Genomic DNA, 42,768 nt, shown 5'->3' with positions numbered 1-42,768 from the left:
TCGGCGGCCTGGTGCTGACGCTGATGACGCTGCCGACGATCATCATCGCGACGCGCGCCGCGCTTGCCGCGGTGCCGCCGTCGATCCGCTCGGCAGCCCTCGGTCTTGGCGCCTCCAAGATGCAGATGGTGTTCCAGCACATCCTGCCGCTTGCCGCGCCCGGCATCCTCACCGGCACCATCATCGGTCTTGCGCGTGCGCTCGGCGAAACCGCGCCGCTGCTCTTGATCGGCATGGTCGCCTTCGTCGCCGATCCACCGACGACGCCTTTCGATCCGGCCACCGCGCTGCCGGTGCAGATCTATATGTGGGCGAACGAGGCCGAACGGGCGTTCGTCGAGCGTATGTCCGGCGCCATCATTATCCTGCTCGTCTTCCTCATGGCCATGAACATCACCGCGATCGTGCTTCGGCGTCGGTTCGAGCGGCGCTGGTAGAAAAAAGGCATTTTGGTATGAACATCATGACCGAACAGTCCCTTGAAAACGCAGTGGGCGACAAGATGAAGTCGAACGAAGTGATCAAAATGCGCGGCGACAAGGTCGGCGTGTTCTACGGCGAGAAGCAGGCGCTGTTCGATGTCGATCTCGACGTCCGCCTGAATCAGGTGACGGCGCTGATCGGCCCCTCGGGCTGCGGCAAGTCCACCTTCCTGCGCTGCCTCAACCGCATGAACGACACCATCGATTCAGCACGGGTAACCGGCAAGATAACCCTCGACGAAGAAGACATCTACGACAAGAACATCGATGTCGTCGAACTCAGGGCGCGCGTCGGCATGGTGTTCCAGAAACCCAATCCGTTCCCAAAGTCGATCTACGAGAACGTCGCCTATGGTCCGCGCATCCATGGATTGGCCAAGCGCAAAGCCGACATGGATCAGATCGTCGAATCGAGCCTGAAGAAGGCGGCAATCTGGAACGAGGTCAAGGACCGTTTGCAGGAACCTGGCACGGGTCTTTCCGGTGGCCAGCAGCAGCGTCTGTGCATTGCACGCGCCATCGCCGTGTCACCCGAGGTGATCCTGATGGACGAACCGTGTTCGGCGCTCGACCCGATCGCCACCGCTCGCGTCGAGGAACTGATCGACGAACTGCGTCAAAACTATACGATCGTCATCGTCACCCATTCGATGCAGCAGGCGGCGCGCGTGTCGCAGCGGACAGCGATGTTCCATCTAGGCTATCTGGTCGAGGAGGGCGCCACCGACAAGATGTTCACCACCCCCGACGACAAACGCACCCAGGACTACATCACCGGCCGGTTCGGCTGAGCTCAGGCATATGAGGGACGAAGATCATGGGTGAACATACCGTCGCATCTTTCGATGAGGATCTGGAGCAGATCAGCCAGCTGATCCGCGACATGGGCGATCTCGCCCGCTCGATGGTCAGTGGCTCGACCAGGGCTTTGCTCAATTCGGACAATGCGCTGGCGCAGCGGGTGGTTTCCGATGACGCCATCATGGATGCACGCCAGCGCGAGCTGGACGATCGCGCCATCACGCTGATCGCCAAGCGCCAGCCAATGGCCAACGATCTGCGTGCGGTGGTCGGTTCGATCCGCATGGCCGGCGACCTCGAGCGCATCGGTGATCTTGCCAAGAACATCGCCAAGCGCGTCGGCACTGTCGGGCTGAGCGTCACGCCGCACGACCTGTCGCATTCGATCGACGGGATGGCGCAGCTGGTGCTGATCCAGGTGCAGGGGGTCGTCGACGAGTATGCCGCCGCTGACCCGGCAGCGCTTGCCACGCTCAGAAACAATGACGAACGCATCGACGTCAAATACACCTCGGTGTTCCGCGAGCTGCTGACCTACATGATGGAAGATCCCCGCAACATCACGGCGTGCACGCACCTGTTGTTCTGCGCCAAGAACCTCGAGCGGATCGGCGATCACGTGACCAACATCGCCGAGAATGCCTATTATGTTTTGACCGGCACGCAGTTGCCAGCCAATCGTCCGAAGCAGGACGAGACGGCAATGTCCGCGCCAGCGGCATGACAGGGGTGACCAGCCGATGATCGCACCACGCATCATGGTGGTGGAGGATGAGGAGCCGCTAGGCGTGCTGCTCCGCTACAATCTTGAATCCGAAGGTTACCAGGTCGAGGTGGTGACGCGCGGCGACGAGGCCGAAATCCGGCTGCAGGAGAACGTTCCCGACCTTCTGGTGCTCGACTGGATGGTGCCGGCGGTTTCCGGTATCGAACTCTGTCGGCGCCTGCGAATGCGTCCCGAGACCGAGCGGCTGCCGATCATCATGCTGACCGCGCGAGGCGAGGAAAGCGACCGCGTGCGCGGCCTGTCGACCGGTGCCGACGATTATCTGGTCAAGCCTTTCTCGACGCCGGAGTTCATGGCCAGGGTCAAGGCGCTGCTGCGCCGGGCCAAGCCGGAAGTGCTGTCCAGCGTGCTCAAGGTCGGCGACATCGTGCTCGATCGCGAGTCGCATCGTGTCTATCGCAAGAAGAGCGAGATCCGGCTCGGGCCGACGGAATTCCGCCTTCTTGAATTCATGATGCGCCATCCAGGCCGCGTGTTCTCGCGCAGCCAGCTGCTCGACAATGTCTGGGGCGAGACGATCTACATCGACGAGCGCACGGTCGATGTGCATGTCGGCCGGCTGCGCAAGGCGGTCAACAATGGCCGCATGCCGGACGTCATCCGCACGATCCGTGGGGCCGGATACGCGATCAGGGAAGATTAAGTTAAGCGACGTTCTTGCCGCCGGGACCGGATCTCGCCTGCGCGCCGGGTGCGAAAATCTCCTGGTCGACGAAGGTCAGTGCGCGCATGGCGCAGCCTTCGCGGATCAGTGGCAGTTCGTTCGGCTCTGTGTCGAAGGAAATCGATTTTGAGTGCTGGCCGCCGGCGGTCTGGACAATCGCCTCGCGCAGTGCCGGCTCGATCAGGTCGAAGGCGGCGGCGCTGACGCCGACCATGGCAACGGGCGCCGGATCGATCAGCGCGAACAGGCTGCCGAGACCGTAGCCGAGCGCTTCGCCGGCCTTGCGATAGGCTTCCCGTTCGGGGCCATCCCTTTCGCGGGCCGCGGTCGCCAGCGCGCGCATGTCGGCGTCGCTGACATCAGCCACAGGTTCAGCGTCTTCGCCCAGCTGCCTTGCATTGCGCCAAATAGCATAGTTGCCGGCATAGGCCTCGACGCAGCCGCGCCGTCCGCAGCGGCAGAGCGCGCCGTTCGGCCGATGGATCATGTGGCCGAACTCGCCGCCCGAGGAGTGGGTGCCGGTGAACAATTCGCCCTTCAGCACCAGGCCCATGCCGATGCCGTGCGACAAAAGGATGGCGATGAAGTCGTCGCGGTAGCGCTGCGGATCGCGCCAGCGCAACGCCACCGCCATCATGTTGCAGTCGTTCTCCATGGTGGCGGGGATGCCGAACGCGTCTTCGAGGATGTCGGCGAAGGCGATATCGGTGTGCGGCGTGATCGGCGACCACAGCATGGCGCGGGAACGGGTGTCGGTGATGCCCTGGATGGCCAGCGCGATACGGGCGATGCTGCGCACGTCCAGGTCGGGATCGTCCAGGCGGCGCCGCACGATTGCCGTGCATTCACCGATCAGCGACTCGCGCGCCATCGTCAGCGTGTCCAGCCGGCGCTGTTCCTCGGATATTACCTGGCCGGCATAGTCGATGACGGCGACGGAGAGGAAGTTCAGCGACAGCACCACGGTCATTACCGCGGCCGCTTCCGGATTGAGGCTGAGGCCGACCTGCGGCCGGCCGCGTTTGAGCGAGCCGGCCTCACTCGGCTTGCTTTCGGTCAGGATGCCTTCGACGATCAGGTCGGATGAGATCGCGGAGATGGTCGAATGGCTGAGGCTTGTGGTCGCGGCGATCTCGGTGCGCGACGGCTGTCCGGCGTGGCGCACCGCCGCGATCACCATCGCGCGGTTGCGGCGGCGCAAATCGTCGTGGCGGATTCCGACCGACATGCTTTTTCATATCCTCCCGGTCGCCGCGGTTCTTCCTGCCCATGGAACGCTGTCGGTGACGCAGGTAAATACTGGCAGAAGCCGCGCACCCTGTCATTTATTTATTCCGAGGCTCGAAAAAAATTCGAAACGACATCAAAATCCATCAGAATCGATGTTGACAGTGTTCGGGCGTTGGCCCAGTATTTTTTCGAGGCTCGAAAAAATAGAGCTTCTGTGCCGGCCTTCGGGTCAGTTTGGTCGCGCCAACGCGGCGCAGGGAGGATAATATGAAAAGATTCACAGCCGCCATTTTGGCGGGTGCCGCTATGTCGCTGACGCTCGCGTCTGTCGCGCAGGCGAAGGACAAGGTCGTCGGCGTTTCGTGGTCCAACTTCCAGGAAGAGCGCTGGAAGACCGACGAGGCGGCCATGAAGACGGCGATCGAGGCCGCCGGCGATAAATACATCTCCGCCGATGCGCAGTCCAATCCCGGCAAGCAGCTTACCGATGTCGAAAGCCTGATCTCGCAGGGCGCCAACTCCCTGATCATCCTGGCGCAGGATGCTTCAGCCATCGGCCCGGCGGTGCAGAAGGCGCTGGACGAAGGCATTCCGGTCGTCGGTTATGACCGGCTGATCGAGAACAAGGACGTCTTCTATCTGACCTTCGACAACAAGGAAGTCGGCCGCATGCAGGCCCGCGAAGTGTTCAAGGTCAAGCCGGAAGGCAACTACGTCTTCATCAAGGGCTCCGGTGCCGATCCCAATGCCGACTTCCTGTTCTCGGGCTCGATGGAAGTGCTCAAGGAAGCTATCGACAGCGGCAAGATCAAGAATGTCGGCGAAGCCTACACGGATGGCTGGCTGCCCGCCAACGCCCAGAAGAACATGGAACAGTTCCTGACCGCCAACGACAACAAGGTCGACGCGGTGGTCGCGGCCAATGACGGCACTGCCGGTGGCGTCGTCGCGGCGCTCACGGCTCAAGGTTTGGCCGGCACCGTGCCGGTCTCGGGGCAGGACGGCGACCACGCCGCGCTGAACCGCATCGCCCTCGGCACGCAAACCGTGTCGGTGTGGAAGGACGCGCGTGAACTCGGCAAGAATGCCGCCGAGATCGCCTCGCAACTGGCCGACGGCAAGAAGACGAGCGACATCGCCGGCGCCAAGGACTTCACGACGCCGGGGGGCAACACCGTTAAATCTCTGTTCCTGACCCCGGTTGCCATCACCAAGGACAATCTCAACGTCGTCATCGACGCTGGCTGGATCAAGAAGGACGAAGTCTGCGCGGGTGTCGCCGCCGGCACCGTCGCGGCCTGTAACTGATCCGACCACTTCGAAATATCTGAACGCCGCGGCCCACAAGCCGCGGCGTTTTCTCAAAGAATTGTGTTTCCGCATCATGCGGGTAGCTTCTAGGCTGAGCTCCGGCACGCGCGCCAGACGGCCAGCCGGTGGGAGGAATCATGACCGATACGACGTCCAACCCGCAGGCCGATACGGCGCGCGCGTCGGAACTCGGCGCCGTCGCCCGGTTCCTGAAGGCGACCGAGATCGACACCCGCATGCTCGGCATGATCGGCGCGCTGCTGGTCATCTGGATTGGGCTGCATGTCATTTCCAGCCTGCGCCTCGGCGTCAACCCGCTCGATTTCGACAGCCGAACCTTTCTCACGCCGCGCAATCTGTGGAACCTGTCGGTACAGACATCCGCGGTTGCCATCATGGCCTGCGGCATGGTGCTGGTCATCGTCATGCGCAACATCGACCTGTCGGTCGGTTCCGCCGAGGGCCTGATCGGCATGGTGATGGGATTTGCCCAGGTGCATTTCCTGGTGCGCTTTGTCGGGCTCGAACTCGGCAATCCATGGATCTGGGTCCTGGCGTTGGTCATCGGCCTGGCGCTCGGGCTGTTGATCGGCGCCTTTCAAGGCTTCGTCATCGCCTATCTCGAAGTGCCCGCCTTTATCGTGACGCTGGGCGGCCTGCTGGTCTGGCGCGGTGCCGCCTGGTGGGTCACATCAGGCCAGACCGTGGCGCCGCTTAACGCCACCTTCCAGCTGATGGGCGGCGGGCCGGCAGGATCGATCGGCGCGACCTGGAGCTGGGTCGTCGGGATCGTCGCCTGCCTCGCCGTGGTGTTTGGGCTGTTCAACGGGCGGGTGCAGCGCAAGCGTTTCCGGTTTCCGTTACGTCCGATCTGGGCCGAGACGCTGCTCGGTGTCGTCACCTGCGGCGCCATCATGGGTGCGGTCTGGCTCGCCAATTCCTACCCCTGGCCGATCGGCATCGTGAACAGATATGCGGCCGCCAACAACATCACCGTTCCCGAAGGCGGCCTGTTCATCGCCCACGGTATCGCCATACCGGTGCTGATGGCTGTCGCCGTCGGGCTGGTCATGACCTTCATCACCAACCGCACCCGTTTCGGCCGCTATGTCTTCGCCATCGGCGGCAATCCCGAGGCGGCCAATCTCGCCGGCATCAACACGCGCTGGATCACCATGAAGGTGTTCATGATCATGGGCGTGCTGGCCACGATCGCCGCGGCGATCTCCTCGGCCCGGCAGAATTCGGCCACCAATGTGCTTGGAACGCTCGACGAGCTGCTCGTCATTGCAGCCGCCGTGATCGGTGGCACGTCGCTAGCCGGCGGGTCGGGAACGATCATCGGCGCCATGCTCGGCGCCCTGCTGATGCAGTCACTGCAGTCCGGCATGGTGCTGCTTGGTGTCGACTCGCCGCTGCAGAGCATCGTCGTCGGCGCCGTCCTGGTGATCGCCGTATGGCTCGACACCGTCTATCGCAAGCGCGTCTAGGAGGGCATGCCATGACTGACAAGACTGCCCCTGCAGCCACCGCGCTGATCGACATGAGGAACATCTCCATTGCGTTTGGCGGCATCCGCGCCGTCGACGACGCCTCGATCGATCTTTTCCCCGGCGAGGTCGTGGCGCTGCTCGGCCACAATGGCGCCGGCAAGTCGACATTGATCAAGATCCTGTCCGGCGCCTACAAGCGCGATTCGGGCCAGATCTTCGTCAACGGCGAGGAGGCATCCATCTCCAATCCACGCGACGCCAAGAAATACGGCATTGAGACGATCTACCAGACGCTGGCCTTGGCCGACAATGTCGATGCCGCCGCCAATCTGTTCCTCGGCCGCGAGCTGATGACCGCCTGGGGCACGCTCGACGACGTTGCCATGGAGGCCGAGGCTCGCAAGGTGATGGGTCGGCTCAATCCCCGGTTCCAGCGTTTCAAGGAGCCGGTGATCAAGCTGTCGGGCGGCCAGCGGCAATCGGTGGCGATCGCGCGTGCGATCCTGTTCAACGCCCGCATCCTGATCATGGACGAGCCGACGGCGGCGCTTGGTCCGCAGGAAACGGCGCAGGTCGGCGAACTGGTCAAGCAACTCAAGTCCGACGGCATCGGCATCTTCCTGATCAGCCACGACATCCACGATGTGTTCGAGCTCGCCGACCGGGTCTGCGTCATGAAGAACGGCCAGGTCGTCGGCACCGCCCGCACCACTGATGTCACCCAGGACGAGGTGCTGGGCATGATCATTCTGGGCAAATGCCCGCCAGGCGCCATTCCCGGACCGGGCGCGCTGAAGATCGCGGCCTGAGATCAAGCCAGATCGCGGTTGCCGGAACCGTGATATGCCAGCCGTAGGGATGGCTTGGCCTTGGCATTGTGTTGGCACGGCGACTTGCCCATAAAGGTCCGACATTGCTCAGGGACCGCACGATCCGTTGAAGAAGCTTTTCCCGATCATCGCCTTTATCGCCGTCGCGCTGATCAGCATGGTGATGGCAGGTTTTGCCTATTTCGCCACGCAGGAAGCCGCGCGCATCAAATTCGAGGCGACTGCCGACGATGCGCTCAACCGGATCGAGAGCCGCATCGACCTGCATCTGTCGCTGCTGCGCTCGACGCAGGCGCTGTTCGACGCCCGCAATGGCGATATTTCTCGCAATGAGTTCAAGGCGTTCTTCACCGCACTCGATGTCGACAAGAATTTCGCCGGCTTGCGCGGTATCGGCTTCCTCAGGCTGGCAAAGGCGGGCGACGAGGCGACGGTCGAACGCGACATGCTGCACGATTATGGCGTCAGTCATCCAATCTACCCGGATACCACGCAACCCTGGCGCACCCCTATCGTGCTGTTCGAACCGCTGGATCCATCCAATCAAGCCGGCATCGGCTACGACATGTTCAGCGAACCGGTGCGGCGTGTGGCGATCGAAAAGGCGATGTCCGATGACCAGCAGCACGCCAGCGGGCTGGTGCTACTGGGCCAGGACACGGGCGCCGCGCAGACGTTCACCGGCTTCTTCGTTTTCGTGCGGCTCAATGTCGAAACCGCTCCCGACGTCATCAATGCTTCGAGATCCTCGACGGCCGGTTTTCTCTATGCTGCCTTTCGGGCTCGCGATCTGTTCCAGACCGCGCTCAGCCGGTCGCCGCTGCTGCCGGTCAACACCGAAATCTATGATGGCGATGGTGCCGTGAACGGCGACAATCTGTTGTTCCGGTCGGAGACGCCGCCGGCTTCCACTTTCGGCGACAGGCTGCTGGTCACCCGAAAGATCATCGTGGCCGGACGGTCATGGACTGTCCTGTTCCGGCCGACAAGCGCCTTCTCGCAGCCGTCGTCGCGCGCTATTCCGGTGATGCTGGGGCTGTTCGGCCTGCTGTTGGCGGGTGCCATCGCGCTGGTGGCGCGCTATCAGGAGCGGGCCTATGAGGCAGCGTCGCGATTGCACGAAACGACGGAAAAGAGCCTGATCGAAAAAGACCTGATGCTGCAGGAGATGAAGCATCGCATCAAGAATTCGATCACCAGGGTGCTGGCTATCGCGCGCCAGACGGCATCGCGGGCTACCGACGTCAACGAGTTTTCCGCGTCCTTCTCGGCCAGGCTGCAGGCGATGGCGGCGTCCCAGGACATGTTGACGCGCTCGCGCTGGCAGAAGGCCGATCTTGGCGATCTCCTGCGCATCGAGCTGGGTCAGGTGTTCGGAAAGGAGCTACCCGATGAGCTGTTGTCGGGACCGCAGGTGCTGCTCGACGAAACCACGACGCAGGCGCTCGGCCTGACCTTCCATGAGCTGGCAACCAATGCGCTAAAATACGGCGAGGCCGGCAATTCCGCCAATTCGCTCAGGAGCGACTGGGCGCTCAAAGTGGACTGGTCTGTGGAAGGGCGTGGGCGCGAGCGGACGCTGGCGCTGAACTGGCGGGAGACCGGAAAAAAGAAAGTCGAGGCGCCGGCCGAGACCGGATTCGGCACCAAGCTGATCGACCTCAATGTCACGCGCGAGCTGCGCGGCACGATCAAGCGCGATTTTCAGGCCGACGGGCTGAAGGTGGAGATCAAGATACCGTTGACTGCTTGAAGGACAGGAAGCCGTTCAGAGACTATGCCAAGCATGGCGGCAGGCGAACCGGCGACCTGAACTTTAAAGGAAGGGGAAGCGGAGCCGGTTGCGGTCTCCGCTTCCCTTAGATTATCGGGTCAGTTGCAGCGGGCCCAGTGGATCGTACCGTCAGCGCGACGATACTTGCAGCGACCAGTTTGCACGTTACGGTACAACAAACCAGAGCCGGCACCGACAGCCGCACCGATCAGCGCGCCCTTGCCGCCACCGACCAAGCCGCCGACACCGGCGCCGATCAGGCCGCCGCCGACGACGTCCTGCTCGGTCGAGGTGCAGCCGCTGAGCGCAGCCACCGCAACCATGGCAATAATCATCTTCCGCATAGAGTCACTCCTCACTTTGTGTCCACACTTTGGTAAGCTCCAACAGCCATTTAGCATGAAATGGCGCCCGTTGCCTGCTCGAATTTATTGTTGGCTAAGATAGTCTTTTTCGGGGCGCGTCATGTTTGACGCAACCACGGTATTTGAAATCTCCGGGGATGCGTCGATACTGCCGTCCCGGCCGACCTTCCACACCACCTGGTCGTAGTCGTCTTCGAGCGCCGGGTCCACCGCAAGGCATTTGGCGACGATGTGTTCGGCCTGCCCCTGCGCGTCGCCCATGGCGAACGGACGTTCGGCGACACATTGCTCGGCGGTTTCGAAAACACTGACGGGGACATGAATCTCACGGCAATCGGCTATCGTGTTCGAGCAGCCGATGACCAGCAGCAATGCGGCGATGTGTTCCATGGCGAAAACGTCCTCTCGCCACAGTAACGGTCCACATTCCGCAAAGTTCCTGCACTGCAAGACCTACCAGCGAATTGGGAGCGACCGAGGGGCCGCAGGTGGTGCGGAAGTCAGTAAACCAGCTGGAAGAAGACGACCGCGACGACAACCGCGGCCAGACCCAGAGCGACAAGGCGCGACGAAGCAGGAGGAACAGGAGCCAGCGGTGGCGCGGAAGCCTCGGAGTCCTCAAACTCGCCCATGGAAATCCGGGCGGCCTGCTCCAGTCTGTTCATGTCGGCAACCGTCAAGGCATTCCTCCCGCACCACGCTGCAAATCCTGCTGCGGAAATGTTCGAAGATGCAACAGGTTCCAGTGGTATCTGGGAAATACAGCATCGGCTTTTATGGTGAACAGCGGGTTAAGAACCTGGTGCGGGTGCGCTCAATCCGTCTCGAAATTGCCGTGCGGAACGACGAGGCGATACTCGAGGCGTCCAGCCGCGATTTCGAGCGTCGCCGTTCCGTTCAGTGATGCCGGCACGACCCGTTCGAGTGCGACGCTGCCGAAGCGCTTTTCGCTAAGCCTGACATCACTGGCTCCGATTGCCTCGGCCCATGTCAGCGACAGGGAGGTTCCCGTGTCGGCGGCGGTCAGGTTGGCTGTAACATTGACGAATCCGCCGGGCCGCGACAGGGCGCCGTAACTCACCGAATTGACGGCGAGTTCATGCATCGCAAGGCCGATGTGCAGTGTAGCGTTGGGATTGAGATATGGGTTTGCCCCCTGAAACCTCAGGCTGCGAACCGGATCGCCGCCATAGCGCCCAACCTGGCCCGATACGAGTTCGCGAAGCGCCGCACCCCGCCAGTTGGAAGAGGTCACGAGATCCTGGGACGAGGCCAGCGATTGCAGCCGGCCGCGAAAGCGTGTCAGGAAATCGCCGATGCTGTCGGAGTAGCGACCGGTCTGGGTGGCTATGCTCTGGATGATCGCCAGCAGGTTTTTCGAGCGATGGCTCACTTCCCGCAACAGCGTCGTCAGGGTCTGCTCACGGCGCTTCTGCTCGGTCGTCTCGACCATCGTGGTGACGACACCCTGCACAGTGCCGCCGTCGCCGTGGTCGGCATCGATCCAGACCTCGAACCAGCGACTGCCATCCTCGACAGGAACGCTGATCTCAAGACGTTGGGGGTTGCCGGATGCGATGACGTCGCGCTTGGCTGTGCCGATGCGGTCGGCCTGCGCCTGGGGCAGGATGCCGATGCTGTCGGCGGTGTCCGAAACCCAGGGCGCACGCATGTTGCGCGCCCATACGGTTTTCATCTCGCGATCCTGGTAGAGAACGGAAATGCCCGCATTGTGCAATGCGTGAAGAAGGGCACGGCCGAGCTGCATGCCGCTTTCGGCAGGATGGAGGGCGATGACTTCATCGCTTTGCACGGCGTCTTTCCTATTTCCGGTCCTGGAACCCATCGGCCAAACTGTCCACCCCAATTCAGGCTGAACGGCTCACCGTTGAATGGGTTCCAAAGAGGTTTCCCGAAAACCTGCCGCCAAAAACGGTCCGCCGGACGGCGTCTTTTGAGGGACACCGCCCGGCGGTGGCTGGAAACCGTTTGAGGGGTGCGGCTTCCAGTGTTCGGCCGTTCGTCCTTACGAGGCCCGTTTGAACAGGCCCGCGAGAAGCGAAATGACCAGGAAAGCCAGGAAGATGAAAAACAATATCTGCGCTATGCCGGCAGATGTACCCGCGATACCGCCGAAACCAAGCGCGCCGGCGATGATTGCAACGACGAGAAATACGAGCGCCCAGTAAAGCATGATCCATCTCCTTCGAATGGTGCGATGAAAACGCGGGTGGTTGTAGTTTGTTCCCACCCTTTGCCGAAAAAGACCGTGCTTGCAATTCGTTCGGCAACCGGACGCGCAATTCTTCGAACCCTCCACTCCCCATCCTGCCTATGCGGCCGCCTTCGCCTGCCGGTCAAAGAACAGTGCCTGGCTGATCAGCGCCTTGACCATGTCGGGATTGAACGGCTTGGTGACCAGGAAGGCCGGTTCCGGCCGTTCGCCAGTCAGCAGGCGCTCGGGGAAGGCGGTGATGAAGATGACCGGCACCGAAGTCGATGACAGGATCTCGTTCACGGCCTCGATGCCGGAACTGCCGTCGGCAAGCTGGATGTCGGCCAGCACCATCTTCGGCCGCGTCTTGCCGAACATCATCACTGCCTCGGCATGCGTGCGCGCCGTTCCAACGACGCGGTGCCCGAGGCTCTCCACCATTTCTTCGATATCCATGGCGATCAACGGTTCATCCTCGATGATCAGGACGTCGGTTGCCACCTGACGGGATATCTCGTTGCTCGCCTGGGCAAGCAGCTCTGAAAACTCCTGGTCGCCGACGTCGAGGATCTCAGCCGCTTCGTCCTCGCTGAAGCCTTCGACCGCCACGAGCAGGAAGGCCTGACGGGGCCGCGGCGCAATCGCATTCAAATTGGCGGCGGTGCGCTGTTCCCAGGCCGATTGCGCCTGCTCCTGTGGAACACGGATGGCGACCGATGTGAACAGTTTGGCGAAAACCTTGTACAGCGCGATGCGGTCGCTCGATGCTTCGGGAAATATCTCGATATCGGCGATGATGGCTTCGAGCATCGCGGCTACCAGCGCATCACCACTCTCTTGCGACCCGGAAACAGCTCGCGAGAAGCGGCGCAGGAAGGGCAGATGTGGTGCGATGGTTGCGGATAAGCTCATGGTAAGACGTCTCCCTCAGAATGACGTGATTGCATAGCAAGCTGAATGCGAGCCCTGACGATAACGCGGATTTTTTGAAAAAGTTCCGCCTCGACGGAACAAATGCCGTGAACGGGCGTTTGTGGTCGGGATGGGCAACCAGACGAGGGCGCCGCTTGCGTTGTGTCGAGTATGATAAGAGCGGCCTTGAGCGCTGGGAATACAAGGGCAAAATGAAGGATATGACGAAAGATATTCTGGCTGGCGCCGAGAGCAGGCGCCGGAACGGCTCCGGTGACGCGCTCGGGCCGAACTCCGAAATCGGACGCAAACTCAAACAATATTACGACGCGCTGGTCTCCGACGATGTGCCGGATCGCTTTTCCAAGTTGCTTAGCCAATTGGAACAGGCTGAACCCGCACAGAAGAAGGACTGAGGCATGGCCGCGGTCTCACAAGGCTTCAAGACTGATCTGCTTGGGGCAATCCCAAGTCTGCGCGCGTTCGCCGTGTCGCTGACGCAAAATGCCGATAAAGCCGATGACCTTGTCCAGGAAACGCTCGTCAAGGCTTGGGACAAGCATGAGAGCTTCCAGCCCGGCACCAATCTCAAAGCGTGGCTTTTCACCATTCTGCGCAACGAGTTCTATTCGCAGATGCGCAAGCGCGGGCGCGAAGTGCAGGACAGCGACGGCATCATGACGGCCAGGCTTGCCGTTCATCCGGCCCAGCACGGCCAGCTCGACCTGAAAGATTTTCGTGGGGCGCTGGAGCAATTGCCGGAGGACCAACGCGAAGCCATCATCCTCATCGGCGCATCTGGTTTCTCCTACGAGGAGGCTGCGGAGATCTGCGGCTGCGCCGTCGGGACGATCAAGAGCCGCGTCAGCCGAGCGCGTACGCGCTTGCAGGAGATCCTGAAAATATCAGGCGAGGACGAGTATGGTCCGGACGCGATTTCGGCCCAGGTAACAGGCTCGCCGGCGAGCTGACCGTTCGCGTCTCAAGCGCGTCCGCAGGCCGCGGCGACCGCTTGCACGAGGTCTTCACCCGAATAGGGTTTGCCAACCAGCGTGACGCCCGGAAACGATGCCTTGATTTCATCGGCATCCGAATAACCGGACGCAAACACGAAAGGTATGCCTGCCGCGCGCAGCCCGGAGGCGAAATCGATCGTCGAGGCGCCGCCCAGCATCAAGTCGACAATGGCTGCATCGAATCGCGTGGCGACCTCCCGGCCATCGACCTCGGTCAGGTCACGGGCGATCACCACCTCATCGGCGCCATGGTCGCGGCAAAGCTGCTCGACATCCATGGCGATGAGAAATTCGTCCTCCAGGACGAGAATCCGCAATCCGTTAAGCAATGTGGGCACAGGCAAAGACTCCTTGAAACGCCGGAGTCATGATCGCTAATTGGCTTGCTGTCATTTAAAAAAGACATGTGGCCAGCGGGCGGAACCTCAACCCTTGCAACGCGTTGAAACGCGGCTCTCCAAGAGCGGGCTTTCGAAGGGGGGTCGAAATGTCAGTCCAGATCAATAGCGCTTTTTCCAACCGCCAATATCCTTGCGAGAACTGCCCATTGCGGCCGTTGCCAATTTTCCGCGACTTCGAAAGACAGGAACTGGCGTTCGTCAGCAAATTCAAGAAGGGCGAACTCACGGTCGACAAGGGCGCCACGGTGTTGGTGGAGGGAAGCCATAGCGCCCATCTCTACACTGTGCTCTCCGGCTGGGCGTTTCGCTACAAGCTGCTACAGGACGGCCGCCGCCAGATCCTCAACTATCTCATGCCCGGCGATCTGATCGGCCTGCAAGGCAGTGTGATGGGCGAGATGCAGCATTCCGTCGAGGCACTGTCACCGATGCTGCTGTGTGTTTTCGAGCGCGAATATCTGCATGAGCTGTACCGCAATCATCCGGGGCTGGCCTACGACATCACCTGGATCGCATCGCGCGAAGAGCGGATGCTGGACGAGAATCTGCTCAGCCTCGGGCGCCGCAGTGCGATCGAGCGCGCTGCCTATCTCATCGCCTTCATCGGCAGCCGCGCCAAGGTCGTCGGACTGAATGGCAATCAATCCGTCCAGATACCGATCACGCAGCAGCATATTGCCGATACGCTCGGCCTGTCGCTGGTTCACACCAACAAGACGATCCGCAAGCTGATGGATCGCGAGCTGATCGTCTGGCGCGACGGCGGCTGCACGGTCTCCGACAATGAAGGGCTCAAGCGGCTCGCCGGCTGGGAAGGGCTGGGTGAAGCGCGCCGGCCATTAATCTGAGGAAGCGCTTTTTTGCCGAGGCCCGCGGACCGGGTGCGCGCCGATACGTTTTCGGCTACTTTGTCCCCAATGCCGGAACCTTGAGGCGCGCAGCGCGTTTGAAACCAAGCAATCACAAGGAGTTAAGCCATGGCCACTGCCGCAGGAAAGACCGCAACCGACGCCCGTGCAAATGCGGACCTGGAAGCCGATATCAGGCAGTTGAAGGCCGACATCGACAAGCTCACCAAACAACTGGCCAAGACCGGCGAGCATGGCTATGGCACCGCGCGCCGCGCAGCCACGGAAGGGGTCGAGCAGTTGCGTGCGCAGGGCGAAGCAGCCTTTGACAGCCTGCGCAGCAATGCCAAGGACATCGAAGCGCAGATGATGGCGAGCGTGCGGGAAAAGCCGGTGACGTCACTGGCGATCGCCGCCGGCGTCGGCTTCCTTTTCGCGCTCATCGCGCGTCGCTAGTCGCACTCCGGATGGGAATGTTGGCAACCCTGATCTCGGGTCTCGCCTCGGGGGAGACCGCGGCCGCCATACACCGGGCTCGCACGGCGGCACTCGTCTATGTGATCGCCATGTCCGCCGCACTTTGCGGTCTCGGCTTTCTGGTCGGGGCCGCCTATATCTGGACGGCGATGCGCTACGGGTCGCTCGCCGCCGCGCTGGGATTTGGTGCCGGTTTCCTGGTGCTCGCCGGACTTATCGTGCTGATCTACCGGATATCCGCAGGTTCGCGCGCCCGGCGCCGGGCGCAGCGCCGCAATGCCGACATGAAGGCGATCGGCATCACCGCCGCACTCGCCGTACTGCCGAGCCTGCTCAAGGGAAAAGGCGGTCTCGGCGTCGTTCTGGGGCCGGCCGTGGCGCTCGCGGCCTACGCCATCTACCGCGAGAATGTGAAATCCGACGATCCGGATGAGAGCGAGCGGAGATAGAGCTGTCGGGAGGTCACTTCGACAGATCTTCCAGGGGCATCGATATTTCGGCAAACACGCCTTCCGGCCGGAATTCATGGGTCACTTCGCTGGAAATGACCTTGGCCAAGCTGCGGCGAATGAGGATCGAGCCGAAGCCGTGCCGATCCGGCGGAGCGACGCGCGGTCCGCCGCTTTCGCGCCAGGTCAGCACAAGGCGCCGGACATCCCTCCTGCCTTGCGTCCTCCAGCCGAGGTCGACCCTCCCTGACGGCACTGACAGCGAGCCATATTTCAGCGCGTTGCTGGCGAGTTCATGCAGGATCAGGCCAAGCCCGACGGCCTGGTCGGGCGACAGCAGCAGGTCGTCGCCGGAGATGGTCATACGCGGCTGCTCGGCCGTTTCGAAAGGTTTGACCTCGATCTGGACGAGTTCACTGATGCCGATGCCACGCCACTCGCGGTCCGACAACAGATTGTGGGCGATGCCCAAGGCCTGAAGCCTGGCGCCGAAGGCCTCGAGGAACTGGCTTGGCTGGCGGGCATGACGCACGGTCTGGGTTGCCAGCGCCTGGACGGTCGCCAAAGTGTTCTTGACGCGATGGTTAAGCTCACGCAGCAGCAGCCGTTGCCGTTCATCGCCGAGCTTGCGCTCGGAGATGTCGTAGTTGACGCCGAAGATCAACGTCGGCTTGCCGTCGCCGTCACGCTCGATGACACGGCCGCGCGTGGCGAGCCAGCGCGGTGGATGAAAGCCCTTCACCCGGTATTCGCCGAAATAGTCGTCGCTGCCGGTCAAGGCGTCGCGAAAGCGGGTTTCGGTCTGGTAGACGTCACGCGGATCGATGGCGGTGAGGATGTCACGCGCCCGCAGCCGGTTCGAGCGCGGCAAGTTGAACAGCTCCGACAGCAAGGTGTCGCATTCGATGATGTCGGTGCGGATGTCCCATGCCCAGCTGGCGAGCGACGCCGCATCGAGTGCGATGGCACGTCGTTTTTCCTCGCGCACCAGTGCGGCCTCGGCGATCGCGCCGCTGCGGGTTGCGTCCTTGAGGGTGAACAGGCTGGCGGCGAGGCCGGCGAGCGCCTTCAACTGGTCGAGCTCGGCGCGGGATGGAAAACCATGCGGCTCGCGGTCGAGCACGCACAGCGTGCCGATGCGGGCACCTGCCACGATCATCGGCGCGCCGGCATAGAAGCGGACATGGTGCTTTCCGGTGACCAGCGGGTTGGTCTTGAAACGGGGGTCCGCCGTTGCATCCATGACCACCATGGGCTCGTCGCCGGCGGCAATCGCATGGGCGCAGAACGAGACGTCGGTCGCGGTTTCGGTCTCGTCCAGGCCGAAGCAGGATTTGAACCACTGCCGTTCGAGGTCGACAAGTGTGACCATGGCCATCGGCACCTGCATCACCGCCGCCGCAAGGCTGCTGACCCGGTCGAAATCAGGGTCGGGCGCCGTATCCAGCATCTCCAACCCGTGCAGCACGGCCAGCCGGTCGACATCCTTGACTGCGCGCGCTATTTTAGCCGGCAGATCGGGTGCTGTTTGCGTCTTGCCAGTCACCCCAATTGCCTCGTCCCGGTCTTCGCCGCCGCATGCTTGCACTGGTGCAAGGCCAGCGCGCTTTTCCGGAACCATCCTAGCGAGGAACCGTTACCCGACAATGATTCGCCAAGCGCGCCAGTTGGTGCAGAATGAGACAGGGATCGAGCATGGCCAAGATCATTCCAGAAAACAAGGCGCGGCAGGGACGATGGGGCTGGCATGGATTTCGAATCCTGATTGCCGCATTGCTTCTGGTGTTTGCTGCGTGGGGCATTGCCGAGATCTATGGTGTGTTGATCAAGGCGCCAACCAGCGATGAACAGCATGTCCCCACACCCAACACCAACCAGCAGGCCCCTGCTGGTTAAAGCCGGTTTGTTCGTTGCAACGCGCCGCATCAGGCGGCTCTCGATTGAGCCGCGCTCGCCGGCACCAGTACATTCAGCGCGCCAGGCTGGATTTCGATTACCGTTTCAGGGTCTAGCCTGACCAGTTCGCCGTCCATGACGGCGCGGAACTTGCGGTTGCTCGAATGGATTTTCAGCACCGTTCTGTTCGTCTGGTGAATTTCGACATGTTCGTTGTCGCGCCATTTGCCGCGCGCCATGTTGAAGAAGAATTTGACCAGTTCGGCGCGTTGCTTCGCCACCGTGACATAGACACCAAGCACGCCGCCCGCCGGATTGTCGGCGTAGGGCAAATGGCCTTCCCCGAACAAATTGTTGGTGATGCCGATGCCGGTGATGCGTGCCGCCATTTCGGCATCGCCGATGCTGAGCGTCACATTCATCGCAGGTGGATTGTTGATCGTCGCCCAAGCCGCCTTGGCCGAGGCGCGGATCTTTCCCAACCGCGAACCGAACTCCATCTTCTGGCGCAGTTGCACCATCTTCGCATGCATGCCGATCGAGAACTGATGCACGAAAGGCTGGCCATTGGCCGTCGCCACGTCGACCGCGATGATTTCGCCGTTGGCGAAGGATTTCAGCGCCCCGTCGAGCGACTGCGGAATGCCCAACCCGCGTGCGAACAGGTTCATGGTCCCGGCCGGCAATATGGCAAGCGCCTTCTTCGTGCCCATCAGCCGGGCGGCCGCGGCGGAAATAGTCCCGTCGCCGCCACCCGCCAGCACGATGTCGACCGAGCGACGCGAAGCCGTGCTGTCGAGCGTTTCCACCACGTCCTTGCCGGCGACGATCTCGATGCTGAGCGAGTGACCGGCAGCCTCCAGCGTCTGATGCATCCTGTCGGAGAAAGCAGTGAGGTCGGTGGTGCGCAAAGTGCCGCCATCCCGGTTCAGCACCGCCGCGAATTTCATGCCCCGCTCCCACCATGTCAGCCAAAAGCGGCCAGGACACACCCAGCCTACGGCTGAAAACGCGGCGGCGACGGAAAGGTTCCCCGGCGGAGCGATCATTCTGTGGTTTCGTTTCCCGGACGACAGCGGTTTTGTCGGAACAACAGACTGGTCACAACGTTGTGAACCTGTAGATGCCGCGTCCGATTTTCCAGCGAAGACGCGGCGCATGAGATCAGGCACGAGGAGAGACTATCATGATCCGCAATCTTTTAGCCACGACCGCACTCGCAACACTGATCGCGACCGGCGCCTATGCGCAGAGCGCGACAAACCCGGCGCCGGCGCAGAGTCCGGCCGCTCAGGAGACAGGCGCCGCAACGGTCCGCGCGGAGGGCAGTATCGTCACCAACATCATCGGTGAGTCCGTCTACAACGGCACCGGCGATGATGCCGAGAACATCGGCAAGGTCAGCGACGTCGTCTTCGACAAGGATGGACAGGCGAAATCCGTTGTCATCGACGTCGGCGGTTTTCTGGGCGTCGGTGCCAAGAGCGTTGCCTTCGACTACGGCAAGCTGCAGTGGGCCGAAAAGAATGGTGACCGTTGGCTGGTAGCCCAGACTACCAAGGACGAGTTGACGGCTCAGGCGGAATTCGACAGCAAGCCCTACGCGCCGGCTCCAGCACCTGCGGCATCGACTGACGCGACCGCACCGACGGCACCCGCTACGACGGATACGGCCCAAAAGCCGGCCGACATGAACGCCGTACAGGCGGAACCGGTGAAGCGTGCGGACGGCAACCTTGCCACCAACATCATCGGTGAAGACGTTTACAACGGAACCGGTGATGACGCGCAGAATATCGGCGAGGTCAACGACATCGTTCTGACCAAGGAAGGCAAGGCCGAATCCCTGGTCATCGGCGTGGGCGGTTTCCTGGGCCTCGGTGCGAAGAACGTGACCTATGACTTCTCCAAGGCACAGTGGGCCGAGAAGAATGGCGACCGCTGGCTGGTCGCCCAGACCACCAAGGAAGAGCTGCAGGCACAGCCGGATTTCGACCGCAAGGCCTATGATCCGGCGCCGGCAACGACGGCTTCCAATGAGCCTGCGGCCACCGCTCCGGCAGCTGTGCCCTCTGACACCACGGCTCCTGCTGTCGCTCCGGCAGGCAAGACCGCCGAAGCTCCGGCAGCGACGACCCCTGACGCTTCGGCTCCCGACCAGACACGGACTGCCGCCATCGACAAGTCGACGTTGACCGAGATGCCGGTCGGCGAGATTCGTGCCGACGACCTGAAGGGCACGACTGTCTACGGCGCCAACGACGCCACGGTCGGCGAGATCGGCGATGTCGTGCTTGCGCCCGACAAGAAGGCCGATGCGGTGATCGTCGATGTCGGCGGCTTCCTCGGCATCGGCGAGAAGGAGGTCGCGGTCGGCATGGATAATCTCAAATTCATGACCGACAAGGACGGCAACAAATATCTTTACACGACCTTCACCAAGGAACAGCTTGAGGCACAAACCGCCTATGACAAGGGCAGCTATGCCGAGAAGCGCGATCAACAGCGGATGATCGTCAGATAACTCCCACCGAGTCAGATACAGGCCCGCGCCGGCAACGACGCGGGCCTTTTCATGTGTGGCGTGGAGGCAGGCCAGCGGCATGGCCGGCGAGGCCGTTCTCTGTCAATTCGGCCAGTGCCAGCGACTGGTCGAGATGTTCGGCCCGCCAGGCGAGCAGCCGTTCGGCGAACTCCAGCCGCACGGCGAGATGGCTGGGGTCGGCCGCGAGATTGTCCAGTTCGCCCGGATCGTTTTCCAGATCGAACAGCAGCGGCGGCAGGTTGCCTCCGAAATGCACATATTTGTAATGTTCCGTGCGCATCACGGCGAGATTGCATTGGCGTGAGGCGATGCCGAAATGGCGTTCGGCCTCGCCCTCGGCGATCGAACGGAAGTCGAACTCCCAATGCGCGGCATCGCGCCACGCGGCCGGGGCTTCTCCGTTCAGGAACGGCTTCAGCGAGGCGCCGTCGAGATGCAGCGCGGGCTCTTCCCCGAGCAGGTCGAGAAGCGTCGGCAAAATGTCGACCGCTTCGGTGAAGCTGTCGACATTGCCGCCGGCCGCGTTGCCGTGGCGCGGATCGCGGATGATCAGCGGAATGTGGTAGCTGCCGTCGAAATAACCGCCCTTGCCCAGCATGAAATGGTCGCCCATCATCTCGGCATGGTCCGAGGTCAGCACGATGATGGTGTCGTCCCACGCGCCCGCGGCCTTAACCGCTTGCCAGACGCGGCCGAACTGCGCGTCGACCTCGGAAATCATGCCGTAATAGATCGCGCGGATGCGGCGAAAATCGTCTTCGCTCCAGTCGTGCACCTTGCCTCTGGCATCGGGGCGAAATTTTATCTGTTTCTGCCGGCCGAGATCATAGGCAAGATAGGGATGGTTTTCCGCCTCTTCCTGCCAGCTTGCCGCGCGCCAGAAGGCCGGGCCGTCAGCCGGATCGTACATTGTGTTGTAGGGCTCCGGCACGACGAAGGGCGGGTGCGGGCTGATGAAGGAAAGATGCGCGAACCACGGCGCGGCGTGCTCCTGTTCGCCAAGCCAGCGCGTGAATTCGCCGGTCAGGAAAGCCGCCGGGGTTTGTTGCCCGGAGTAGACGGGCGGCGCGTTGCTGACGGCAGCCCCGACCGCCGCGCCGGCGGCCACCGGCCGATGGATGTCGGGAGATCCGGCGCTGGCGTCGACCCCTCCCAGCTTCAGCCAGGATAGCCATTGCTTCTGATGCTCGGGCAGCAACTGGCGCACCGTAAAGCCCGGCAGCACGCCTTCATAGCTTTTCAGCCGCGGATCGCCCGGCGCCAGCTGGCGCGGATCGAGCGAGACGTCGGTGTAGCCGAATAGCGTCGGATCATAGCCCAGGGCGCGAGCCGAGAGCGCGATGTTGCCGTGGCGAGAGTCGAGCGGCGTGCCATTGCGGCAGACGCGGTTGTTCATCTGGTAGAGGCCGGTGTAGAGGCAGGCCCGGGCGGGCGAGCAGGGCGCCGCGCCGCCATAGTGCCGCTTGAACAGCACACCCTCCGCGGCCAATGCGTCGGCATTCGGCGTCTTCACGACCGGATGACCGGCGGCGGACAGACAATCACCGCGCCACTGGTCGCATGTGATCAGGAGAATGTTAGGCCGCCTGGCTTTTCCAGTCACTCACGATACCTTTGTCGCGGATGTCGAACGCCGTTCATGGAACCGAATTCTGGCCACGGCGCAAGCCTGACCTGCAAGCCAATTGGTGAACGAACCTTGTTCCATCGTTCACTTTTACAGCACAGTCCATTCTGTGTTTGCCGCCTTTGCGTAAACTGCTCTGGTCCTCATATTGGCGTGGACAGCGGCGAGGGCCGCACATGCACCAACGGAAGGAGCAAGACAATGCTCGACCAGATCAAGGGCCTGCATCACGTCACGTCGATGGCCAGGGATGCCCGCCAGAACAACGATTTCTTCACCAGGAAACTCGGCCAGCGCCGGGTCAAGAAGACCGTCAATTTCGACGCGCCCGACGTCTACCATCTCTACTATGGTGACGAGACCGGCACGCCGGGTTCGGTGATGACCTATTTCCCTTTCCCGGACATCGGCAAGGGCCGGCATGGGGTCGGGGAAGTCGGAACCACCGTCTACTCGGTGCCGGAAGGCACGCTTGCCTATTGGGAAAAACGTTTTGCCGATGAGGGCGTCACCGGACTCTCGCGCGAAGAGACCTTCGGCGAGAAGCGCCTGGCTTTTGCCGGACCGGACGGTGACGGCTTCGCGCTGGTCGAGAGCAAGGGCGACAGCAGAGCGCCCTGGGCGAAAGGCGGTGTTCCGGTCGACCAGGCGATCCGCGGCTTCCACTCGGTGGCGCTCAGGCTGAAGGATGGCGGCGCCACTGAAGAACTGCTGAAGTTCATGGGCTATGAGGAAGTCGACAACTCCGGCAATCTCAGGCGGCTGGCGGTGAAGAACGGCAACGGCGCCGACGTCATCGACATCGAATCGCTGCCGAGCGCGGCTTTCGCCGATCTCGGCGCCGGCTCCGTCCATCACGTCGCCTTCGCGGTCGAGAACCGCGCTAGGCAGCTCGAAGTGCGCAAGGCGTTGATGGATACCGGCTATGGGGTGACGCCGGTGATCGATCGCGACTACTTCTGGGCGATCTATTTCCGCACACCGGGTGGCGTGCTGTTCGAAGTCGCCACCAACGAGCCGGGTTTCGATCGCGACGAGGATACCGCTCATCTGGGCGAGGCGCTGAAGCTGCCGTCGCAACACCAGCACCTGCGGCCGTATCTGGAACAGCATCTGCAGAGACTGGAAGGCTGAGGTCATGAGCAAGGACGCTTACATCCACAAGCTGCTGCCCGGTTCGCCGGGCGGTCCATTGCTGTTCGTCTTCCATGGCACGGGAGGCGATGAGAACCAGCTTCTGTCGCTGGGGCGTGATCTCGCGCCCCAGGCAACCATCATCTCGCCGCGCGGCGATGTATCGGAACAGGGTGCCGCGCGGTTCTTTCGCCGCACCGGCGAGGGCGTCTACGACATGGACGATCTGGCACGGGCGACGGACAAGATGGCGGGCTTCGTCAAGGCGCATGTCGAGGCGGCCCATGTCGGGGCGGCCCATGTCGGGGCGGCAAAGCCATCGGCCGTGCTGGGTCTCGGTTACTCCAACGGCGCCAATGTCCTGGCCTCGGTGGTGTTCGCGGCTCCAGCGCTGATCGACGCGTCGGTGCTGATGCATGCGCTGATCCCTTTCGAGCCGCAGGTCAAGGGCAGCCTCGCCGGCCGCCATATCCTGATGACCGCCGGCAAGCGCGACCCGATCTGCCCGCCGAACCTGACCACGCGGCTCGAGGCCTATTTGCGTGCCGACGGCGCCGATGTCACAGTGGAATGGCACGATGGCGGGCACGAGGTGCGGCCAAACGAGATCGAGGCGGCACGGCGGTTCTTTGCCGACGCTGCCCAAGGAGCATAGCGATGCCTGAACAACTGCCTGAAATCGAACTTGAGGATCGCGGTTCCAAGGGCCGCTATGTCCTGCGTGGACCCGATGGCGCCGAGGCCGAGATGACCTTCACCAAAATCGGTGAGCACCAGATCATCATCGACCACACCGAAGTGCCGGACGTCTTTCGCGGCCAGGGTGCCGGGCTTCGGCTCGTGACCCGCGCCGTCGAGGATGCGCGTGCGGCAGGCAAGAAGATCATCCCGCTCTGCCCGTTCGCCAACGCCCAGTTCCGCCGCCATCAGGAATGGTCGGACGTGCTGAAACGGTAGGGATTTCGTTGCTTGGAAACGGCGCGGCAAGCGGCTGCCATCCTGCCGGGGCGGCTTTGGCATTTGCGCGGGTGGCGCATCCTCCCTAAGTAGATAGGATATATCCTAGCCGCCGCGCCGACAAACGAACCGAATGATCCCCTATGACCGAAACCGATCTCGTTCCCGTCTTCGACGGCCACAACGATACGTTGCTCAGACTCTATCAGTCGAAAGACACGGACGTCGAAAAACTGTTCATCGAGGGGAAATCGGGCGGCCATATCGACCTGCCACGCGCGAAAGCCGGCGGCTTCGCCGGGGGCATGTTCGCCATCTTTCCGCCGCCTGTCGAGAAATCCAGACGCGGTGCCGTACCCCTGGCGCCGAGCTCCGCCGAACCGCTGCCGCCCGAGGTTCCGCGCAATGAGGCGCTGACCTCGACCATCGCGATGGCCTCGATCCTGTTCAGGCTGGAACGGGCCGGAGCGCTCACCGTCTGCCGCAGCGCCGGCGATGTGCGTAATGCCATGGCGCAAGGTTCGATCGCCGCGGTATTCCACATTGAAGGGGTCGAGGCGATCGATCCCGAGCTCACCATGCTCGACGTGCTGCATGAAGCCGGCCTGCGCTCGCTCGGCATCGTCTGGAGCCGTCCGAACGCCTTTGGCCACGGCGTGCCGTTCCGCTTCCCGTCTTCGCCCGACACCGGCCCTGGGCTGACCGATGCCGGCAAGGCGCTGGTCAAGGCCTGCAACCAGTTGAAGATTATGATCGACCTGTCGCATCTCAACGAGAAGGGCTTTCGCGATGTCGCTGATCTCAGCGATGCGCCGCTGGTCGCGACCCATTCCAACGTGCACGCGATCTGCGGCCATTCGCGCAACTTGACCGACTGGCAGCTCGGCGCGATCCGCGAAACCGGCGGCATGGTCGGGCTGAACTTCGCAACCGGCTTCCTGCGCGAGGACGGTCGCATGAATGCCGACACCAGCCTCGACATCATGGTGCGGCATATCGATTCGCTACTGCAGGCGCTGGGTGAGGACGGCGTTGGTCTTGGCTCCGATTTCGACGGCGCCATGATCCCGGCCGTCATCGGCGATGTCGCCGGCCTGCCGAAGCTGATCGATGCATTGACGGCACGCGGTTTCGGCCGCGCGCTGGTCGAGAAAATCGCCTATCGCAACTGGCTCAATATGCTCGAGAAAACGATAGGTTAGAGACAGCCTGCGGTATGGCGTGTGCGGCCCGCCGGCATATGTCGATAAGGACATACTTCGTCGGTGGAAGCCGGTTGCGATTGGGTGGATAGCCGGCAATGCTGAAGAGCTTCACGGATGAGGGCGGCGAATTCGAGCGAACCGATGTCGTCATCGTCGGTGCGGGTTTCACAGGCCTGTCGGCGGCGCTTGAGATGAAGAAGGCCGGCATCGATTTCATCCTGCTCGAAGCACGCGACTGCGTCGGCGGACGCGTCGAGTCCCGACTGAACGGACTTGGCGAACGGATCGATAGTGGCGGCCAGTTCCTGTGCGAGGACATGCCGGAATTGATGGCCCTGGTCGAGGCGCGCGGCAAGACGCTGGTTGAAACCTATGTCGATGGCGATTTCATCACCCAGCCGACGATGTCCGTACAACGAGCAGAGCGGATCTACGACGCGGCAATGGCAATCCGCGAGCGCATGAACGGGATTGATCCGGACGACGCCTCGATTGCCGGACTGACCGTTGCCGACTGGCTTGCCCGCCAGCGCGATTCGGCCGACGCCAAGGCCGTCTTCCGTTCGATGATCGAAGGTCTGTGGTGCATGGCACTGAATCAGATTCCTCTGTGGTATCTGATCGACAATGACCGACGCGTCACCAACGAGGTGCCGGAGCTGCAATATTTCCTGCGCGAAACCATGCATTCGCTGGCCGACGATCTGGCCCGCGACCTTGGCGATCGGTTGCGGCTCAGCGAGCCGGTCACGCGCATCGAGCACCGTTCGCAAGATGTTCTTGTCGTTTCGGCCGGGGGTGCCATCGAGGCGCGCGCGGTTCTGGTTGCAGTCCCGCCGGCGACGGTGACGGAGCTCGCCTTTGCCCCCGCCTTGCCGGCCGGACTGGGGCGGGCGCTTGGCGCTTGGAAAAGCGGCGCGGCTATCAAGATCCTGGTGCGCTATGCCAAACCGTTTTGGCGCGGGCGGGATTTGAACGGTATGGTGATGTGGCTCGATCCGCCGGGGCTGTTTGCCTGCGACGCCGGCAAGGATGTGGAGCATGCCGCGCTCGTCGTGTTCGTCGGCGGGTCGCTCGCGCTGCGTTGGCGTGACCTCGGCGAGGCGGAACTGCGTGCGGAGGTGGTCGGCCGGTTGGAAGCAGCCCTTGGTCCGGATGCCGGTGATGTCATCGATTTCAGTTTGCGTGACTGGACAGAAGATCGCTGGAGCGGCGGCGCGTACAGCGATCTTGTTGTCGATGTTACAGCGACAGACGCCGAGCGAACGATCCTTGCCGGCGCACCGCCGGTGCATCTCGCCTGTTCAGAACTCTCGCCATCGTTTCCGGGGTATGTCGAGGGCGCCATCATTGCCGGGCGCATCGCCGCGCACAAGATCATTGCCGGGCTTCAAGCTCCGGGCTGAGCCTGATCTTTCGAAAAACTGTTTGGTAAGATCGGGTCAGGTTGCGCCTCGGGGCCGCGTGCCATCGAAGCTATGCCCGATTTTGCCCGACTTCGCCCGAAATTCTGTTTCGAATTCGTTACAGTGCCAGTCCTTCGCCACCTCATCGCCGTTACAAAGTGCGGATAAGTTCATTTCACCGCCAAAAGAAACTCAGCGAAGGGGAAGGCAATGCATGCGAAAATCCAGACGATCCGCGGCGAGAGCCGCCTTCAGGCTCCAGAGCGCAATGACCGCCGTCCGAAACTGGCGCTGCGCCAGCGGGCCAGCGACCACCCCATGGCGATGTTCATGGTGCTGGCTGCTTGCGCCTTCGTCGGCATGGCGCTCACGCCCACAATCGGGCCGGCCTTCGCTTCGTTGAATCCGCCGTCCAATCTTGGCGACGGCGCGCAGACGACGACCAGGACCGCGCGTCTGCCGGCGCCGGTGACGGACTTCGCCTGCAAGGGCCAGGCCTGGGGTGCCGAGAGTATCGATTGCCTGCGCGCCATCGCCGAACAGTCCGGAACACACAAGAGCCGCGCCATACGCATGATCGCCAATGCCGCACCCTCGGCCGATATGCCGAATATTTTCTGATTTTGTCGAGCCTGGTCCGAAACCGTTCCCGTTTTGGGATCATGCTCTGGACTCCCCGAGCGCTCCCTCCAGCGCGCTCTTCTTCGGCCCCGCCCCCGGGGGCCACTTTTTTATCCTTTCAAGGCCGCCTGTTCGGCAATGGCGGACAGCACACTGCGCACATCCAGCGTGCTGAACGGCTTTTCCAGGATCTGCGGCCGCTGCTGTGCCGGCAGGGCCTCGATTTCGGCTTTCGCACCGATCAGGTCGCCTGTGACCAGCACGAAACGCCGCGCCAGGTCAGGCTTTTCGGCGAGCAACTCGCGATAGATCGATATGCCGCTGACGCCGGGCATGCGCAGGTCCGAAAAGACGATGTCCGGCGGCATGTGCCCGCTCAAAGTGGCGGCGCCCGATTCCCAGACAGGAACGATCCGCGACTTGATGCCCATCAGTTCGAGAATGTCGGAAAGCGAGCCGGCGACATCCGGCTCGTCGTCGATGATCAAGGCATGGCGCAAGCCGCTCGATCGCGGCTGGTTGTCGCCGGCGGTGGCGAGGCCGGCCACGATGGCCGGCAGTTGGACGACGAAACGCGCGCCTCTCGGCAGCACTTCCTCGAACCAGACATTGCCATTGTGCCGCTCGATGATCGATTTCGAGATCGACAGGCCGATGCCGGTGCCGACGCCGACCGGCTTGGTGGTGAAATAGGATTCGAAGATGCGGCCGCGGATCGCTTCCGGCACGCCGGGCCCATTGTCCTCGACCGAGAAGCAGGGATGGCTCCGGTCGCTGCGGAACGTCCGCACCTTGATCAGCCGGTCGCCGGCAATGCCGGCCAAAGCGTGCTGGCTGTTGATGAGGAAATTCGCCGCCACCTGCGTCACATGGTCGGCGTCGGCCATGGCCAGCAGCGGGCCGGCGGCGAAATCGGTGTCGATGGTGATGCCGCTTGAGCGCGCGCCATAGGCGGTCACTTCGAGTGCCGACCGGATCACCTGGTTGAGGTCGGTCTCGGCTTGTGCCGCGGGATGGAGGCGGACCATCGACAGGAAGCTCTTGACGATGCGGCCGCAGCGCTCGGCCGCCGCACGGACTTTCTCGGCGCGCACCTTGGTCTGCGGGTCGGAGGCGAATTCGTGCAGCAGCGTCGATTGCGCCACAACCACGGCCAGCGGATTGTTGAGCTCGTGCGAGACGCCGGCCAGCAACGAACCCATCGCCGCCATCTTCTCGTTCTGGTGCAGCTTCTCGCGCTGCCGGCCGATCTCCTCCTCGGCGCGCAATTTGTCGCGCAGGTCGCGGATGGAGCCGAAGATCAGGCGACGGTCGGCGACCCGCATCTCGGTCGCCGTCAACTCGATCGGGAACACTTCGCCGGCGGCGTTCTGGGTCACCGTCTCGAGCCGCTGGCCGACCATCGGCGCGCCGCGGCCCGACATGTATTCGGCCCCTGAGGCATAGCCCTTGCGGTAGTAGATCGGCACGATCGTATCGAGCAGGTCCTTGCCGAGGATGTCGCTGCGCTGGAAGCCGAACATCTTCTCGGCAGCCGGATTGAATTCGATGATCGAGCCGGTCTCGTCGATGACGACAATGGCATCGAGCGAGGCCTGCAGCATGGTGCGGCGAATGACCTCGCTGGCGTGGGCGTCGGAGGGCGAGCGCTCGATGGCGTCGCCGATGGCCAGCGCGATGATGTGCAGCGTCGCCTCTTCCTCGTCCGTCCATGCACGCTCGTTGACGCAGTCATTGACCGCCAGCGTGCCCCAGAGATGGCCATGCGCGAAGACCGAGACCGAGAGGAACGACTTGATGTTCTGCTTCTCGAAATCGGTCCTCAGGAAGCCTTTGAGGTCGCGCGTATGGCCGGCGAAGATCTTGCCTTGCCTCTCGTCCTCGGCAAGCCGCTCCAGCAGGGGGTCGGAATTGACGATCGATTGCATGATGACGGTTGGCGACGCCAGTTCGCCGCCGAAAAGAGGGTCGATCCAATAGGCGGCGACGGATTGGGCGAAGCCCTGGCCCGGCAGTTCGCGCAAGCGAAACAGGATGCCGCGCTGGCAATCCAAGGCCCGGCACAGCGTTTCCAGTATGCCGTCCATCTCGCGCTGCCAGTCGCCGGCCTCGCGCAGCCGGCGAACGACACGCACGGCCGCCATCGCCGCGCCCTGCCTGAACCCTTGCATATCGGTGCTTGCTGCTTCAGCGATCATCTTGTGCTGTCATTTCGGAGTCGTGCCAATTCGGCCAGCGAGCAACTGAATCCTTCTGGCCCGGTGCTCAGTTGCCCTCGCCGGCCGGCAGCGAGAAGATATAGCCCTCGCCGCGCACCGTGCGCAGGAATTTCGGATTGGCCGGGTCGGCCTCGATCTTTTTGCGTAGTCGCATGATGCGAATGTCGACCGCGCGCGACGATTCCGGATCTTCGGTGAAACCGATCGCCTCGGAGATGGCGGCGCGGGTCAGCAGCCGGTTGGCGCGGGTGAGGAAAATCTCCAGCACGTCGAACTCACTCTTGGCCATGTCGATCACCGCGCCATTGGCGCCGGTGACCAGCCTGCCGTCGAGATCGGCCTGGAATGGGCCGAAGGTAACGGAACGGCGATCCGTCCCGGCCTTCTTGCCCTGGAGTTCCTTCGGCTGGGGAACCCGGCGCAACACGCTGCGCACCCTGGCCAGCACTTCGCGCAATTCGTAGGGCTTGACGATGTAGTCGTCGGCACCGAGTTCCAGCCCAACGATGCGGTCGAGCGCGGTGCCGGCCGCGGTCGCATAGATGATGCCGATCGGCAGTTTCGAACGCAGCCAGCGGCCGAGCGAGAGGCCGTCCTCGCCGGGCATGGCGATGTCGAGGATGGCGAGATGGAACGACTGCGTCTCAACGAGGCTGCGCGCGGCGGCAGCACTTTCGGCGGTGACCACTTCATAGCCCGCGGCTTCGAGGTATTCGGCAACCGCATCCCTCAGATCGGGCTCGTCCTCGACGATAACAATTCTTGCCCGCACGATGCTTTCGCTCCCACTTTCAGTGGAAAGTAGATTGGGTATAAACATCATGTCCAGCACTCATATCCGGGTTGCCAGGGAACGGTTGGAAAATATGGCCGCACGATCTGTCATTGCGCTTGTTTCCGTTGCCGAAGTGGTGGCGACCGAACTCGCCGATCATCTCGAGCGGCGCGGCCACGACGTGCATCAGGCGCGCCAGCCCTGGGAGGCAGAATCGCTGCTGTCGGGAAAGGGAATCGACGTCGTCGTCGTCGGCGACAGCCTCAGCCAGGCTGAGGGGCGGGACCTGCTCAGACGTTATGGCAGCCAAGGAGGAGGCGGCGAGGGCGGACCGGATTTCATTCTGATCTGCCGCCCGGCCGATCTTGTCGACAAGGTGCTGGCGCTGGAGCTTGGTGCGGCCGACGTCGTCGAGAGCCCGCTCAATGTCCGTGAACTGGCTGCCCGTGTCGGCGGCCTGCTTTCGCGCCGCGGCAGGGGCACCCAGGAACTGATCGTGCTGGAGAACGCGACCGTCGATCTGAGATCGGCCATGGTCATGCATCGCTCCGGCTCCGAGGAACAGCTTTCGCCCGGCCAGGTGGCGCTGCTCAGGTTGTTCCTGGCCAGTCCGCGCAAGGTGCTGACGCGTGACGATATCATCGCCGCGGCACCGGCCGAAAACGCCGACGCCTTCGATCGCTCGATCGATTCGCGCATCGTGCGGCTGCGCCGCAAGCTCGACACCGACACCATCACCACAATACGTGGCGCCGGCTACCGGTTCGATCCGCCGCGGCAATTCGCCGACTGACTGCCGGCTCCCGGCGCAATCCCTTTTTGCGGGCATCGGATTCTCCATCTCTGGGCCCGATGCTTTTGACCCTCAGCGTACCAGCAGAAGCGATGGCCCCACCGGCATGTCACTGCCCATAGTGAGTTCGCTTGCATGGGCGCGGTCCCTGAGAAGCATGGTGGCAAGGCCGGCAAAGCCGAGCAGACCCTGGGCGTAAAGCAGTGCGGACAGCACCGAAGCAGCGAATTTAGTTTTCATCGTCGCAGTTCCCCAAAATGCCAATTCTTCAAAAATGAACCTGTTGCGGGTCGCTTCAGGGTACCCCCGAAGTGCCCGCGCCGCCCACGGAGCCCCCCGTCGCGGCGCGGGCCTTCGGTCCTCTCGGCAGCAAGTTGCCGGAGGCGCCGCGCAAACCCGTCAGCCTAAGGCCGACCCGCCAGAGGGCCTTGAGCCGGGCGATGCGCAGGCTGGAAACAATCCAGACCGTGGCGAAAAACAGTGCGGCATGCAGCGTCGAAATCTCGCCCGAAGTCATCGCGCCGAGCTTTGTCATCGGGGTGCCGGCAACCGTGCCGACGCCGCCGATGATCGCTGGCGCGATGCTGATCCTGAGAAACCAGGACAGCGCGTTCGATTTCGTCCTCATGTTCGTTACCGGCTGTTTTTGTTGCGTCAACTTTGCTCGCGCCCCGTATCCGGATCATGCCGCTTGGAGCCGCGCTTTGTTGCAGGTTGGTTTCGATGTCGGCGGTTGTTCTTTCATATGACGCCAATTCGCACTTTCGTTTGAAGGCGGATACTCATGTTCCCGACTCCTGGTCTTGGCTGCCCGCGCCTGCCGAGTCTGTTCCAGCCAAGTTTATAAGGAGGCGTTTGTTAATCGATAGAAACAAGTTCGAAACATAAACGAGTGTTTTGCGAAATCTTCTCGAAACATGACGTAGGGATAAGCGGCCATCGAATTGGAGCCGGCCCAACCGGCAGAGAGAGGGGACTTCCATCATGCACACCGCCATTTCCGCCAAGCTCATCAACATCACCGCCGCTGCCTTGACTGGGGCAGCACTGCTGCTCGGCGCCGGCTCGGGCGCGGCGCACGCCGCCAACAAGATCGTGGCGCGTGTTTCGCTTTCGCAGCAGGTCATGGAAGTCTCGGTCGATGGCCGACCGACCTTCGCCTGGAAAGTCTCCACCGGCGACCGGGCCCATGTGACGCCGACCGGCTCGTTCAAGCCGACCCGCATGCATGAAATGTGGTATTCGAAGAAATACGACAACGCCCCGATGCCGCACTCGGTCTTCTTCAGCGGTGGCTATGCGGTGCACGCGACCTATGCGATCAAGCGCCTCGGCCAGCCGGCTTCGCATGGCTGCGTGCGGCTGCACCCTGACAACGCCGCCGATTTCTACCAGCTCGTCGAAACCTTCGGCGCGACCAACACCAGCATCGTCATCGTCAAGTAGCAGGCTGGAAACGGTGGCGTGTCAGCATGCTGGCACGCCTCGAGGCTCCCGTCGGAAAACGCTGCGGTATCGAGCGCAGCTCGACCCGGGGTATCGAGCGCAGCTCGACCCGGGTGTATTGAGTACAGCGCAAACCGGCGGTATCGAGCCCAGCCAAAAGAAAGAGGCCGGAAAATTCCCGGCCTCTTTTCTTTCACTTCCATCGATTTGCCCTGCGCATTTCCGGGCGGGACTCCCTCGACCGCCCTAGCTCGGCAGTGCCGGCATCAGCTTGGGATCCGGCTTCTCCGCCAAATGAGGCAGGTCCTTGCTGGCGATGAAGGTGTAGAACATGGGCACGACGAAGAGCGTGAACATGGTGCCGACCAGGATGCCGGTGAAGATGACCAGGCCCATCGAATAGCGGGCCGCCGCACCAGCGCCGCTGGACGTGATCAGCGGCACAACGCCAAGCGCCATCGCCGCTGTCGTCATCAGAATCGGCCGCAGGCGCACCTTGGCCGAGGCGATGATGGCGTCGCGCCGTCGCATGCCATGCTTTTCACGCTGCTGGTTGGCGAACTCGACCAACAGGATGCCGTGCTTGGTTATCAGACCGATCAGTGTGATCAGGCCGACCTGCGTGTAGATGTTGAGCGTGCCGAGGCCCAGATTGAGCGGCACGATCGCGCCGAAGATCGACAGCGGCACCGCCATCATGATGATCAGCGGATCGCGGAAGCTTTCAAACTGCGCCGCCAGCACCAGATAGATGACGACGACGGCGGCCGCGAAAGCGATCAGGATGGTGTTGCCCTGTTCCTTTTCCTGCCGCGATTGACCGGAATAGTCGAGGAAGAAGGTGTCGGGCAAGCTCTCCTTGGCGATGTCCTCCAGCGCCTTCAGCCCGTCGCCAGTGGTGACGCCGGGCAGCGGAAGCGCCGAAATCGTCGACGAATTCAGCTGGTTGAACTGCTCGATTGCCGCCGGCGCCGCATTGGTCGAAATCTTGACCACAGCCGATAGCGGCACCATCTCGCCCGTCACGCTGCGCACGAAGTATTCGCCGAGCTTGTCGGGGTTGTCGCGAAACTCCTGCGGCACCTGCGGGATGATGTCGTAGCTGTTGGAGTCGCGGTCGAACTGCGCCACTTCGGCGCCGCCGACCAGCAAGGTCAGCGTGCGGCCGATATCGGCGATCGGCAGGTTCAGCGCCGCGGCGCGGTCGCGGTCGATGGTCACCGTCACCTCCGGTGCGTCATAAGCCATCGAATTCTGCACGACGATGAAGCGGCCGGACGCTTGCGCCTTGTTCTTGATCTGCTCGGCCACCTCGTACACTTCCGAGGAAGCGCCCGTCGATCGCACCACCATGGAGATGGGCAGGCCGCCGCCGGAGCCCGGCAATGTCGGCGGGGCAAAGACGAAAGCCTCGACACCGGCCACTTTGGCGATACGGGCCGTAATGTCGGCCTGCAGTTCCTTCGAATTGCGCTTGCGTTCCGCCCAGTCCTTGAAGGCATAGCCGACGAAGGCGCTGTTTGTCGTGCCGCCGAAGGCGACGGCCGAGAACTGCGCCCGTGTTTCGGGAATATCCTTCACCAGACCGAGGATCTGGTTGACATATGTCTCGGTGTAATCGGAGGTCGCATAACGTGGCGCCGTCACAATCGAGAGCAAAAAGCCCTGATCCTCTTCCGGCGCCAGTTCGCTCGAGGTCTTGGTGAACATGAAGCCGGTGACACCGACAAGCGCAAGCACGATGATCAGCGTCAATGGGCGATAATTGAGCGACCCGGTGACGGCCCGTTCATAGACATGCTCGACGCGCGCGAAGGTGCCGTCGACAATGCGCTGAAAACGGCCCGGCGTGCCCGACTTCAAGAGGCGTGCCGACATCATCGGGGTGATGGTGATGGCGATGACACCCGAGAGCACCACCGAGCCGGCGAGCGTGACCGCGAATTCACGGAACAGCGCGCCGGTGAGGCCGCCGGTGAAGGCCAGCGGCGCGAACACGGCGGCCAGCGTCATGGTCATGGCAACGATGGCCGACGCGATTTCGCGCATACCGCTGAACGCGGCCTGCATCGGCGACATGTGATCTTCTTCCATATGGCGATGGATGTTCTCCACCACCACGATGGCGTCGTCGACGACCAGGCCAATCGCCAGCACCATGGCCAGCAGCGACAGGAGGTTGATCGAGTAGCCGACAGCAAACAAAAGGAAGCAGACGCCGATCAGCGACAACGGGATGGTGATGATCGGCATCATCACCGACCGGAAGGAACCAAGGAACAGAAGGATGACGACGATGACGATGGCAACCGCCTCGGCGATGGTCTTGAACACCTCTTCGATGGAAGCGCTGATCTGCCCGGTCGCGTCGTAGACGACCTCGATCGTCATGCCTTTCGGCAGCGTCTCCTGAATCTGCGGCACCAGCTTGGTGAGCGCAGCCGCCGTGGTCAGCGGATTGGCCGCCGGCGTTGGGAAGATGGCGAGGAAGGTGCCTGGCTTGCCGTTGAACGAAACCCTGGTGTCGGTGTTCTCGGCCGCGAGTTCGACGCGAGCCACGTCGCGCAACCGCACTACATTGCCGTCGGTAGAGCGCAGTGGCAACTCGGCGAATGCCTCCGGCGTCTGCAATGTCGAGCGCACGGTGATCGAGGAAACGACATACTCGTTCTGGGTGTTGCCGGGCGCCGACAGGAAGTTGGAATTGTTGATCGCCGTCAGCAGTTCGGAGGCCGTCACGCCGCGCGCGGCAAGCTTGACCGGATCGATCCAGACGCGCATCGAGTATTCCTGGGCGCCGAAGATCTGCACGTCGGCAACGCCTTCGACCGTCGACATGCGCGGTCTGATGACGCGCTCGATATACTCCGTCAGCTGCTCCTTCGTCATGTTCGGATTCTGCATCGAGATGTACATCATCGCGAACTGCTGGCCGGTGCCCTTGACGATGACAGGGTCCTTCGATGCGTCCGGCAAAGTGCCGCGCACGCCCTGGACCTTGGACAGAACTTCGGTCAGCGCGACGTCGGGGTTCGAGCCGAGCTTCATCTGCACCGTCACGGTGCTGGAGGACGGGCGGCTGGACGAGGTGACGTAGTCGATGTTTTCGGTCGAGGCGACAGCGCGGGCGATCGGGGCGGAAATGAAGCCCTGGATCAGATCGGCGCTGGCGCCCGGATAGGCCGTGGTGATGGTGATCGCCGTTTCATCGACCTTCGGATACTGCCGGATCGACAGGTTGAAGATGCCCTGGAAACCCAGGAGCAGGATCATGCAGGCAAGGACCGTCGAAAGAACAGGCCGGCGAATGAAGAGATCTGAAAAGCTCATTGCTGGTCGGCCTGCTTGTTCGCCGATTTGGTCGGGTCGATGGTGTTGTCCACAACGACGGACATGCCGTTGAAGAGGCGGTTCTGACCGGCGGTGACGACCACGTCGCCGGCCTTCAGCCCCTCGACGATCTCGACCATGCCTTGATTGCGGCGGCCGGGCTTGACGAACACCTGCGACAGCACGAGCGCGGGCTTGTCACCTTCCGCCGCCGGCTTGGCCGCATCGGCAGCCTTGTCGGTTGGCTTTGCCGCATCGGCGGCAGGCTTGGCTGCATCAGCTGCCGGCTTCATGGCATCGGCCGGCTTGGTGTCCGCAGGCTTGGCATCAGCCGATTTATCGGCTGCCGGCGCCGCGGGTTTTTCATCCGGCTTGGCAGCTGGCGCCGCCTCGGCGGGCTTGGCCGGCTGCACCACGAAGATGTAGTCGCCATAGAGACTTGTCGTCAGCGCCGTCTGCGGCAAGGTCAGCACGTTCTGCTCTTCGGGCAGCTCGACACGCACCTGCACGAACTGGCCGGGGGTCAGCTTGCCATCGGGATTGGCGACTTCCGCCCGGATGTTCACTAGGCGGCTGGACGAGTCGATCTTCGGGTCGATGCCGCGAATGGCGCCTGCAAATGGCCTGTCCTCGCCGCCAAAGCCCAATCGAACCGTCTGGCCTATCTTGAGCAAGGCGAGTTGCTGTTCGGGAACCGAGAAATCGACCCGCATCGTGTCGAGGTCCTGCAATGTCACCACGGCGGTGCCGGGCGCCAGATACTGGCCGATATCGATCCTCGGGATGCCCACCGTGCCGCCGAAAGGCGCCGTCAACTGCTTCTGCTCGAGCACGGCCTGCAGCTTGGTAACTTGGGAGGCCGAGGCCGAGGCCGCCGCACGCGCCGTGTCCAGCGTCGAGTCGGAGCCGACGCCACGCTTGGTCAGTTCGATGGCGCGGGCAAGCGACGTCTGGTCGAGCGCGGCCTGCGCCTTCTGTGCGTCGAGGTCGGCGCGCTCGACGGCGTCATCGAGTTGCAGCAGAACCGCATTGTCCGCCACCTTCTGGTTGGCATGGAAAAGGATGTCCTTGACGATACCGGTGGTCTCGACTGTCAGGTCGACACCACGCACGGCCTTAACCGTGCCGATCGCCTCGACGCCCGGCGTCCAGGCCGAAGGCTTGGCGATGGTCGTCGACACGGTTGCCGGCGGCGGCTTCATCGATGCGAAGTACTGCTTGATGCCGTTGTCGCGCAGGAAGTTGAACCCGACGATGCCGCCGACCACGACGACGAGCAGGGCCAGAACCAGAACAATGATAAAGATACGGAGTATGCGCTTGAACAAGGAAGTCCCCTCAGTCGAAATCCGGCGCGAAGCGCGGATATCGGGACACATATCGACTGCGGGTCCCGATTTCAAATAATGGCGGTCTTACTGTACCGTCTGGACGGTCTTGTCAATTGGGCCTAAGCTTGCGATGGGAGGCACCATGAGAGCCCAAAGACCGAACTCGCGCGAGAAGATTCTCGCTGCGGCGGCTGATGTTGCCCGGGAATCCGGACCAGGCAGCCTGTCGCTGGATGCTGTCGCCAGTCGTGCCGGCGTGTCGAAGGGAGGGCTCCTTTACAACTTCCCGACCAAGGCCAAATTGATGCAAGGTTTGGTCGAAGGCTATCTGCGTGAGTTCGAGCACGCGCTGGAAGCCGCCCGCACAAATGACAAGGACGAAAATCCCCTGGCCGTCTACATCAGGCTGTCGGCCAATGATTGCGAGGAAAAGCAGCCGTCGGCGTCCTGGATATTCTCGGCCATCGCCGAGGATCCCGATTTCATGATGCCGATAAAGACCTTCAAGCGGCAGCTTTTCGAGCGGCTGAAGGGCGAGACGCCGGATCTCAAATCGCTGTTGATCTGCTATCTCGCCATCGAGGGATTGCGCAGCATGAACCTCTTCGATTCGGATGTCCTGTCGAAAGACGAGCGCGAGTTGCTGGTATCGTCCCTGCTCGAGATCGCCAAATAGTCGTCGCCCACCCGCTTTTCGGCAGGCCTGTTCGTGAACGCGGCGCTCACACAGGTTTCATCGTGCGGACATAGCGTCTTCCCAGTTCTCTGCTGCAATGCATCTGCAGTGGGACATGGTGGAGATAGGTTCTAGCGGCGGGGATTCCGGGACCGGATCGTCCGCTGGATCAATCGGCCAGCGCGAAGTGGTTCCTGCCGGCCTTCGGCGTGCGCACCGTCGCCCATTGCAGCCCCGAACCGTTCGCCGCCATCGTTCCGGCAACGCCCGACGCAATTTGCTGCTTGCCTGGGTGCTGACGCTGCCGTGTTCGCTCACGCTCGGCACTGAAAGGCTTCAGCATTTGCTTCCGGCGGCGAGTAGCGGAGTGTCTCCTGGTTGGAACTCCGCGCCAGCGTTGTTCCGGTGCCGCCTGCGAGAGAGCCTGTCTTTGCGCGCCGTGCGGTTCCGGGCTTCGTTTTCGTCCGTGGTTCGGGCTGCTGGGAAAGTAGTTTTAAGCACGAGAATCTGGACATTAGTCTTGACAGAAATACAGATGTTCAATACCCGTCAGGCAATCGAACAAGCCTGCATTATGGGAGGAACGAGCCGTATGGCTTCCAATGTTTCATTGACGGGCCTTGCCCGCGATCTCGAGGAACGCGCCAAGTCGGGCAAGCCTATCCGCATCGGCCTGATCGGCTCGGGCGAGATGGGAACCGACATCGTCACTCGTGTCGCCCATATGTCGGGCATCGAGATCGGCGCCATTTCCGAACTGAACCTGCCTGCCGCCAGCAAGGCCGTCGATATCGCCTTCCAGGAAACCGGGCACGCGCGCGAAGTCTCGAGCGCGTCCGCGATGACGGCGGCGATGGAAGCCGGCAAGGTGGCGGTCACCAACGATGCCAGCCTTGTCATCAACAATGATCTGATCGACGTCGTCATCGACGCCACCGGGGTTCCCGCCGTCGGTGCCGAGATCGGGCTGCGCGCCATGGAACATGGCAAGCATCTGGTGATGATGAATGTCGAGGCCGATGTGACCATCGGCGCCTATCTGAAGAGCGAGGCCGACCGGCTCGGCGTCACCTATTCGCTGGGCGCCGGCGATGAGCCATCCTCCTGCATGGAGTTGATCGAGTTCGTTTCGGCGATGGGGCATCCGATCGTTGCCGCCGGCAAGGGCAAGAACAATCCGCTCAACATCGACGCCATTCCCCCAGACTATGAGGAGGAAGCCAAGCGCCGGCATATGAATGTGCGCATGCTGGTCGAATTCGTCGACGGCTCCAAGACCATGGTCGAGATGGCGGCAATCGCCAATGCCACCGGCCTGGTTCCAGACAAGGCCGGCATGCACGGCCCGGCGGCGACGCTTGGCGAATTGTCCAAGGTGCTGGTGCCACAGAAGGATGGCGGCGTGCTGTCGAAGGTCGGCGTCGTCGACTATTCGATCGGCAAGGGTGTCGCGCCCGGCGTCTTCGTCGTTGCCGACATGTCGCATCCGCGGATCTCCGAGCGCATGGAAGATTTGAAGATGGGCAAAGGCCCGTATTTCACTTTCCATCGTCCCTATCACCTGACCTCGCTCGAAGTGCCGCTGACCTGCGCGCGCGTCGTGCTCTACGGCAAGGCCGACATGGTGCCGCTGGCCAAACCGGTCGCCGAGGTCTGCGCGGTGGCCAAGAAGGACATGAAGCCGGGCGAGAAGCTCGATGCGATAGGCGAATATTGCTACCGCGCCTGGATCATGACGACGCCGGAGGCGCGCGCCGCCAAGGCCATTCCCTGCGGCCTGCTGCAGGGCGGCTCGGTCACTACGCCGATCAAGAAGGGCGAGCTCATAACCTACGCGAATGCAGCGCCCGCGGCGGGCTCCAAGATCGCCGAACTGCGCGCCCGCCAGGACAAGCTCGTCTATGGGACCGTGGGAGCGTGATCATGGCTACAGCCAGCAAAGCCGTCACTGACAGTCGCGCCAATCTGCCCTTCGTCTACCGCCATTACAGCGCCGAGCAGCTCAGGGAGGTGCTCCACAAGATGTACCTGATCCGCCGCTTCGAAGAGGGCGCGGAGGAGTGCTACACGCGCGGTCTCATCCACGGCACCATGCATTTGTCGATCGGCCAGGAAGCCAGCGCCATGGGCATCTGCATGCCGCTTGCCGAGGATGACCAGATCACCTCGACGCATCGCGGTCATGGCCACTGCATTGCCAAGGGTGCCGAGGTCAAGCGCATGTTCGCCGAGTTCTTCGGCAAGACCACAGGCTATTGCAAGGGTCGTGGCGGCTCGATGCACATCGCCGATGTCGGCAAGGGCAATCTCGGCGCCAATGGCATCGTCGGTGGCGGTATCCCGATCGCCGTCGGGGCGGCATTGTCCTCCAAGATGATGAAGACCGGCAAGGTCGTGGTCTCCTTCTTCGGCGATGGCGCCAACAATGAAGGCGCTTTCCACGAGGCGCTCAACATGGCGGCGGTCTGGAAGCTGCCTGTCATTTTCGTCTGCGAGAACAATGGCTATGGCATGTCGACATCGACAGCCCGCTCGACCGCGGTCAAGAACATCGCCGAGCGCGCCGCCGCCTATTCGATGCCGGGCGTCATCGTCAACGGCAACATCTTCTCCGAGGTCGCCGAGGCGTCTCATCAGGCTATCGCTCGAGCCCGCGCCGGCGAGGGGCCGACGCTGATCGAGTCCAAGACCTACCGCCATCGCGGCCATTCCAAGAGCGACCGCAACCGCTATCGCACCAAGGAAGAGATCGAGGACTGGATGTCGAACCGCGATCCGATCACCCTGTTCGAAAGCGAGCTCAGGGAATTCGGCTTCATCGACGACAAGGGCATCGAGGCCATTCGCGATGCCGTGGCGCAAGAGATCGCCGAGGGCATCGAGTTCGCCAAGGCGAGCCCATCGCCCGATATCAGCGAGACCGGAAATTACGTGTACACGGAGCAGGCGTGATGGACGCGATGGTGCGTGAACTGAGCTACGCCCAGGCGATCCAGGAAGCCATGGCGATCGCCATGGACATGGACGAACGCGTTTTCCTGATGGGCGAGGATATCGGTGTCTATGGCGGCGCCTTCCAGGTCACCGGCGACCTGGTCGAACGTTACGGCGCTGACCGCGTCATCGATACGCCGATTTCGGAACTGGGCGGCGCGGGCGTCGCGGTAGGCGCTGCCCTCACGGGCATGCGGCCGATCTTCGAGTTCCAGTTTTCCGATTTCGCCACGCTCGCCATGGAGCAGATCGTCAACCAGGCGGCCAAGATGCGCTTCATGCTGGGCGGCGAGGTTTCGGTTCCCGTGGTGATGCGCTTTCCCGCCGGTTCCGGCACCGGGGCGGCCGCGCAGCACAGCCAGAGTCTCGAGGCCTGGCTCGGCCATGTGCCGGGTCTGAAAGTCATCCAGCCGGCGACCCCGTATGATGCCAAGGGCATGCTTTTGGCGGCGGTCGCCGATCCCGATCCGGTCATGATCTTCGAGCACAAGCTGCTCTACAAGATGAAGGGACCGGTGCCCGAAGGCTATTACACCGTGCCGATCGGCAAGGCCGATATCCGCCGCGAGGGCCGGGACCTGACCATCGTCGCCACCTCGATCATGGTGCAGAAGGCGCTCGACGCGGCTGCCGCGCTGGAGAGCGAAGGCATCGACGTCGAAGTCGTCGATCTCCGGACCATCCGGCCGATGGACAAGCAGACCGTCATCGACAGCGTCAAGAAGACCTCTCGGCTGATGTGTGTCTACGAAGCGGTCAAGACGCTGGGCATCGGCGCCGAAGTCAGCGCCATGATCGCCGAGAGCGAAGCGTTCGATTATCTCGATGCGCCGATCGTGCGGCTGGGCGGCGCCGAAACGCCGATCCCCTACAATCCGGACCTCGAGAAGGCGACGGTGCCGCAAATTCCCGACATCATCACCGCCGCGCGCGACCTCGTGAAAGGGGTCCGCTGAGAAATGCCGACCGAAGTCATTCTTCCCAAGGTCGACATGGACATGGCGACCGGACAGATCTCGCGCTGGTTTGCCGAGGAGGGCGCGCACGTCAAGAAGGGCGATGTGCTGTTCGAGATCGAGACCGATAAGGCGGCGATGGAAATCGACGCGCCGGCCAGCGGCGTCCTGCGCGATGTCACCGGCAAGGAGGGTGTCGATATTGCGGTCGGCGCTGCCGTGGCGTGGATTTATGCCGACGGTGAGGCCTATGGGGCTGATGCTGCTGCGGCAAAGCAGGACATCGCGCCAATCTCGCCACCCGTGGGGGAGATGTCGACGAAGTCGACAGAGGGGCGCGCTGCCCCGCCAACGTCTCATTCTGTCACGCCCCCCTCTGCCCTGCCGGGCATCTCCCCCACAAGGGGGGAGATCGGCCAATCACCATCTGTTGCGCGCGCTACACCTTTGGCTCGCCGTCTGGCCCGTGAGGCCGGCCTTGCCCTCGCAAGCATCACTGGCACAGGCCCGCATGGCCGTGTGGTGAAGGCCGATGTCGATGCCGCGATTGCCGGCGGTGGCGCCAAGGCAGCACCCGCAGCCAAGGCTCCGGCCGGCGCTCCTGCTCCTGCGCCTGCAGTAAAGGCGATGTCGGACGATCAGGTGCTGAAACTGTTCGAACAGGGCTCCTACGAACTCGTCCCGCATGACAATATGCGCAAGACCATTGCGCGGCGCCTGGTCGAGGCCAAGACCACCATTCCGCATTTCTACCTGACGCTTGATTGCGAGCTCGATGCTCTGCTGGCGCTGCGCACGCAGA

46 protein-coding genes are annotated in these 42,768 nt (G+C 62.5%); 29 read left to right on the top strand and 17 right to left on the bottom strand.

Annotated features, from left to right (window positions below; translation table 11 throughout):
- The 4 genes from EOA16_RS31065 to phoB all read left to right on the top strand — a co-directional run.
- On the top strand, positions 1 to 437 hold a 437-nt coding region (locus EOA16_RS31065), incomplete at its 5' end, for an ABC transporter permease subunit (RefSeq protein ID WP_127261540.1).
- Positions 438 to 454: 17 nt separating this feature from the next.
- Complete coding sequence (gene pstB, locus EOA16_RS31060; protein ID WP_013529271.1) at positions 455 to 1,273, top strand: phosphate ABC transporter ATP-binding protein PstB; 819 nt, start codon at positions 455 to 457, stop codon at positions 1,271 to 1,273.
- A gap of 26 nt (positions 1,274 to 1,299) precedes the next feature.
- Positions 1,300 to 2,007: a phosphate signaling complex protein PhoU gene (phoU, locus tag EOA16_RS31055; protein ID WP_127261539.1), complete on the top strand. Its 708-nt coding sequence runs from the start codon at positions 1,300 to 1,302 to the stop codon at positions 2,005 to 2,007.
- A 16-nt stretch (positions 2,008 to 2,023) separates the two neighbouring features.
- Positions 2,024 to 2,713, top strand: coding sequence for a phosphate regulon transcriptional regulator PhoB (phoB, locus tag EOA16_RS31050; RefSeq protein WP_010911896.1), 690 nt, complete (start codon positions 2,024 to 2,026; stop codon positions 2,711 to 2,713).
- Between the two features lies 1 nt (position 2,714).
- Here phoB and EOA16_RS31045 read toward each other — a convergent pair whose 3' ends face one another.
- Positions 2,715 to 3,962 carry an ROK family protein gene (locus tag EOA16_RS31045; protein WP_127261538.1) on the bottom strand — a complete coding sequence of 416 codons (1,248 nt, stop codon included), beginning with the start codon at positions 3,960 to 3,962 and terminating at the stop codon, positions 2,715 to 2,717.
- A 269-nt stretch (positions 3,963 to 4,231) separates the two neighbouring features.
- On the opposite strand from EOA16_RS31045, the gene xylF reads away from it, so the two are divergent.
- The 4 genes from xylF to EOA16_RS31025 all read left to right on the top strand — a co-directional run bounded on the left by xylF (position 4,232) and on the right by EOA16_RS31025 (position 9,351).
- A complete protein-coding gene (gene xylF / locus EOA16_RS31040; RefSeq protein ID WP_013529274.1) occupies positions 4,232 to 5,272 on the top strand; it encodes a D-xylose ABC transporter substrate-binding protein in 1,041 nt (346 codons plus the stop codon).
- A 140-nt stretch (positions 5,273 to 5,412) separates the two neighbouring features.
- Positions 5,413 to 6,765 (top strand): sugar ABC transporter permease, encoded by a 1,353-nt coding sequence (locus EOA16_RS31035; RefSeq protein WP_127261537.1) that lies wholly within the window; start codon positions 5,413 to 5,415, stop codon positions 6,763 to 6,765.
- A gap of 11 nt (positions 6,766 to 6,776) precedes the next feature.
- Positions 6,777 to 7,577 (top strand): ATP-binding cassette domain-containing protein, encoded by an 801-nt coding sequence (locus EOA16_RS31030; protein WP_013529276.1) that lies wholly within the window; start codon positions 6,777 to 6,779, stop codon positions 7,575 to 7,577.
- 127 nt (positions 7,578 to 7,704) lie between these two features.
- The gene (locus tag EOA16_RS31025; protein WP_127261536.1) at positions 7,705 to 9,351 is read left to right on the top strand and encodes a CHASE domain-containing protein; all 1,647 of its coding nucleotides are present in this window, start codon (positions 7,705 to 7,707) and stop codon (positions 9,349 to 9,351) included.
- Positions 9,352 to 9,470: 119 nt separating this feature from the next.
- On the opposite strand, the gene EOA16_RS31020 is transcribed toward EOA16_RS31025, so the two are convergent.
- The 6 genes from EOA16_RS31020 to EOA16_RS30995 all read right to left on the bottom strand — a co-directional run bounded on the left by EOA16_RS31020 (position 9,471) and on the right by EOA16_RS30995 (position 12,864).
- A complete protein-coding gene (locus EOA16_RS31020) occupies positions 9,471 to 9,716 on the bottom strand; it encodes a YMGG-like glycine zipper-containing protein (RefSeq protein WP_027053979.1) in 246 nt (81 codons plus the stop codon).
- Positions 9,717 to 9,800: 84 nt separating this feature from the next.
- The gene (locus EOA16_RS31015) at positions 9,801 to 10,127 is read right to left on the bottom strand and encodes a hypothetical protein (protein ID WP_127261535.1); all 327 of its coding nucleotides are present in this window, start codon (positions 10,125 to 10,127) and stop codon (positions 9,801 to 9,803) included.
- Positions 10,128 to 10,237: 110 nt separating this feature from the next.
- Positions 10,238 to 10,417, bottom strand: a complete 180-nt coding sequence (locus tag EOA16_RS31010) for a hypothetical protein (RefSeq protein WP_127261534.1) — start codon at positions 10,415 to 10,417, stop codon at positions 10,238 to 10,240.
- 134 nt (positions 10,418 to 10,551) lie between these two features.
- Positions 10,552 to 11,583 (bottom strand): sensor histidine kinase, encoded by a 1,032-nt coding sequence (locus EOA16_RS31005; protein ID WP_164754444.1) that lies wholly within the window; start codon positions 11,581 to 11,583, stop codon positions 10,552 to 10,554.
- Between the two features lie 180 nt (positions 11,584 to 11,763).
- Positions 11,764 to 11,931 (bottom strand): DUF1328 domain-containing protein, encoded by a 168-nt coding sequence (locus tag EOA16_RS31000; protein WP_013529282.1) that lies wholly within the window; start codon positions 11,929 to 11,931, stop codon positions 11,764 to 11,766.
- A gap of 138 nt (positions 11,932 to 12,069) precedes the next feature.
- The gene (locus EOA16_RS30995; protein WP_023810997.1) at positions 12,070 to 12,864 is read right to left on the bottom strand and encodes a response regulator; all 795 of its coding nucleotides are present in this window, start codon (positions 12,862 to 12,864) and stop codon (positions 12,070 to 12,072) included.
- Between the two features lie 212 nt (positions 12,865 to 13,076).
- On the opposite strand from EOA16_RS30995, the gene EOA16_RS30990 reads away from it, so the two are divergent.
- Together EOA16_RS30990 and EOA16_RS30985 are read left to right on the top strand one after the other, a co-directional pair.
- Positions 13,077 to 13,280 carry a NepR family anti-sigma factor gene (locus tag EOA16_RS30990; RefSeq protein WP_164754446.1) on the top strand — a complete coding sequence of 68 codons (204 nt, stop codon included), beginning with the start codon at positions 13,077 to 13,079 and terminating at the stop codon, positions 13,278 to 13,280.
- Positions 13,281 to 13,283: 3 nt separating this feature from the next.
- On the top strand, positions 13,284 to 13,835 hold the full coding sequence (locus EOA16_RS30985) for a sigma-70 family RNA polymerase sigma factor (protein WP_027037058.1): 552 nt from the start codon (positions 13,284 to 13,286) through the stop codon (positions 13,833 to 13,835).
- An 11-nt stretch (positions 13,836 to 13,846) separates the two neighbouring features.
- On the opposite strand, the gene EOA16_RS30980 is transcribed toward EOA16_RS30985, so the two are convergent.
- Entirely contained in the window at positions 13,847 to 14,218 is a 372-nt protein-coding gene (locus EOA16_RS30980) for a response regulator (RefSeq protein ID WP_127261532.1), read from the bottom strand.
- Between the two features lie 149 nt (positions 14,219 to 14,367).
- Between EOA16_RS30980 and EOA16_RS30975 the strand changes: the two genes are divergently transcribed.
- The 3 genes from EOA16_RS30975 to EOA16_RS30965 all read left to right on the top strand — a co-directional run bounded on the left by EOA16_RS30975 (position 14,368) and on the right by EOA16_RS30965 (position 16,055).
- Positions 14,368 to 15,129, top strand: coding sequence for a Crp/Fnr family transcriptional regulator (locus EOA16_RS30975; RefSeq protein ID WP_127261531.1), 762 nt, complete (start codon positions 14,368 to 14,370; stop codon positions 15,127 to 15,129).
- Positions 15,130 to 15,258: 129 nt separating this feature from the next.
- The gene (locus EOA16_RS30970) at positions 15,259 to 15,585 is read left to right on the top strand and encodes a DUF883 family protein (protein WP_013529287.1); all 327 of its coding nucleotides are present in this window, start codon (positions 15,259 to 15,261) and stop codon (positions 15,583 to 15,585) included.
- An 11-nt stretch (positions 15,586 to 15,596) separates the two neighbouring features.
- Positions 15,597 to 16,055, top strand: a complete 459-nt coding sequence (locus EOA16_RS30965) for a hypothetical protein (protein ID WP_127261530.1) — start codon at positions 15,597 to 15,599, stop codon at positions 16,053 to 16,055.
- 13 nt (positions 16,056 to 16,068) lie between these two features.
- On the opposite strand, the gene EOA16_RS30960 is transcribed toward EOA16_RS30965, so the two are convergent.
- Positions 16,069 to 17,601, bottom strand: a complete 1,533-nt coding sequence (locus EOA16_RS30960) for an HWE histidine kinase domain-containing protein (protein ID WP_127261529.1) — start codon at positions 17,599 to 17,601, stop codon at positions 16,069 to 16,071.
- Positions 17,602 to 17,750: 149 nt separating this feature from the next.
- Between EOA16_RS30960 and EOA16_RS30955 the strand changes: the two genes are divergently transcribed.
- Positions 17,751 to 17,951 (top strand): hypothetical protein, encoded by a 201-nt coding sequence (locus EOA16_RS30955; RefSeq protein WP_127261528.1) that lies wholly within the window; start codon positions 17,751 to 17,753, stop codon positions 17,949 to 17,951.
- Between the two features lie 29 nt (positions 17,952 to 17,980).
- Here EOA16_RS30955 and EOA16_RS30950 read toward each other — a convergent pair whose 3' ends face one another.
- Positions 17,981 to 18,901, bottom strand: a complete 921-nt coding sequence (locus EOA16_RS30950; protein WP_127261527.1) for a diacylglycerol kinase family protein — start codon at positions 18,899 to 18,901, stop codon at positions 17,981 to 17,983.
- Between the two features lie 236 nt (positions 18,902 to 19,137).
- Here EOA16_RS30950 and EOA16_RS30945 point away from each other — a divergent pair, with 236 nt between their 5' ends.
- Positions 19,138 to 20,475, top strand: coding sequence for a PRC-barrel domain-containing protein (locus EOA16_RS30945; RefSeq protein WP_127261526.1), 1,338 nt, complete (start codon positions 19,138 to 19,140; stop codon positions 20,473 to 20,475).
- Between the two features lie 49 nt (positions 20,476 to 20,524).
- On the opposite strand, the gene EOA16_RS30940 is transcribed toward EOA16_RS30945, so the two are convergent.
- Positions 20,525 to 22,099 (bottom strand): alkaline phosphatase family protein, encoded by a 1,575-nt coding sequence (locus EOA16_RS30940; protein WP_127261525.1) that lies wholly within the window; start codon positions 22,097 to 22,099, stop codon positions 20,525 to 20,527.
- Positions 22,100 to 22,324: 225 nt separating this feature from the next.
- Here EOA16_RS30940 and EOA16_RS30935 point away from each other — a divergent pair, with 225 nt between their 5' ends.
- From EOA16_RS30935 to EOA16_RS30910, 6 genes are all read left to right on the top strand, one after another.
- Positions 22,325 to 23,257 (top strand): VOC family protein, encoded by a 933-nt coding sequence (locus EOA16_RS30935; RefSeq protein WP_127261524.1) that lies wholly within the window; start codon positions 22,325 to 22,327, stop codon positions 23,255 to 23,257.
- Between the two features lie 4 nt (positions 23,258 to 23,261).
- Positions 23,262 to 23,912 (top strand): alpha/beta hydrolase, encoded by a 651-nt coding sequence (locus EOA16_RS30930; protein ID WP_127261523.1) that lies wholly within the window; start codon positions 23,262 to 23,264, stop codon positions 23,910 to 23,912.
- 2 nt (positions 23,913 to 23,914) lie between these two features.
- Positions 23,915 to 24,214, top strand: coding sequence for a GNAT family N-acetyltransferase (locus EOA16_RS30925; RefSeq protein ID WP_127261522.1), 300 nt, complete (start codon positions 23,915 to 23,917; stop codon positions 24,212 to 24,214).
- Between the two features lie 143 nt (positions 24,215 to 24,357).
- Entirely contained in the window at positions 24,358 to 25,416 is a 1,059-nt protein-coding gene (locus EOA16_RS30920) for a dipeptidase (RefSeq protein WP_127261521.1), read from the top strand.
- 98 nt (positions 25,417 to 25,514) lie between these two features.
- A complete protein-coding gene (locus tag EOA16_RS30915) occupies positions 25,515 to 26,825 on the top strand; it encodes a flavin monoamine oxidase family protein (protein ID WP_127261520.1) in 1,311 nt (436 codons plus the stop codon).
- A gap of 210 nt (positions 26,826 to 27,035) precedes the next feature.
- Positions 27,036 to 27,446 (top strand): hypothetical protein, encoded by a 411-nt coding sequence (locus EOA16_RS30910; RefSeq protein ID WP_127261519.1) that lies wholly within the window; start codon positions 27,036 to 27,038, stop codon positions 27,444 to 27,446.
- Between the two features lie 110 nt (positions 27,447 to 27,556).
- On the opposite strand, the gene EOA16_RS30905 is transcribed toward EOA16_RS30910, so the two are convergent.
- Both EOA16_RS30905 and EOA16_RS30900 read right to left on the bottom strand, forming a co-directional pair.
- Positions 27,557 to 29,644, bottom strand: a complete 2,088-nt coding sequence (locus EOA16_RS30905) for a PAS domain S-box protein (RefSeq protein WP_164754443.1) — start codon at positions 29,642 to 29,644, stop codon at positions 27,557 to 27,559.
- 67 nt (positions 29,645 to 29,711) lie between these two features.
- Positions 29,712 to 30,485 carry a response regulator transcription factor gene (locus EOA16_RS30900; RefSeq protein ID WP_206517372.1) on the bottom strand — a complete coding sequence of 258 codons (774 nt, stop codon included), beginning with the start codon at positions 30,483 to 30,485 and terminating at the stop codon, positions 29,712 to 29,714.
- A 46-nt stretch (positions 30,486 to 30,531) separates the two neighbouring features.
- On the opposite strand from EOA16_RS30900, the gene EOA16_RS30895 reads away from it, so the two are divergent.
- Positions 30,532 to 31,233, top strand: a complete 702-nt coding sequence (locus EOA16_RS30895) for a response regulator transcription factor (protein WP_127261517.1) — start codon at positions 30,532 to 30,534, stop codon at positions 31,231 to 31,233.
- A 72-nt stretch (positions 31,234 to 31,305) separates the two neighbouring features.
- Here EOA16_RS30895 and EOA16_RS30890 read toward each other — a convergent pair whose 3' ends face one another.
- Complete coding sequence (locus EOA16_RS30890) at positions 31,306 to 31,473, bottom strand: hypothetical protein (RefSeq protein WP_023811016.1); 168 nt, start codon at positions 31,471 to 31,473, stop codon at positions 31,306 to 31,308.
- Positions 31,474 to 31,673: 200 nt separating this feature from the next.
- Here EOA16_RS30890 and EOA16_RS32805 point away from each other — a divergent pair, with 200 nt between their 5' ends.
- Both EOA16_RS32805 and EOA16_RS30880 read left to right on the top strand, forming a co-directional pair.
- On the top strand, positions 31,674 to 31,982 hold the full coding sequence (locus EOA16_RS32805; RefSeq protein ID WP_164754441.1) for a hypothetical protein: 309 nt from the start codon (positions 31,674 to 31,676) through the stop codon (positions 31,980 to 31,982).
- A 235-nt stretch (positions 31,983 to 32,217) separates the two neighbouring features.
- Positions 32,218 to 32,679, top strand: coding sequence for a L,D-transpeptidase (locus EOA16_RS30880; protein ID WP_127261515.1), 462 nt, complete (start codon positions 32,218 to 32,220; stop codon positions 32,677 to 32,679).
- Positions 32,680 to 32,925: 246 nt separating this feature from the next.
- On the opposite strand, the gene EOA16_RS30875 is transcribed toward EOA16_RS30880, so the two are convergent.
- Together EOA16_RS30875 and EOA16_RS30870 are read right to left on the bottom strand one after the other, a co-directional pair.
- Positions 32,926 to 36,009 carry an efflux RND transporter permease subunit gene (locus tag EOA16_RS30875; RefSeq protein WP_127261514.1) on the bottom strand — a complete coding sequence of 1,028 codons (3,084 nt, stop codon included), beginning with the start codon at positions 36,007 to 36,009 and terminating at the stop codon, positions 32,926 to 32,928.
- Positions 36,006 to 37,337: an efflux RND transporter periplasmic adaptor subunit gene (locus EOA16_RS30870; RefSeq protein WP_127261513.1), complete on the bottom strand. Its 1,332-nt coding sequence runs from the start codon at positions 37,335 to 37,337 to the stop codon at positions 36,006 to 36,008. Before EOA16_RS30870 ends, EOA16_RS30875 begins: the two co-directional genes overlap by 4 nt.
- 145 nt (positions 37,338 to 37,482) lie before the next feature.
- Between EOA16_RS30870 and EOA16_RS30865 the strand changes: the two genes are divergently transcribed.
- Entirely contained in the window at positions 37,483 to 38,016 is a 534-nt protein-coding gene (locus tag EOA16_RS30865; RefSeq protein ID WP_023811021.1) for a TetR/AcrR family transcriptional regulator, read from the top strand.
- A 169-nt stretch (positions 38,017 to 38,185) separates the two neighbouring features.
- Here the strand turns inward: EOA16_RS30865 and EOA16_RS32800 are convergent, their stop codons facing one another.
- Positions 38,186 to 38,359: a hypothetical protein gene (locus EOA16_RS32800; protein ID WP_164754440.1), complete on the bottom strand. Its 174-nt coding sequence runs from the start codon at positions 38,357 to 38,359 to the stop codon at positions 38,186 to 38,188.
- 249 nt (positions 38,360 to 38,608) lie between these two features.
- On the opposite strand from EOA16_RS32800, the gene EOA16_RS30860 reads away from it, so the two are divergent.
- The 4 genes from EOA16_RS30860 to EOA16_RS30845 form a co-directional block, all read left to right on the top strand.
- Entirely contained in the window at positions 38,609 to 39,937 is a 1,329-nt protein-coding gene (locus tag EOA16_RS30860) for an NAD(P)H-dependent oxidoreductase (protein WP_127261512.1), read from the top strand.
- Between the two features lie 2 nt (positions 39,938 to 39,939).
- Entirely contained in the window at positions 39,940 to 40,968 is a 1,029-nt protein-coding gene (locus EOA16_RS30855; protein ID WP_127261511.1) for a thiamine pyrophosphate-dependent dehydrogenase E1 component subunit alpha, read from the top strand.
- Positions 40,968 to 41,966 carry an alpha-ketoacid dehydrogenase subunit beta gene (locus EOA16_RS30850; protein WP_127261510.1) on the top strand — a complete coding sequence of 333 codons (999 nt, stop codon included), beginning with the start codon at positions 40,968 to 40,970 and terminating at the stop codon, positions 41,964 to 41,966. Before EOA16_RS30855 ends, EOA16_RS30850 begins: the two co-directional genes overlap by 1 nt.
- Before the next feature lie 3 nt (positions 41,967 to 41,969).
- Positions 41,970 to 42,768: E3 binding domain-containing protein (locus EOA16_RS30845; protein WP_127261509.1), on the top strand; the 799-nt coding region annotated here is incomplete at its 3' end.

It is taken from the genome of Mesorhizobium sp. M7A.F.Ca.US.008.03.1.1, from assembly GCF_003997495.1.
Classification (GTDB): Bacteria; Pseudomonadota; Alphaproteobacteria; order Rhizobiales; family Rhizobiaceae; genus Mesorhizobium.
Note: the sequence above shows the minus strand (reverse complement) of the source record. Positions and strands in the feature narration are given on the sequence as shown.

Bases quoted from the DNA above. Each gene is read 5' to 3' on its own strand.
- EOA16_RS30970 (WP_013529287.1), top strand. From the start codon at position 15,259: ATGGCCACTGCCGCAGGAAAGACCGCAACCGACGCCCGTGCAAATGCG.
- EOA16_RS31000 (WP_013529282.1), bottom strand. From the start codon at position 11,931: ATGCTTTACTGGGCGCTCGTATTTCTCGTCGTTGCAATCATCGCCGGC.
- EOA16_RS30990 (WP_164754446.1), top strand. From the start codon at position 13,077: ATGAAGGATATGACGAAAGATATTCTGGCTGGCGCCGAGAGCAGGCGC.
- EOA16_RS30945 (WP_127261526.1), top strand. From the start codon at position 19,138: ATGATCCGCAATCTTTTAGCCACGACCGCACTCGCAACACTGATCGCG.
- EOA16_RS30935 (WP_127261524.1), top strand. From the start codon at position 22,325: ATGCTCGACCAGATCAAGGGCCTGCATCACGTCACGTCGATGGCCAGG.
- EOA16_RS30965 (WP_127261530.1), top strand. From the start codon at position 15,597: ATGGGAATGTTGGCAACCCTGATCTCGGGTCTCGCCTCGGGGGAGACC.
- EOA16_RS31020 (WP_027053979.1), bottom strand. From the start codon at position 9,716: ATGCGGAAGATGATTATTGCCATGGTTGCGGTGGCTGCGCTCAGCGGC.
- EOA16_RS30895 (WP_127261517.1), top strand. From the start codon at position 30,532: ATGGCCGCACGATCTGTCATTGCGCTTGTTTCCGTTGCCGAAGTGGTG.
- EOA16_RS30865 (WP_023811021.1), top strand. From the start codon at position 37,483: ATGAGAGCCCAAAGACCGAACTCGCGCGAGAAGATTCTCGCTGCGGCG.
- EOA16_RS32805 (WP_164754441.1), top strand. From the start codon at position 31,674: ATGCGCAGGCTGGAAACAATCCAGACCGTGGCGAAAAACAGTGCGGCA.
- EOA16_RS31035 (WP_127261537.1), top strand. From the start codon at position 5,413: ATGACCGATACGACGTCCAACCCGCAGGCCGATACGGCGCGCGCGTCG.
- EOA16_RS30975 (WP_127261531.1), top strand. From the start codon at position 14,368: ATGTCAGTCCAGATCAATAGCGCTTTTTCCAACCGCCAATATCCTTGC.
- EOA16_RS31015 (WP_127261535.1), bottom strand. From the start codon at position 10,127: ATGGAACACATCGCCGCATTGCTGCTGGTCATCGGCTGCTCGAACACG.
- EOA16_RS30855 (WP_127261511.1), top strand. From the start codon at position 39,940: ATGGCTACAGCCAGCAAAGCCGTCACTGACAGTCGCGCCAATCTGCCC.
- EOA16_RS30850 (WP_127261510.1), top strand. From the start codon at position 40,968: ATGGACGCGATGGTGCGTGAACTGAGCTACGCCCAGGCGATCCAGGAA.
- EOA16_RS30985 (WP_027037058.1), top strand. From the start codon at position 13,284: ATGGCCGCGGTCTCACAAGGCTTCAAGACTGATCTGCTTGGGGCAATC.
- EOA16_RS30875 (WP_127261514.1), bottom strand. From the start codon at position 36,009: ATGAGCTTTTCAGATCTCTTCATTCGCCGGCCTGTTCTTTCGACGGTC.
- EOA16_RS30890 (WP_023811016.1), bottom strand. From the start codon at position 31,473: ATGAAAACTAAATTCGCTGCTTCGGTGCTGTCCGCACTGCTTTACGCC.
- EOA16_RS32800 (WP_164754440.1), bottom strand. From the start codon at position 38,359: ATGCTGAAGCCTTTCAGTGCCGAGCGTGAGCGAACACGGCAGCGTCAG.
- EOA16_RS30950 (WP_127261527.1), bottom strand. From the start codon at position 18,901: ATGAAATTCGCGGCGGTGCTGAACCGGGATGGCGGCACTTTGCGCACC.
- EOA16_RS30995 (WP_023810997.1), bottom strand. From the start codon at position 12,864: ATGAGCTTATCCGCAACCATCGCACCACATCTGCCCTTCCTGCGCCGC.
- EOA16_RS30910 (WP_127261519.1), top strand. From the start codon at position 27,036: ATGCATGCGAAAATCCAGACGATCCGCGGCGAGAGCCGCCTTCAGGCT.
- phoB (WP_010911896.1), top strand. From the start codon at position 2,024: ATGATCGCACCACGCATCATGGTGGTGGAGGATGAGGAGCCGCTAGGC.
- EOA16_RS30900 (WP_206517372.1), bottom strand. From the start codon at position 30,485: ATGTTTATACCCAATCTACTTTCCACTGAAAGTGGGAGCGAAAGCATC.
- EOA16_RS31045 (WP_127261538.1), bottom strand. From the start codon at position 3,962: ATGTCGGTCGGAATCCGCCACGACGATTTGCGCCGCCGCAACCGCGCG.
- EOA16_RS30930 (WP_127261523.1), top strand. From the start codon at position 23,262: ATGAGCAAGGACGCTTACATCCACAAGCTGCTGCCCGGTTCGCCGGGC.
- EOA16_RS30880 (WP_127261515.1), top strand. From the start codon at position 32,218: ATGCACACCGCCATTTCCGCCAAGCTCATCAACATCACCGCCGCTGCC.
- EOA16_RS31030 (WP_013529276.1), top strand. From the start codon at position 6,777: ATGACTGACAAGACTGCCCCTGCAGCCACCGCGCTGATCGACATGAGG.
- EOA16_RS30860 (WP_127261512.1), top strand. From the start codon at position 38,609: ATGGCTTCCAATGTTTCATTGACGGGCCTTGCCCGCGATCTCGAGGAA.
- pstB (WP_013529271.1), top strand. From the start codon at position 455: ATGAACATCATGACCGAACAGTCCCTTGAAAACGCAGTGGGCGACAAG.
- EOA16_RS30955 (WP_127261528.1), top strand. From the start codon at position 17,751: ATGGCCAAGATCATTCCAGAAAACAAGGCGCGGCAGGGACGATGGGGC.
- EOA16_RS31005 (WP_164754444.1), bottom strand. From the start codon at position 11,583: ATGGGTTCCAGGACCGGAAATAGGAAAGACGCCGTGCAAAGCGATGAA.
- phoU (WP_127261539.1), top strand. From the start codon at position 1,300: ATGGGTGAACATACCGTCGCATCTTTCGATGAGGATCTGGAGCAGATC.
- xylF (WP_013529274.1), top strand. From the start codon at position 4,232: ATGAAAAGATTCACAGCCGCCATTTTGGCGGGTGCCGCTATGTCGCTG.
- EOA16_RS30925 (WP_127261522.1), top strand. From the start codon at position 23,915: ATGCCTGAACAACTGCCTGAAATCGAACTTGAGGATCGCGGTTCCAAG.
- EOA16_RS30905 (WP_164754443.1), bottom strand. From the start codon at position 29,644: ATGATCGCTGAAGCAGCAAGCACCGATATGCAAGGGTTCAGGCAGGGC.
- EOA16_RS30915 (WP_127261520.1), top strand. From the start codon at position 25,515: ATGCTGAAGAGCTTCACGGATGAGGGCGGCGAATTCGAGCGAACCGAT.
- EOA16_RS30920 (WP_127261521.1), top strand. From the start codon at position 24,358: ATGACCGAAACCGATCTCGTTCCCGTCTTCGACGGCCACAACGATACG.